The sequence below is a fragment of the Pseudomonas sp. BAY1663 genome, from assembly GCF_000582595.1.
GTDB lineage: Bacteria > Pseudomonadota > Gammaproteobacteria > Pseudomonadales > Pseudomonadaceae > Stutzerimonas > Stutzerimonas stutzeri_AF.
Map to the genome: position 1 here is coordinate 1 of NZ_AZSV01000028.1, position 49,372 is coordinate 49,372.

Below are 49,372 nucleotides of genomic sequence, written 5' to 3' on the forward strand. Positions count from 1 at the left end.
CAGTTGCCGTAATCACTGGCTTTCAGCGTGTTGGTTGCTGAAATGTTGCTGAAATGCCTGTTTTTCTGATGGCTTCGGCGCATTCATCGAGTGCTCCATCGTAAATATCAGCGTGGTGCGCATCGCCCCCGTGATCGCCGTCAAACCTGATTGGCAGCTCAACCACAGTCGACGCAAGGCACGCTTGCCAAGATAGCTTCCAGATCTCGCACACCTTGGCGCCTTCGAGCCATGACACTCCCACGACACGCTCAAACTCTTCCCGCATTTTCGATTCGATCATGCTGACTCCTCATTAGGGATTTGAACCGGCGTCCCGAACAGCTCAGCCGCCTTACTGCCGGACGTGTCGCCATCGTTCGGGATGTACCGGCCATAGACGCGGGCGATCATCACCCAGCTACTGTGGCCCATCTGCTTTGCCACCCACATCGGATGCTCGCCGGCGCTCAGCATCATCGATGCGTAAGTGTGCCGGGTCTGGTACGGGTTCCGGTAGCGGACCTTCGCCTTGCGGATAGTCGGGATCCAGAATGACTTCCGGATAGCCTGGTCGCCGTCGAAGGGTTTGTTGTACCGCGGATCATGGAAGACCGGCCCGCCTACTATATAGGTGTGGGCCTTCTGCGCTTCGAGCGCCGCCAGTGCCATCGGCAACAGCTTCACGTCCCGCAATCCTGCCGCCGTCTTCGGCAGCTCCGCTTCCTTGGCCGCCTTGGTCAGTCCTCGCGATATCCGCGCCTCCCCCCGTAGCCAGTCAATATCCCCCCATTCCAGCGCCACAAGCTCCGACGTGCGCAGCCCGGTCCAGAACGCGAACTGCAGCAGGTTCCGGTATTGCCCGGTCGCTGCTGCCAGAATCGCCGCCTGCTCCTCCTTCGTGAACGGGTCAATCTCGTCCTCCGCTTTGGGCTTGCCCTTCACTGAGTACGTCCAGCCGGCCAGCGGGTTCGCTTCGATCAGCTCGTCATCGACCGCATCATTCAGCGCCGACCGCAGGCAGCTTTGCACGTTGGCAAGCCGCTTGTTCGAGGCGTCCATCTTCGTCAACTCATCTCGAACCATCTTCCGCGTGAGCGTCACCAGCGGCGCATGGCCCAGCCTCGGCACCAATACGCCACTGATGATCTTGCGGTAGCCGTCCAGGGTCGACGCCTTCAGATGCGCCTCCTTTCGGGCTAGCCACTTGTCGAGATAGTCGGAGAGGGGAATCAGCCCGGTCTGATGCCCGAGCTTTACAGCGCGCTTTGACTTGGGGAAAGTCGCTGCGTAGTCGAAGGTGCCGTTATAGATGGCAAGCTCTACCGCTGCCTTGTGCTGCTCGGCACGCTTCAGGTTAGCGGGGGTGGGCTCAAGTGGGAGACGTTCACGGCACTGCGCCCCCTGCCACATGAAACTGATTTCAATGCTGGAAGCCGACGCGCGCCGGACTCCATTCCGCTTTCCACCCATGCTTCGTACCCTTCCACGCTGATCAGCACATGGCCGTCTGGTGCCTTGATCCAGATTTCACCCAATGGCCAGACTCCTTTGGAGAGCTTGGCCCGAATTGCGTGCTCAGTGTAGCCGGTTGCCTCTGAAAATCGCTTGATGGTCTGATATCTGGCCATCCCTCACCCCCTCACCGTTACGCCGGCTGCTATCGCTGCGCGGCACGCCCGTGCAAAATCTCGAGTCTGCTCGGTGGTCTTGAAGTTCAGGCACACCATGCCGAGCTGGTGATGGACGCTCTCAATCCCGTCCAGCTTCACTGAATCAGCCTGTCCCTTCTGGTAGAACGCCACCGCCACGTTGCAGAACTGCTGCTTCAAATCCTCGAACTGCTCGCGGTGAGGCTGCCTGTCCCACCACGCCTCGAACTCTGCCCGCATCTTGTCTGTGTGCTGCATGTCTATCTCCTGCTGCGTGTGGGGTTAGGCGGCGCGCTCAAGCGCAGGCAAGAATGCAAAGTGCTGATGCAGCCACGATCGGAAGCTGTCCATTTCCAGTGGACTTGTATCGCTCCATCCGTCCGGCCATCCCATCAGCCACTCGTGGTTTTCTGGGCTCGGCCTGCCAAAGGCCGTGACGAAAGCCCGCGCTGACGGCCACTTCTGCATGGATGGCGCGGCGTAGTTCGCTTTTGTCGTCGGCGTATGCAAGAAGCCAATATCGCTCCCGAACGTGGTCAGCACCCATGTCTGCCGCGCTAAGGGCAAGGAGGTCGGCTTTGTAACCCATCGCGCAGCAGTCGGCAGCCGCTCGCTCGACCGCTCTGGCGCTGACGTTCTCCGCAAACACAAACCAGGGAGTTGCATCTGCCACGACTCTCCGCATCTCCGGCCAAAGGTCATCCGCATTGTTTCGTCCAGCCGCGGCAGTGCTTTCGATCTGACAGGGAAACCCGCCAGATACGATGTCAACTCGTCCTCGCCACGGCCTTCCGTCAAATGTTCTGATGTCGTCCCAGATCGGGAAGCGTGAAAGGCACCCGTCCTTTTGCCGCTGGGCAAGAACTCGGCGGCTGTGCTCTCGCCACTCAACGGCACATATCGTCCTGATTCCAAGCAGGTGAGAGGCGAGAATTCCTCCGCCGTCTCCGGCAAACAATGCCAGCTCATTCATGTTTTCCTCACAGCAATAGAAATGCATCCCCGCCGACTCTCGCCGGCAGGCTGTGTGTTTGGGTGGGGTTAGGGGTTAGGCTTGGTGTGCGAAGGCTGGGACAGTCTGGTGCAGCGGCTCTAGGCATTGTCTGCAACGGAATATGCAGTACCCGTCTTCGCCCGGGTAAACCGCCTGCTTGCCGTCTTTCCGGTAGTTGCTATTTGCATCACTGCCAGTCCTGATTTCGACAGCCTTACCGCATGTGCAGTTGGTATGGATGATCGCCATATCACGCCTCCTTCGCAGCCATGGCGGCGCGGGCCTTTCTGAGCACATCACACTCAATCGGGCTGAGCGCTTCGATAAGCTCAACGCACCCCGGCAGCGCGTCAACCATGCGGGCTACGTTCCTAACCATCTCTGGAAAGTCAGAGCCACCTACGAGCTGCCGCACATCGTGCAGGTATCCCATCGCGGCGCGGTCATTCGCCTGAGTCTCGGCCAGCTGGCTTTGCAGCCTATCCCGCTCGGCGGTCACGGCAGACAGGGCATCCTGCAGTGCGCGCTCGCGCTCCAGAAAGATGCTGTATGCCTCCTGACTTACCTTTACAGAGCGATCGTCGAACCCGAAGTCCACACCTCCCGCCTCTGCGGGCTGGGCGATGGCCTCGCGCAATGCCTCAGCCGCGAAAGCCTCAGCGCTGCCTGAACTGGACGAGTGAACCTCTAGCCACTTTGCCGCCTCTTCCAGCGCAGCGGGATCAACCAATACCTTGCTCATGCTTCACCTCGTTGGGCGGGGCTGGGTGTGGCGGACAGGGCGGCGCGGGCGTTTCTGCACTGCCCGAGGGTTATGCGGACGCTCTCTTCGCTGATCGCATCAACAAATACCTGGTGGCTATCGTCTTCGGCCGCGTCGTACTGGTCGGCTATGGCCGCGAACGGTTTCAGCGCCTCCACCAGCCCACTCTGCTCCGGCTGCGGCGAGGCGCTCTTCGAGAGCGCGAAAGAGCGAGCCGGCTCTGGCATGGCGTAAACGACCAGCTTCATTGCGCGCTCGAATATCGGCTCCCAGTTGGGAGTTCCGCCCCGCGAGAACTCAGCGTAGAGCTCGCAGATAACCTCGTTTCTCAGTTCGACCTGCCGGAGCAGTGTGTCAGCCAACTCGCTATGCTCCGGCTGCGGGGCGGTCTGCGCGATGGCGTAAAGCGGCGTATCGTTGAACTCTGCAGGCCCATCTGTGAGAACACATGGTGAGTTGTTGCGCCCGTTCCGCAGCTTCGCCAGTGCCGTGCTCGAAGCCCAGCAAACAGGCTGCTGCTCGGCCTGCGCGGGGCGTGTGGTTCGGGCTTGGTCCCAAACTTGACGCGCCATGTGCTTAACGTTCGTCCAGCCGTTATCGACGACAACACGGTAAGCCGCCTCAAAGGCGGCTTTCTCATCCTGCGCCGGGGCTTGCTCTGCTGCCGCCTGCCCATCCCTGAACCCCTGCGCTGCGGCTGTGGCCATGTCGACGGCGGTGTAGGTGTCGGTGGGCTCGGCCTGCTGGGATAGGGCATCGCGCGCACGAAATCCGCCGTCAAGGTCAAGCGCCTGTCTGGCGTTATCGCCTAGCGATCCGATTTTCCTGCACTCGGTTACCTTTTCCTCGTACCAGCGAAGTGCCTCGCGCAGCCGCTCCACCTCCGCCTTCGCAGCCCCCAGCTCAGCGCCGATTCGCCCGGCTACCTTCAGTGTGTCGTTCATTTATCAGTATCCTTGATTGTGGCCAGCGGAAGCCCGCTCATTGCCAGCGGCTCGTCGTAGCAGACGCCCATCATCTCGGGCCATTTGCGAGGCTCGCCGGGTTTGATGACGCCTTGGTCGTGTGCGCGATCCCATGAAAGGCGATGCCGGATGACCTGATACAGATCCCACGCAACGCCATCCTCTCGGCGCTTCGTGGCCTCCGGCATCAGCGTGTTAGCCAGGCGCTGTATCTCGTGCCGCGTGGCGTGGACCTGCTCCCAGTCGCGCCGGTCGTAGAAGCCAGGCAGCCGCTCAATGGCGTGGTCGATCTGGCCGATCTTGATCCGCGCCAGTAGCTCGCAGGCCTCTTGCAGCTCTGCTGCCTGGCGCTCGGTTACGGTGATGGTGTAGGTGCGATCAGTCACGGAGCGATCCTCCGTAGCGGCTCACGCGGCGCAATGCGCGGCTCGACGTCAATGAAGCCAGAGCCTCGGAAGTCGCCATCGGTAGCGCGGGCCATGTCGACCTCAAGGCGCGCCGTGGCATTCACTTCGGCCGCGACCTGGGCAACAGCCTTTGCTTGTTCAATCGAGTAGGTGCCGGCTAGCACGCCCTCCATCGTCTTGCCGAGGATGGCGCGCAGATCACTGAGGTTGTTCATGGTGCTGCTCCAGTTTGTTGAGCTTCCGCTTGAACCAGCCGAGCGTTATGGCTGCCTGGCGATACTCGGGCGGATAGCGGTCGATTGAGTTGCGGCGCATGTTCTCTGCGCGGGTGACCAGCTCGAGGTTGTCGATTGAGATGTTGGCGGGGGTGCGATCCTTGAAGACGAGGAAATGCCCGGCCGGCACGGGGCCGTTATGCTCTTCCCACAACATCACGTGGACCGGGCGCCAATCAGTTCGCTTGTTGCCGGTGTCAGCCACCTTGCGGTAGAGGATGCCGCCCTTGTCGGTGCGCTCCGCTCCGATGGGGCGCCAGGTGTTCGATGGTCGGTGACCCAGCTTGAACTGCGTGTCCTTGGCCCGGCCTCCTGCCTGCCATCCTTTGCGGCCAGAGTTCCATGTCTGGTGGCCAGGCTTGAACCTGCCGCAGCCTGTGATTTCCTTGAACTCATCCGGCCGCGTCAGTCTGAGTTTCGACACGCGGTTGTGTATCGATCCGGTGCCGCGCCCCATCAGGGCTGCTATCTCGGTGATGGGCTTGGTGGCATACAGTTCTGCCAGTGTTGCGTCCTCTGCCGGTGTCCAGTGCCGGTATTCCGTGCGCCTCCTACCGGCGAGCGGGCTCGCGCAAGTCATCTCTCCTCCTGGGCGACGTGCCGCCAGCTGCGGTAGTCGCGCACCTTGTCGATTGTTCGCTGATGGACGCCGAGCTGTTCCGCCCACTGGCGGGCTGTTAGTCCGCGGCGGTTGGTGCGGATTGCGCGCACAATGTCTGCGTTCAGCCTGGCGTGCGGAAGACGCTCACCACGCAACGCGAACCCATAAGCGCGGCTTAGGTATTCGTCTCGTGTCATGCTGCGGCCTGCCTCTTCGCTCGCTGGTAGGCAACCTGCTTGGCAGCCACACACTTCCGGCACTCGCTGCGCCGGTAACCGCGCGTCTTCAGAAACTGGTAATGCGCGTCGTCATGGGGCTTCCATTCGTCGCAGCGAGGACAGCGTTTTTCTGTGATGCCCGAATCCGAGACACGCTTTATCAGCCTGCCCAGCGGGTGCCGGTCGGTTTGTTCATGGGGATGTACCGGGGAGGAGGGCGCGCTGGGCGCCCGGTGGATCAGATCAGCAGCGAGCGGGCGCCGCGGTAGGGGTCGGCAAAGGGGATGTCATCGTCGAAGCTGTCGTAGTCAGGCGCCGGTTGCTGGCGTGCGGCTGGCTGCTGCGGCTGAGCTGCTTGGCGTGGTGCTGCTTGCGCTGGAGGCTGGTTCTGCCCGTTCTGCTGCGGCGCGCTTCCCGCGAATTCGATGTTTGATACGCGCCCGGTCAGCTTGTGGCCCTGCGTTCCGTCATTCTTCTGGAAGGTTTCGATGTGCACGTCATCGACCGTCACGCTCAGCTGTTGGCCTTTAAGGAGGTAAGGCGCCAGAGCTTCGGATCGCTCACCCCAAAGCGCCGCGTCTACCCACTGAGACGGTCGCTTGCCGTTCCCCTTCTTCCCGTAATCGAACGCCAGCGCCAGAGTGGCTACAGGCTTTCCAGCCTGCGTGAATCGAACTTCCGCGTCGCGGCCCAGGCGGGCCAGTCCAAATAGCTGTGCCATATCGGCTCCTTGGTTGTTGGGTTAGGCTGCGATGCCCATGACCCGATTCATCCGCTCTTCGAGCAGTTCGTAGAAGGTGGAAACGCGCTCGCTGATCTTGCGAATCAGCGCCTCGTCGCGGTAGGCGCGCTTGACGAAAAGGGGCATGCCCGGCCAGTAGGACACGAAGTCGATCCACTCCCGATCCGACACCCATAGTCCGCCCTGGCACTGCGCGACGTGCTCCTTCGGTATCTCGCCGGCCAGGATGACGCCGACCTGAAACTTCGGCAGCTTGGTCTTGATCTCGGTGAGGCCGTTGGCGCCGACTAGCGAGTCCGGCGAGTAGCCGATGCCGTGATTCAGGATGATGGCCACCTGTTCCGTGGCGACCTCTTCACGCGACTCGTACAAGCCGCGGGCGACTGCTTCCAGCTCATGCCCGCGCTCGGTGTGTCGGTTACCGCTGAACGGGTCTGCGGCCTCGCCAGTGATCCGCTCGCCAATCAGCGTATCCATGTAGGTGAAGGCTCCGGCACCGAAGCCGGCTTCGCCCTTGCCGTTGACCAGCAGGCAATCCAGTTCGGAGCAGGTCACGATTCCCAGGCGCAGGGCCAGCCAATCGGCCGACCCCTGCTCTACGTCACGGATTATCTGCATGGCTCACCCCTTCGCCTGGCTTGCCAGATGATCTTTGTATTTGGCTGCCGCGCCCTCTAGCGCAACGATCTCCGTGTCGAAGCGATCAGCTGTCATGCATGCGGGGTCTGGCCATGCCTCGGCAAACTTGCTCTGCGTTCCTTGGCTGCATTGCGATAGAACACCTTGCAGGCGATATAGTTGAACCTGCGTGATCAGCTTGGGGGCGGCGGCGGCGTTTCCGTCATCGTCGTCTTCGCCAACTGCAACGTTAAAGATCATCTTGAGCAGGTATCGCATGCCGTATGACGCGCCAGAGCCAACCGCATGGGTTTTGGTCATCACGTCACCACCCTTCGCGCCTTTTCCGTCCGCTGGCATGTCGAGCATGTAAGGGCGTGTGTGGCCAGCGGCGTGCGAAACGTAGCAGACCACGCGAATCTCTCCTTCCGACTTTGCGGCCTCGGAGTTGAAGCTAAGACTGAAGCCGTGCCTGGTGTAGATAGGGCGAAGCGCGCTGTCTAGCTTGGCGTAGGTGGCGTATCGGCTGCGCGTTTGCTTGTTTTCAGCGTCTGCCGAAACTGGGCGCATTTCTGATTGAGCGGCTGACAGAGCCAGGTTGAACTGCGTCTCTGCGTTCTTGGCCTGCATCCGTTCATGCATGGCCATCAGGCGCTCCATCTTCTCGATGTCGCACTGCGGGTCTGCGGCGGCGCGCTGGATGACCTGAAGGATGGTTGTCGATTCCGTCGCCTGGACGATTGCGGCTGACTCCTGCCGCTGGGCAATTGCTGTGTTCATGGCTGCCTCAGTAGGTAATCGACACGCTGGGCACTTCGCCTTTGCGGATCATGTTGATGATGGCCTTGGCCTGTTCCTCGGTGATGCCTGCGCCCATGAATGACTCTTTGATGGAGGTCAGGACGGCTGTCTTGTGCGCGATGTCTGCTTCGCGGGCCTTTGCTTCGCGCTCAATGCTGGCCTGCTCGTCTGCCTGGCGCTGGCGTTCGGCTGCGGCGGCGGCTTGGGCTTTGGCTTCGGCGTCACGTTCGGCCTGCTCGGCGCGCTGCTGGGCTTCCAGTTCACGGCGGGCTGACTGCTCGGCCTCAAGCTTCAGTTGCAGCTCGCGTTGTTCGGCAGCTGCCTTGGCCTCAGCCTCACGGCGTGCCGCTGCGTCACGTTCGGCCTGTGCGCGCTGCTCAGCTTCACGCTGGGCTTGCTCGGCGGCTTCCCGGGCGATGCGCTCCTCGCGCTCCTTCTGCTCGCGCTGGGCGGCTTCGGCGCGGAGGCGTTCGAGTTCGGCTTGCTCGGCTTCGTGCCTCTCCCGCGCGACAAGCGCTTCGCGTAGTGCGGCCAGGGCCTTGTCCTTCGCTCGCAGCGCCTCGGACTCGAATTCCTCCCAGCCCTCATCGATGGCCATGGTCTCCAGCCACTCGATGTTCTGGCACAGTTCGGACGAGTCCAGGTCGCGGCACTCCAGCCGCATATTGATCTGGTCGATGGCACCCTGGTGCTTTGCCTTGCGAGCTTCTTCTGCCGCCTCCCACTCATTCAGCGGCGCCCGCACCTCATCCTTCCAAGCGTCCAGCGTGTCGCGCATCCGCTTGCGCTCGGCGTCGATCTTCTTCGGGATCTCCTTCAGCTCGGCGACCAGCTCCTTGCCTACGTTGTCGAGCGCCGTCTTGGATCGGGCGACCTTGTGTGCAATCGATGCGATGGCGTCGCGGCCTTTCTTCGTCGACACATCCGGCACGAAGGCGTCGATCTCGGCGCGAATCTGCTGCAGGTACGGGTCAAGCCCGTTCTCTGCCTGGAAGACTTGCAGAGCGGTTTCCTTTGGCGGCACAAGGGCCAATTCCGTAGACATGAGTTCTCCCTGGCCGCGTCTCGCGCAGCCTGATCAGTAGTTGGTGTTACCCGAAAAGGTGGAAGATCGCCGCCTCACCGATGAGGCCGACAACCAGTGTTGCGGAAAGAACGCCGAACCCGGTAAGGGTCCACCACGCCGCTGCGAAGCTGTGGCCTGTGGGGGTGTCGTCGTAGGGGAGGGATTGGGTTCGGTTCATGGGGCCACCTTGCGGTAGTCGTGCTTTGCATACTCCCCGTGCAGTTGCGTGCGGAGAGCTGTTGCTGCTGCGAACGCTTGTTCGGCCGACCCGTGATACCCGCCGCTGACTCGTCTTCCATTCTTGGTCGCATACGCAAACCAGCGCCCAGATTGCTTGTGCAGACTTACCCCTTTGAACCCAGATGTACTGTTTCGCTGTAGCGGCCTGTTCTGGTTATTCTGCGAGTTATCGGCAAGTCGCAAGTTGCAGAGACGGTTGTCAGCCCGATTTCCGTTGATGTGGTCAATTTGGCTGCTTGGGAATGAGCCGAACTGATAGAGCCACGCCAGCCTATGGGCGGCGTAGTCAACGTAATCTACGCAGATTCTTATATAGCCAAGGGCATTCAGGCAGCCTGCTAATGAACCCTCTTTGCAGGGTCCGCGAGTAGTTCGGTGTGTGAAGCTTCCGGTTAATGGGTCGTAGATCAGAAGCTCACGAAGTCGTTTAGCGTTCATCCATTCGCCTCCAGCCGGCGTCGTAAAGGCGCTCCAGATACACCTTGGTGACAAGCTGGTTATCGCCAGCAAGCGCGATAACAGCCATCTGGCTGACCGCCTTCTCCCGCTCTTCCGCCGCGATCTGCTCAGGCGTGCGGATGGGGCGGAACGTACCGTCAGGCGAATAGAACACTCGGTCATCGCGCTTGAAGACGGCGACATGGGCACCCTTGATTTCGGTATGCGCCAGAACCTCGTCAACCGCGTCCCAGCCGCCTTCGATGTCGTTCTCCACCTCGCACGCAACTCCAACTGGCGGAAGGCCTTCGCCCATCCATGGCGCTGGCCTGTGTTGCTGAAACGAAATTTGGCCCTTGGTGGCGTTGTGCATATGAGGGCCTACGCCCCCGCCAAATGGATATGGACCATAGCCGCCACGGCTTTGCAGTGGCCGGTACTGCTCATCGTTGAACCACACTTCTTCAATGCCAAAGCTGCTACTCATTAGTCCGTAGCCGGTGGCCCACTCGGGCGCCTTGCTCCAGTCGACCTCTTTCATCCCGTAACCCTCCCCGCCAGCGCGCTGACGTATATCCATCCTGTGAAAACGAGCAGGGCGATAGAGAAGCCCTTCCAATATGCGTAGCGAAGTGAGCGTTGGCGCTGGCTAGCCATCACATGGCCCTCCCGATTTCGGCTGCTGCTCTTACGATTGCGCGGCGTGTGGCGATGAACTCACCTTGGTCTTCGGCTATGAACTGCACACGCACTAGCTGTCGCCTTCCGGCCGCGTCATCTACAGCCACAGTCACCTCGGAAGTTTCCAGCAAAACATGCATGCGCAGTCTGACGGCGAGACGCAGCGCCGCCTCATCTTCGTCTAGAGGGTTCCAGCGGCTGGCCAAATCTTCCGCATGCCTGGGTATAGCGGTTTTGCCTAGCGCCGCTTTTGCCGCCAGCTCCAACAGTTCGCGGTCATCCATCACACACCCCCTATCAGCGCCACGTAACCGAGCCATCCGCAGAACGGCGCCACTCCGCAATACAGCAGGAAGGCGCCGGCTAGGTTCTTGAGGGTCATGGCTGGGCTCCTTCAACTGGCGTCATCCAGTCAGCGTTATGCTCAAGTAGCGTCAGCTCCCATCCGGGCGCGATTTCACACATGCCGTATTCGCCGAACTGCCCCGAGTAGTAACGGGCCTCGTACAGGTACAGTCCTTCGCCGTGGCTGAACTCTTCTTCATCCCTGAGTTGCTCCTCAATTTCGCAAAGAGGATCAAGCGCTATGCGCCCGTTGATGGCGCATATGAATGGATCTTCACCGCCTTCAAGGCGAAGAACCTCAATGATCACCGGCCCTTTGTTGAAAACGTCCTTGGTCATGGCTGCTCTCCTTGCAGGGCTTCATGTGCCATGTCTACAGCCTGCTCCAGCGCATTCGACAGGTCTTCTAGGTCCATCGGGTCAGGGCCGCCCTGGCGAAGCGCGCGGCACAGTCCACCTATTTCATCCAGAGCAGCAGCCATCCGACCCCGCTCAGCGAGAAGGGCGTCGTAGTCGTCCTCCATGACCACTTCGCGCCGGACAGGGCCAAGATTTCCGGGGATGAATACGTTTGCTGCGTACCGCTTCACTTCCTTGCTCATGCCGCCTCCTGTTCGATCTGCTCTGCCTTGCTGCGCAACTGCGCCGCGTGGTGTTCGATGAATTCCGCTTGCTGCTTGTCGATGCTCCAGACGATCTCGTTCAGGGCTTCGTCTAGCCATTCGTTCGAGTAGCCGATGCGGCTGCGTAGCGCGTCCCACTTGCCGGAGCAGATGGACAGGATCAGCGCCTTGGCCAGCGCGGCCGGCACCTCAAGCTTGTCCTCGCAGAACTCGGCGTAGGCCTGCATGGTGGGTTCGTGGAGGCTGTCGAGCGCGGCCAGAACCTGGTCAGCCTCGGAAACGCTGTCATCCGGGCACGGCTGTTCGCGGCGCCCTGTGGGTCCGTAGTGCTTCATGGTGGATACCTCGGTTGCCCGGATGGGCGGGGGAATGAATGCCTGCTACCGATTCCCGGCAGGCGCTAGGCAGGAGTTGTCTTCCGTGACGCCGGATCGGCTCCAGCTGATGGTCATGGCGCTCACAGCACCGCGCGCCGTACGGTTATCACAGGCCCGTTAGGGTCTGGTCTGGCTGGCTCAGGGTTTCTCTCTCCACCACTCCCACCCCAACAGCGCAGCTAGTACGCAGATGAGGAGGAGGGTTTGGGGTAGGGTTAGCATGGGGTGCCGCGGGCCTTGGCGATGGCGGCACGCAATTCCTTGTGCGCATCGGTCTGGATGCTCAATGCGTTCACCTTCATTGCCGCCGCGAGCAATTCCGCCGCGGCAGCAATCAACGCGAGCGGAGCCCAGTGTGTCGGGGTTGCATTGATGTACGGCCAAACAAACCGCTTAGGGTTTGCAAACCCATCCGGCTGCCCATAGTGTCCATCAGCAATCCTGCCGTTCCTGCCGCGTAGCAAGATGCGTGTGCCGTCTGTGGGTGCAGTCTCAATCGGCTGCCATTTCATTTGTTTGCCTCGCTACGTCTAGGTACATCCTCCCACCGACCCGGCGCCACCTGCGCCCGGATCGTCGCGGACTCCCCAGGCTGCGCCGTGTAGTACGGCATCGCCTCGCCGCGCACAATCCATTCGCGCTGCTCGCCGGCATCCACGTCGCGGACTATCACGATCTCCTCGCGCCCGCTGGCAATCCGATATTCTGCACTGCTGCGGTCGTGCCATTCCGCCCACCCTTCTGCCGCATCGGCGGGGTCAGTCGCCGGGATCGTCGCGCCGTCTTCCTGCTCCTGGCCCAGGTCCGGGCACCAAACAACGTATGTCCTCATCTCTCTCTCCATTCTGTTAATCCCCGCTGCAGCCTGTAGCCAAGCTGCGGGGGTGGGGTGGTTACCAGGCGCCGAACCAGATGCCGATGCCGTGAACGATGGCGACCGGGAAGAAGATGGCGCCTCCAATCAGGAAACCCCATTCTCATAAGCCATGGTGGCTATGAGGACTGAGGCCATTAGGTACAGCTCGGGGAGGGTGGGCATGGGGCCTCCTGTTAGGCTGTCTGAGCGTCTAATGCACATCTGGGGCAGTCAGCCTTACATTCGCCAGCTATATGTAACTGCAGGTCATTCAGGCTTACATATGCGTCTTCGCCGTCGATCCGATACCAGATCGATTTGTCCGGTCCGTGGCCGCCTGAAAGCCTCGTCAGGCGCGCCCCGTCGATGATTGCCGGCGCTTTATAGGGTCGCTTGCGTAGCGTCTTGTAGACCTTCCGCGCCATTGAGTCCCGTAAATCAGCCAGGGCGTATTCGCCGTCGTACTCGTAGTCGTCGACAGCTACCGACTCGCGCCTTTCTTTCAGGCCGATGAGCTTGGTTAGCAGTGACTGGTCTTGAGCGCGTATCGCCTCGATGGCGGCGTTTATATCCATGTTCCCGCTGGCGACCATGTGAGCCGCCATGCGGTCTAGCAGTAGGTCTTCTTGTCTGGTCAACTGCATTCCGATTCCTTCCTGTTAAGCCGCCCACTGCGCCTCATCCAGTCGCTGAGCGGCGTATCGGCGTTCGGTTGTCTTCCCGCTGGCCACTCTTGCGAATGGCCAGAAGTGAATGTTCCGTTCTCCGTTGCGCGCTATGCCGGTGGTGTTTTCCGTGCTCGAAGCATTGCGTCTGCCAGGGCGTATGCATCTCGTGCCAAGGCGTCGTGGTCGACATGGCGTGGCGCGACGATGTGCATTGCCTCTAAGGCGAACAGGTCGCGAGCTGTAATCGCTGCAGGTTCGCTATTCGCAGCGCCTGGCTCAATGTCGCCACGACCAATCTCAAGCCAGATCGAGTTAACCCCGCACGCTTCTGCGATCCGTGCGTTGAATGCCGTGCTGGCTGACTTGCCGCGTTCAAGATCGGAGATTGTTGCCTGTGTCATCCCGATCGCCTCGGCAAGCTGCTTCTGCGTCAGGCCGGCTTTCTCGCGGGCCGCCTTCAGTCTGTCTTTGAATTGCATTTGCTGTTCCTCCTGGTTCCCGATGCGCCCTGGTATGAAGGCGCATGAGGAATCTTCTATCCGCTACGCCGTCCGGGTCATTCTCGCGGTTCGGTCATCACCTCGTCAGGTTCGGCCCCTCTGCGGCCTACACCTGATCGCCGGTCGCCTTCTGGCGTAGCGGTTTTGTCTCATCGGTTTTCTGCCCTCCCACCGATGAAGCCGGGAGTGACCTAACCGGACTGGCCGGGTAGTCGTTCATGGCGCAAAGTTTTAAAGAGCGTGGGCTTTTCAGGCCCTGACGCGGTGCTGCTGCGTCGATGGGTTCAAGATAAGCCAATGCCTAACCCTTGTAAATAGCTAATGCCTAATTATCTGCAAAATATTTTGCATTGCCTAACTAGCAAGCCGGCAAATACTGTACGCACGTCCAGTAGTTCGGAGGCTCATATGGCAAGGCAAAGGGGAGTGCAGGAGGCTCGGAAGCCGAGCGCGGCGGAGCGGCTAGGGCTGCGGGTATCAGCGATGATCAATTCGCCGATTGCGCAGCTGAACCGAAGGGTGACGATCCATCGCTTGGATGACGACCCAGAGGAAGCATGGAATGCGGTAATGGAAATGCTGGGCGAAACGGACGGGCTGAACATGACGTGCAACGATGACGGCATCGTTACGCTGGAATGGGAGAGGCGGGTGGAGGAGGAGATCGAGGTGGGCGAACGGGAGGTGGAACCGCTGGAAGAGGCAGCGGCGCCTTTCTGATCAGCACCCACAAAAAAGCCCGCTCAGTGGCGGGCTGCATGCCGATCAGAAATCAGCAGGTCGTGTGGAATCGTGCAGGTCGATGAGGATCAATAGCCGGAACGGCCGGGGAGGGATACAAAAAGCCCCGCTAGGTGCGGGGTCTAAACTAAAAGCCGAAAACCGTTCCAGGCGGAGCTACATCGATATCGAGGCTGTCGCATGGGAGATCTTCGCCATCAACCATTACATGCAATGCCAGCCGGCCAGGCTCCTTCAGGTTAAAGGGCGACATGATAGCCATCAAGCCGAGCATGATCCGCTTTCGCTCAGGACGCGGAGAAGGGTTTGCGTTGATGATTGAGTCGATCTGAGCATTGTCGAGGCTCATGCTCATCACCTCTTCACCGGCAAACGTACCCTTAACCGATACCGATTTCGGCATCTCTGATCTCGGCGCTGAGATGCTCAGGTTTATGCAAAGCTTGGGCAAGGTACACGGGAACTGCGGCACTAGGCATTGGCCTTGGTAGATGCCTACCAATGTGGTTTTTCCGCTGATTTCCTGTCGGGCATCGTCACAAAATATGGCGTGCGCGTACTTAGTCATTTTGAAACCCTGCGCTCATTGAGGTCCGCCTGGCGCTCCAGGGCGGCGCTAATTGAATCCAGACTCACACCAAGAGCCTTACTGAGCTTGCGGCAGGTCGTCATCGACGGGTCATGCCTGCCGCTTTCAATCTTGGCTATCTGCGCCTGGCTAGTATCCATTGCCGCAGCCAGCTTCACTTGGGTGAGGCCGCGCTTGAGCCGCAGAGTTTTCATGGTGTCTTCTTCCTCACCATAGAGAGCGTCCGCCACCCAGGCCCTCGCTTCGGCAAATCCAGCCGAGTGGGCGGGATCGGACTCGAGACCTTGCATGAACTCGTCGAAAGCGGTGTGGCGCTTCGCTGCTTCCGAAATCGTCACTCTCGGCTCAAATCGGTAAAACTTTACCGTCGAGGGAGACGCGGCTTGCGACGCATTACCATATGTCCTCTTCGATTGCCCGGTAGGCAGCGACGATCCGTTGAGATACTGGATGGCTGAGCTCATAGTCAAAGTCTCTTTCTACAATGCCTAACACGAAAATTTGGTCAGTTTTCGGAAACACGGCATACACGATTCGGTACTCAAGACCTTTACGGGATAGCGAAAAATCGCGTATACGCCATAGGTTTAAGCACTGGCTTTGGGCTGCGCCCCAAGCTCTTATATTGAAGATCGCGCCTTTAGCTGGGCGCGCTGGCGATCCGCCGTATCCATCTCGCAAAAGGTCATCCAGGAGATCCGGATCTGCGCGGAGCTGATTGATTAGCTCGCGCACGCGGTACACGATCCTCACATCGATTCGCTTTAGCTTCTCGAGATCTTCAACGATATCGTTATGGGGAATCAGTTCAGTCACTATATCGACCTAGATATACTGAGGCAAGTTCCAATGCATCCTATCGACGCGCGGTGAGCACCCTGTCGCTTTTCGCGCCCGCCACAAAACGCCACCCCTCACATCGCCCCGCCGCGGCAGCCTGCCGCTACCTTGGCCGGGGCGTCCCGACTACCACCCACAACCCTTGCGAATATCCTGAAGCGCCAATTCAGCGCCCTTGGTATCAAAAACGGCGGTCACAGGGCTTTCTCCATAGGGCGTCACGTTGGCTATAAAGCTTTCGCTTGTAGCCAGCTGCTTGAGGGCGGCAACAGGGGCGCGCATGAACGTGGATTTCCGATCAGTCGAGATATCCCATGTCGAGGTGACAGCGCTGTTTTTGTCGATCCGATGCGTAACCTTGATGCCGTCCATGCCGAGGAAGGATTGCCAGTTGATGTACAGCTCGGTCTTGTTCTCCTTGCAGCGGACAACCATGTCGATCTTTTCACCAAACCGCCCGGTGCCCCGGTCAGCGTCCAAAAAGGCCAGGTAGATCGACTTGTCCGTCAAAGGATCGGTGCTTGTCGATGTCGCCCATTTGCCTTTTCCTACAGTCGGCGTGACTACAGTCTTTGGAGCTAGGCCGTGCCGGTCTGCGAGCTGGTCGAAGCAAGACAGGCGCTCAACAGTGCCTTTCTTCGAGGCGCACAGGGCCACCTCTTTGTCTTCGATTGCGAATGCACACAGAGGAACCAGGGCGGTGATAAGCAGCAGTTTTCGCATGGTTGCTTCCTTGCGTTGGTGTTGATCAAACCTTCTTAGCATTCCAGACCAGCAGCACCTTCGCGTGGATCGTCACGTCTTCGATCCGCGCTTCGAGGTCCTTGTTCTTGGGGTTGTCCGATATCAGCCAGAAGTGCTCTGCGTCCTTCTGCTGGACACGCTTGATGTAAAGCAGGCCATGCCAGGTCAGCACGTACACACCTTCACCGATGAACTCGTTCACACCTCGATCGACGATGACCGGGTCTTTGTCGTTGATCGTGCCTTCCATGCTCTGGCCCCAGCCAGTGATCATGGCAAGTGCTTCGGGGGAGGTGTAGGTCACTCCCTTCTCTCGCAGCACGTCCTCACGAATGACCAGATTACGGATCGCTTCGTTGTAATCGGCCGGCACCTGGCCATGGCCCATCGCGCCGCGCACGTCGTACTGAGGGATCAGGATCTCTTCAGGGCGCACGCGCAGGCCGGAGAAGTCGTGCGTGATGACGTTGGATGGCGCGTCAGATGCCTCGTCTACCGCTGACAGGATGCGCTGGCGGCCTCAGGGGTCAGCTTGCCTGCCTTGGCGAGCATCTGAAGCACAGCGTCTGCTGCTGATCCCGCCGGCCCTAAGACGGGCGCAAGCTTCAGCATCTCGGCGTCATCGCCGACAAGCCCCCAATGCTCGGGGCCGACTACGTCCGAGAAGTAACGGATGACCTCAATTAGCTTTGACTTATCGATGCGCCCAGTAGCCACCCACCCATTTACTGACGGCGCGGAGATACCGAACACCTTCGCAAGGGCGTTCTTCGGGACGTTCTTTTTGATGCGGGCGGCTTCGATGGCCGCGCCGAGTTCTGGTCCGGTAAGCATTGCCTAATATGCCCTCAATGGCTATTGGTTAGGCAATGGCTTGTCTTGTGATTAGCTAATGCCTTATGCTGTTCTCTAGGTCAACTGGAGAACACGAAATGACCCCAACTGAAGCGATGGAAGAGGCCGCCCGGCTTGTCGGCGGCAAGGCCGCTTTGGCAAGCCGTCTGGAGGTCAGCGCCCCAACTGTCAGTCAGTGGTGCTCAGGCTCCCGGCCTGTTCCCGCTGAGCGCGCTTTGCAGATTGAAGGAATCACCGCTGGAAAGGTCCGGCGCGATTTGTTGTGCCCGTCTTTCCCGTGGAAAGCAGCGGCAGCGTGAGTAAGCAGTTCGTTTTGCATAGCGACATCCCTGTCAGTGGTTTCCATGAATCCAGTATTGCCCGACCAACGGTAGGGCGCCACGGAAAGAGACAAGAGGTTTTACGATATGGAAGATTTTTTGAGAGCTGCCCAATCCGCGGTGCTGGATCACGAAGCCAAGAGCCTGGCAGCCAAGATGGGCGTTCCGCATGTGAGCCTGCTACAGCGCGCCAACCCGGACAACGATGCCCATCACCTGACCATTGAGCACCTGTTCGGAATCCTGCTCCACACCGGCGACATGCGCCCTCTGGAAGCACTGGCTGAGGCCTTCGGCTTCGAGCTGGTAGCCAAGGAGCAGCCCAAGGCCCGCGACCTGTCAGCCGCAATGCTCCACGTCACCAAGGAATTTGCAGACGTTGCTCGCTCAGTGAGCGATGCGATGGATGACGGCCGTATCTCCCAGCACGAGCGTGCACAGATCAGCCGCGAGATCAGCGAAGCCCGCCACAGCCTCGACGTCATGGCGGCTTCGGTAAAGGTCGCCTGACAGACAGGCGAAAAAAAGCCCGGAGGCAACCGGGCTCTTCAACAACTAACGGGAGTAACCCCTATGTCTTTCGACGAGACGAAGCATAACACCATCATCGAGCTTTTCAAGCAGGGAAAAACACTGCGGGAGATTGGAGGCATGTATGCGGTTTCTGGCGAACGCATTCGGCAGATTCTTGCCGCGCACGGCGTTACTGGCAAGCAAGGTGGCCAGGCTGTAAGGACCGCTAAGCGCTCCGCTGCAACACGCCAGAAACGGGAGCAGGCGTGCCTGGAAAAGCACGGCTGCACTCTTGAGCAGTTCCAGTCTGTTTGCACTCATCGACCAAAGGGCTCGACTTCGCCGTACCTGATATTCGGTTGGCAGCGTAATCACGCGAATTTCAGGGGTATCGAGTGGAAGATGAGCTTCTGGGAGTGGTTCAGCGTTTGGCAGGAGTCGGGCAAGTGGGAAGAGCGGGGGCGCGGCGCTGGCAGCTACTGCATGTGCCGTGTAGGAGATGAAGGGGCTTACGAGCTAGGTAACGTCTATATCGGCAGCATCGTGCACAACTCAACCCTGGGCCGCACGCTGGCTTATGAACGCCAGAAAGACCGCACGCCTTTTCATCGCGCCATGATCTCCGCAGGTGGCCGCAAGGTCGTCTCGGAAGCGCTTGGCGTTCCAAGTGCCTATCTGTCTCAGCTGGCAAACGACGGATATCTTCCTCGCTGCTGGCTTGATGACGGCCGCGCCGAATCTTTCGCAATGCTCACTTGCGGTGCCTTCACCCTGGAGGATCTTGCCGGTATGTGCCGTGCAGCTTCCGAGAAGGAGGCTGCGTGATGAACAACGTTATTCAGATTGGCAACACCAAACGGGGGTTCACCCGGATGGACAACAGCATCATGGATGCCTTGATGGCGATCGATCTGCCAGCGCGTGAGCTGAAGGTCGCTCTGTTCGTCGCCAAGACAACCATCAACTTCCAGGCCGGCCCGGTACGCATCACAGCAGCCGCTGTGTCGAAGGCAACCCATATCCACCCGGACGTTGCTTCCAAGGCAATCAGCCACCTCCTGAAGCGTCGCGTGATCTTCCGTGAGGGCGGTGCGCGTGGCGATATTGGCCTGTGTGATCCGAAAGAATGGGTATTCGTAGAAGGTCCGAATCAGACCAACAGAGCCGACTCGGACCAAAACGACAAGGTCATCTCGATTGCGAGTCAGACCAAATCCGACGACTCCCTTCTTTATTCTAAGAAAGAACCCCTAGTAACTGTTCCTTCGGAACAGATTACTGCCCCCCAAGGGGGCGAGCCCACCCAGGTTGAGAAAGATTCCGGGGTTTCGTTCAACGGCGAGGACTTCCAGGTCAGCTCTGACCTGATCACCAAGTGGGCGAAAGCTACGCACCGGTTGACGTCGAGACTGAGATCGTTCGCGCCGCGGCCTGGGCTTCCGCCAATCGCCCGAAGAAGGACTACCGCCGCTTCCTGGTCAACTGGCTTGCCAAGGCCCATGTCAAGGTCGCCAACGGCGTGTCCGAGACTGGCGTGCCGGTAGACCAGATCATCGACCTGTACCACCGCGTCTGCCCTAACCTGCCGGCCGTCACCGTGAAGACCGACAAGGCCCTTCGCAGCATGATCGTCGAGCGCTGGAACGAGGCTGAGGCCCACCAGAGCGGCAAGGGCTTCTGGCTCCCGTTCTTCGAGAAGGCCAACAACCGCAGCCAGGTTTTCTACCGTGGCCAGAATGTCGTCCCGCGCTTGGAGGCACTGGTAAGTCGCGCCGTCTTCCGTGAAATCTCGGAGGCGCAGCAATGATCGAACTTCACAGCCTCGAAGCCGAGCACGGTGTGATCGGTGCAATGCTCAAGCAGCCGCACCTGATCGACGTCCTGAGTGATGACCTGTCGCCCGAAGCTTTCGCCTACGCCGACAACGCCGACCTGTACCGCCTGATCATGGAGCTGCACAACGACGGCGAGCCGGTAGACGCGATCACTCTTGGCGACCGCATGGCTGAGCTGCCAAGCGGAACTCGGACCACGGCATATGCCGGCGAAATCCAGTTCAACACTCCGTCCGATGCCAACGCGAAGACCTACGCGAAGATCATCCGCGACCGCGCCGTGGCTCGCCAGATCGTCGCCGCCGCCGAGCGCATCCACGAGATCGCCCATGATCAGGCGACCGTCGAGGACAAGATCGCGCAGGTGCAGTCGACCATTCTGGCCCTCGGTACTGATGGCGGCGACGCCGAATGCCAGAGCATGGCCGATATGTGGGCGGAGCACATCGAGGTGCTGCAGGTTCGTCTGGATCGTTTCGCCAAGGGCGAGGCAATGGACGGCCTGGGGACTGGCATTCCTGATCTCGACAAGTACACCCAAGGCATGAAGCCTGGCCAGATGATCGTCGTTGCTGGGCGCCCTGCCATGGGTAAAACCACCCTGGCCATGAACATCGCGGCAGATGTCGGAATCAACCAGCGCAAGCCGGTTGCCGTCATCAGCCTGGAGATGAGCAAGACCCAGCTGATGGATCGCCTGCTCGCGGCGGTCGGAGGCATCCCGCTGCCATCCCTGAAGACCGGCGAGTGCAGCAACGACTACAGCACCGAGCTGGCGGCTGCGGGCCTGAAGCTGAGCCGGTCGCCAATCGTCGTATCTGACGTGCCGGTCATGACCATGGCGCGCATCCGCTCCATCGTCCGCCGCCAGAAGCATCGCATGGGCGGCATGGGCCTCGTGGTCATCGACTATTTGGGCCTGGTCGAGGGTGAGGGCGCCGGCCGGACTGAAGACGTAACGGTCATGTCGCGCCAGATCAAGCTGCTGGCCCGCGAGATGGAGTGCCCCGTAATCATCCTGTCCCAGCTGAACCGCGGCTGCGAGTCCCGCCCGGACAAGCGCCCCGTGCTTTCCGACCTGCGCGAATCCGGCGCCATCGAGCAGGACGCCGACATCGTGATGTTCGTGTACCGGGACGAGGTTTATCACCCCAACACCCAGGACAAGGGCATCGGCGAAATCCTGATCCGCAAGAACCGTGACGGCGAAATCGGAACTGTCCCGACCGCCTTCCAGGGCGACAAGTCCCGCTTTGTCCCGCTCGCCGCGCACACCCGCAGCAGCAACGTCGTCGAGGTGAACTTCTGATGACCCAGTACGCAGAGATTCGGCGGCTAGCCGAGCAGGAAATCGCCCTCCGTGGCGGGGCTGACGAGAACGCCCGCATCGAGTGGTGCAACGCAGTCAAGGCGTTGCGCAAGGCCGTACCGGACTGGTCGGCTGTCGTGGTTGAGCTGGTGAATGAATTGGACCGCGTCGTCTGTGCTGACGGAAGCACCCAGCGCGGCGTAGGAGCGAGCAAATGAATCAGCACGACAGAGATAGCGTAGAGCTTCGCCGGCTGTGTGCCGAGCGTGACCGTTTGAAAGAGGCGCTGAAGGATGCGGACGCCGGGATGATGCTGTTCCTTGAGCAGCGAGACCAGATGCGTGAGCTACTGATGCGGCTGGTTGACCTGCAAAACAGTGGGCGCGGCCCGATCCGCAGCTATGAGTTGTGGAGTGACGTTGTTAACCAAGCCCGTCCGCTGCTCGGCTTGGAGGTGCGCCATGTCTGACTACATGGAAATCACCGAAGCCTTCCACCAGGCCCGCACAGCCCCCGACGTAACAGACCGCGCTACTGGCCTAGAGGAGGCGGATCGTATCGGTGGCGTGGCGATGGTGCGTGAACGGCTGCAGGGGCGGGGCGCTGAGTTCTGCATCGACTGCGACGAGGCTATCCCGGCCAAGCGTCGCGCCGCGGCTCCGTGGGCAGAGCGCTGCATCTCCTGCCAGGACGACCACGACAAGCGGGAGGCGCGCCGCCATGGCTGACCTCATGCTCCGCTCCGACATGGACCGCCAGCGGCTGATCAGCTTCCTGCATGGCCTGGACCTTTCCAAGCCTCGCAAGGTGGCCATCACCGAGATTCGCAGCAAGCGCTCCGACGCCCAAAACCGTCTGCTCTGGCAGTGGAATGGCCTGATTCAGCAGCACCTGCGCGAGTCCTTCGGGCAGATCGCTAGCGCTGAGGAATGGCACGAGATCCTGGTCAGCAAGATCTGGCCGTCCGAGGTTCACCCGGTAGAGCTGCCGGACGGCACCCGGTATCGCGTCGGCCGCGCCAAGACTCGAGCCTTCACGATCCAGCAGATGACCACTTACCTGGAGCTGCTTGACGCCTACTGCGCCGAGCACCTGGGCCTGCTGCTGCCGCATCCGGAAGACCTCATGTACGCCATCTATGGCGAGCGGAGGGCTGCCTGATGCTCCGCCAGCGCTCCCAGCCATTCCGCTCGAGCAAGTGGCTCTCAGCGGTACACAAGATCGAAAACTGCGTGCTCTGCGGCGCCTATGGCGTCCAGGCCGCGCACATCAACGAAGGAAAGGGCATGAGCCAGAAGACAGACGACTGCCTCACCGCGGCCATCTGCCAGAGCTGCCACCACGAGTTGGACAACGGCAAGAAGTACACCCGCGACGAGCGCCGGGAAATCCTGCGCAAGGCGGTACTGGACACCATCGCACAACTCGCCCGCATGGGGCTGATCGACGCCAAGAGGGATGCAGCATGACCGGCCACATCATCCGCAACACAGGCTCAGCCGTAACGGTGCAGATGCCATCCGGCGACCAGGTGGAAGCCAAGTCGGTGATCGAGGCGCTGGATATCGTCGATCACAGCCGCTCGCTGCAGCAGGAAGGGTTTGGCCAGATCAACACCCTGGACTTCCGCACCGAGGCCGAGAAGGCGGAACTGGCATGAAGATCAGCGCAATCGATTTACAGGCGAGGCTAGGTGATGACGCTATCTGCGGACAGTGCTGGATCGAACGAGACGAGCCGTTCGGCTGCGCCTGCGAAGGCTTGCTGGTCGGTCAAGCTGCCGGGCCGGAAACCCTTCGCCATGGTGGGCGCGAAGATGAACAGGACCGAGGCGCTGGAGATGGCGCGGCGGATATGGCCGCAGGCGGAAGTGGAGTAATCGTTCTGCCGTGGCCGCCCAAAGAGCTGAGCCCGAACGCCAGAATTCACTGGGCCAAGAAGAGCAAGGCGGCGAAGCAGTACCGGGCCGAATGCTTCCTGCTGACGAAGAAGGCCGGCATCGCGGCGCCGCTGGCCGACGAGATCCTTTTCGCCCTGGAGTTCGTGCCGCCAGATCGCCGAAAGCGCGACGACGACAACCTGCTGGCCTCATGCAAGGCGCTTCGTGACGGCGTAGCGGACGCCCTTGGCATCGACGACAACCGATTCATCACCCAGCTACGGATCAGCCGGGAAACCGTGAAGGGCGGGGAAGTCCGCGTTCGTATTCAAGGGGAATCCGCATGATCTACACCAGCACACTCGCCGCAGTGGTTTCCGCTCTGGCCGCCGAGGCCATCGACAACACCAGCAAGCAGGCCTGGCAGAAGCTGTACCGCCCCGGATACGCGGAAGGGGGCAGCCTGGAAAGCCTGATTCGCTCATCCAGCGAGCGCGGCATCACCCGCATGGATGCCGACTGCTGGGTATATGCCCGGCTCCACAGCCAGCTGATCCCGAGGCACTGGAATGCGCTGACGGCCAGGTTCTCGACCCACAAGGCCAAGAAGGTGGAAGCCATCTGCAAGCTGGTGCCCCTGATCGCCACCCAGGCGCCGAACCTGTTCCGCTACAAGGCCGTGACTGCCTGGGCCATCCCGCCAGTCAGAGGCGTGCAAGTGCAGTCCGGGCAGGAGGTGGCCAGCCGTGCTGCCCGGGAGCGTGCACAGTTCGATTCGCTGCAGGCTGGTGTGGTCAAGCATCTGGCAGGTGGTGAGATGACAGAGGATGTCGGCCAGGCGCGCCGCGAGCAGTACGTGAAGCGATCCACCGACATGATCGTACTGCCGGCTGAGTTCTACGATATCAACACCTGGGACGGCCAGGGCCTGAATCGAACCACCTATTGGCGCTGGAAGAAGGCCATCGATAGGGTGCTAGACGAAATGGTGGCCGAGGCCTTGGCCGCGTCTGGCAAGATACTTCAGGAGGAAGGCGTTTTGATGGCAGATGCCGCTTGACACCCGCGCAACGATGCAACATTATTTGATCATCCTGTCGATCTTGCGCCTTGAGGATCGATAACAGTTAAATGAAGCCCCGGCACAGAGCAATCTGGTCGGGGCTTTTCCGTTTCGGGCGGAACCTGGCTGATGAAGGCCTCGCCATCCTGCGCCCATCAAATCCCCGGCCTGCTTGCGATCGGCTACGCGCCACACGCGCAACACGCAGCACACTGCGCGACCTGAGTACAGGTATCGCCCCGTAGACGTGCGGGGAATCGGGCACTACAGATGGCCGCTGCCTCTGCCTTCGGGTACGCAGCGGTTCTTAATTTCCGGCCTCGGCCATGTGTCGTGGCTTTCTTCGTTCTGGAGAACACAATGCTCGCTAACCCTGTGCTGATGGCTCCAAGCAATCCTGATGTCCCTCGACCGAGTGACGCCGCGCTTGTTGAGCTAGCGCGTGGCGTGTGCCTTGCCATCGAGCGGTGCGGTGCAAGCCCTGAGCTAACCGACGCTCTTACGCTGGCAAGCGACCTGCGTGCATACCTCAGCAAGCCGCGTCTGGCTTGAACCCTATTCCGGCCCCATGCCTGCCTCCTTGCCCCGAGCGGATCGCACGCGCATGTGAGGCCGGACCTATTCACTCTGCCGCATAGCTGAGATGACCCATGCCAGAGAAAAGCCCTGACTTCTGGGTGGCACTAGCTGCGGCCCTGCGCGAACACGGCCTGGCCATGATGCTGACCTTCGTTCTGTCCTACATCCGAATCCACCTCTACGGCGACAAGAAGAGCCCATTGGCCAGACTGCTCGAATCGACATTCGGTGCGCTGCTGATCATGCTCGTCGGCCTCGGCGTAAACGCTATGGGTGCAAACCTTGCCTGGACGCTATTCGCTGCCGGTTTGATCGGGCTGCTAGGAGTGGATCAGGTAAGGGCGCTGGCCGGCAAGTGGGCGGAGCGAAAGATATCGCAATGAAACGCCTTCACGCCCACCTCCTATCCGCCTACCTAATAGCCTGCCTATGTGGCCTGCTCATCTGTGAGGCATGGAGATGGGGAGGAGAGAGTGGAGGAAAGCCCATGGCCTGCAAAGCGTGTGAGAGGCGACGAGCCTGGATCAAGAAGTGGGCACAGATCGCTTGGGAGAGATCGCGTGGAATCATTGCTAACCCAGATACTGGAAGAGCAGCGCAAGACCAACGAACTTCTGCTGATGCTGATTCAGGGAATGGCTGAAGACCAGGACCCGGAGCAAGCGTCGTCTACGTACATGGATGGGAGTCCAGTGCTCTGATGGCCAGGCTCACCACGATCAAGCCTCGCCTTCAGTCCGCGCCTAAGCGCGAGATGGCAATGGCTGTTCCCGGTGGCAGGGAGTCATGGGGCTCTGGCCGTGGTGGCCGGCCGTGGCGCCGTATCCGTGATCGCATCCTGCTTCGTGACCGCTACACCTGCCAGCACTGCGGCAGGGTAGGCGAGGACAACGAGGTAGACCACATCGTCAACGTAGCCCAGGGTGGCACGGACGATGACAGCAACCTGCAGACCCTGTGCACCGATTGTCACAAGGTCAAGACCGCGGCCGAGTCCGCTGCTGGACGCGACTGATTCTCAAAAATTGCATGGGGGGTGGTCCAATATTCCAAAACGGAATCGCTCGGACACCGCCCCCGAACTCATTTGCAGATTATTTCCCCGTTAACAGGAGCTGTTAACCATGGCGTTAACCGAACAGAAGCGCCGGTACGCCGCCGCGCGGCTGTCCGGTTTGGGCAAGAAGGCCGCAGCCATTGAGGCTGGCTGCCCGGAAAAGACCGCTGCACAGGCGGCCTCGCGCTATGAGAAAGACCCTGACGTTCAAGCCGCTATGGGTCGGCATTTGAAGGCGTCTGATGCAAAGGTCGACAAGGTGTCAGCAGACCCTGATCCATACATCCCTGCCAGGTCGGATGACCCTTTGGAGTTCATGCGCCAGGTGATGAATGACCTCGAGGCCGACCCTAAGCTGCGCCTCGATGCAGCCAAGTCACTGGCGGCGTTCACCGTGGCCAAGCCGGGCGAGAAGGGGAAGAAGGACGAGAAGGCAGAGGCGGCTAAGCAGGCAGGCCGAAAGTTCGGCGCCACTCCGCCACCGCTGCGCGCGGTGAAGTGACATGCCGGAATGGTCGACCGCATGCCCTGACTGGCTGATCGCCTAATACAAGGCGACTCGATCATCCCGCCGCCGATTTTTCCGGAGATGGCCGAGCAGGCGCTTGACGTGTTCAAGCAACTGAAGATCGTGGACGCCCCAGGCAGTCCGACATTCGGTGAGGCATGCGCGCCATGGGTGTTCGACCTGGTGGCTTCGATCTTCGGCGCCTATGACCAGGAGACGGGACGCCGGCTGATCACTGAATGGTTCATCCTGATCCCGAAGAAGAACAGCAAGAGCACCATCGCTGCCGGGATCATGATGACGGCGCTGATCCTGAACTGGCGCCAGTCGGCAGAGTTCTCGATCCTGGCGCCGACAGTGGAGGTGGCGAACAACGCCTTCGCCCCGGCCCGCGATATGACGCAGCGGGATGAGGATCTGGACGCACTGATGCACGTCCAGACGCACATTAAGTCAATCACGCACCGAGAGAGCGGTGCCACGCTTAAGGTGGTGGCGGCTGACTCGAATACGGTAGGCGGCAAGAAGTCTGTAGGAACGCTGGTCGATGAGCTATGGCTGTTCGGCAAGAGGCACGACGCGGAGAACATGCTGCGCGAGGCCATCGGCGGTCTGGCATCTCGCCCTGAAGGCTTCGTGATCTACCTGACCACGCAGTCGGACGAGCCACCAGCCGGCGTGTTCAAGCAGAAACTGCAGTACGCCCGCGACGTGCGCGATGGCGTGATCGTCGACAAACGCTTCGTTCCGGTGATCTTCGAGCATCCCCCGGAGATGGTGGCCCGCAAGGAGCACCTTCTGGCGGAAAACCTAGCCCTGGTCAATCCGAATCTTGGATACTCAGTGGACCGTGAGTTCCTGGAGCGCGAATTCACCAAGGCTCAACAGGGCGGGGAGGAGTCGTTCCGCGGCTTCCTCGCCAAGCACGGCAACGTGGAAATTGGCCTGGCACTCCGCTCGGACCGCTGGGCTGGCGCTGACTTCTGGGAAGACTCGGTTGTACCGGTGACCTTCGATCAGTTGCTTGAGCGCTGCGAGGTCGTCGACATCGGCATCGACGGCGGCGGACTTGATGACTTGCTCGGTCTCTACCTGGTAGGGCGCGAGAAGGACTCACAGCGCAAACTTGGCTGGGGCTACGCCTGGGCGCATCCATCGGTGCTCGAACGGCGCAAGGAGATCGCGCCGGCGCTGGAAGACTTCGCTAAGGCTGGCCACCTGACCCTAGTAAAACGCGTCGGTGACGATGTTGAGGAGCTCGCAGACTTCTGCGAGCAGGTCCACGAAGCAGGCCTTCTCGACATGATCGGCTGCGACCCGGTAGGGCTCGGCGCAATCCTCGATAAACTGGCCGAGAGAGACATACCAGCCGACAAGATCGTGGCGGTGAGCCAGGGTTGGAAGCTTGGTGGCGCGATCAAGACCGCCGAACGCTGGTTGGCAGCTGGTGAGTTCAAGCCCAGCGCACAGCCGATGATGGCCTGGTGCGTTGGCAACGCCCGCGTGGAGCCACGCGCCAACTCGATCCTGATTACCAAGCAAGCCAGCGGCTCGGCAAAGATCGACCCGCTCATGGCGCTGTTCAACGCGGTCACGCTGATGGCGCTTAACCCGGCAGCAGCGAAGAAGAAATACCAGATGTTTGTTCTGGGGTGACTAGCTCAGATGGTTAGAGCGCTCGGCCTGGCGTCTTTACGTCGGTTCACGTGCTGAGAGGTCGTTGGTTCAACTCCAACGTTGCCCCGCTTATTTCGCAACCCGCCTCGGCGGGTTTTTTATTGCCCGGAGAAAAGCAATGAAGACCAAGGCCTACAGCACCCTTGTGGTCAAGGAGCTGGACGACGAAAAGCGCGAAATCGTCGGCATTGCCAGCACGCCGGGCACCGACCGCGACGGCGACATTGTCGAGCCGTCCGGCGCCGAGTTCACGCTACCTATCCCACTGCTGTGGCAGCACAAGCACGCCGAGCCAATCGGGAGCGTTGTAAAGGCCAAGGTCACGAAGGCCGGCATCGAGATCGTCGCCCGCCTGGTTGCGCCGACCGACGACATGCCCTCGCAGATGGCCGCGCGGCTGCAAGAAGCGTGGGCATCGATCAAGACCGGGCTAGTTCGCGGGCTATCCATCGGCTTCAGCCCGAAGGAATACAGCTTTATCGACAGCGGCGGCATCCACTTCACCAAGTGGGGATGGAACGAGCTCAGCGCCGTGACCATCCCTGCCAACGCAGAAGCAAGCATCACCTCTATCAAGTCCTTCGATCAGGAACAGCGGGCCGCGCTTGGCCAGAAATCTGATCCGGTCGTTCGCGTCACCCCTGCCGGCGCTTCGGCAAGTACCACCAAAACCATCAAGTCTCCGAAGCCCCAGGAGGGCCATGACATGAAAACTGTTGCTGAACAAATCGCCGAGTTCGAAGCGACTCGCGTAACCAAGGCTGCCGAAATGGAAGCCATCATGACCAAGGCCGCCGAAGAAGGCGTGACCCTGGATGCCGAACAATCCGAGCAGTTCGACACCCTCGAGGGCGAAGTGGCTGCCATCGACAAGCACATCGCCCGCCTGAAGGGCATGCAAAAGTCGCAGGCCGCCACCGCCAAGCCGGCCCACGAGGAAAAGGACGCCCGCATCAAGGCCCTGGACATGAAGGACGGAATCCAAGTCCGCGCCAAAAACACTCAGAAGCTGGAACCGGGCATCGCCTTCGCACGTGCCGCCAAGTGCCTGGCGCTCGGCCATCTGGAGCACCGCGACGCCATCGGCATCGCCAAGGCTCTCTACGACGGCCAGGATCAGGTGATCGCCGCCACCCAGCGTCTTGTGACCAAGGCAGCCGTCGCTGCCGCTACCACCTCCGATTCCACCTGGGCTGGCCCCCTGGTCGGTGACGAAACCAGCGTCTTCGCTGACTTCGTGGCCTACCTGCGTCCGCAGACCATCCTTGGTCGTTTCGGCCAGAACGGTATCCCGTCGCTGCGCAACGTGCCGTTCCGCACCCCGCTGATCGGCCAGACCTCTGGCGGTGACGGCTACTGGGTCGGCGAAGGTCAGGCCAAGCCGTTGACCAAGTTCGACTTCAACCGCACCACCCTGGACCCGCTGAAGGTCGCCAACATCGCCGTGGCCACCATGGAAGTGATCCGCGACTCCAGTCCGTCTGCTGATGGCATCATCCGCGATCAACTGGCTGCCGCCCTGCGTGAGCGCCTGGATATCGACTTCATCGACCCGGCCAAGGCTGCCGTGGCTGGCGTTTCTCCGGCTTCGATCCTCAACGGTGTTTCCGGTATCCCTTCCAGCGGCACCGACGCCGATGCCATCCGCGCAGACGTACGCGCAGTGTTCGGCGCATTCATCGCGGCCAACAACGCCCCCACCTCCGGCGTATGGATCATGTCCGCAACCACCGCTCTGGCACTTAGCCTGATGCGCAACCCGATGGGACAGGCTGAGTTCCCCGGCATCAGCATGATGGGCGGCACCTTCGAAGGTCTGCCGGTGATCATCTCGGAATACGTTCCGACTGATTCCAGCGGTTCCATCGTTGCGTTGGTGAACGCCAGCGACATCTACATGGGCGACGAGGGCGGCATCGATCTATCGATGTCCACCGAGGCTTCCCTGCAGATGGATAACGCGCCGGACAACCCGACCACTGCCAGCACTGTCATGGTTTCCCTGTGGCAGCGCAATCTGGTCGGCTTCCGTGCCGAGCGCACCATCAACTGGGCTCGTCGCCGCGCTTCGGCCGTGGCTTACCTGACCGGCGTCCTCTGGGGCGTCTAACCGAGCCGTCTGGCTCAAGGGGCTGCGCTGCGGCCCCTTCTACAAGGCGGCACGGAGAGAATCATGAAAGTCACTTTCACGCACAAGAACGGGCGCAAACAGGTCATGGATGAGAAATTCGCCAAGATCCTGTCAGACCTGGGCAAAGGCAGCTATGGCGTCGCGGCAATGGCGCAGCCTGCTGTTGAACCTGCTTCAGCGCCTCCTGTTCAGTCAGAACCGCAGCAAGAGCTGAGAGCGTCCAAGGCTGCGCGTGAACTTGCGGCGGCCCATGGCGTTGACCTGGCTCAGGTGGTTGGCACTGGCGAAGCTGGCGCTATCACCAAGCCTGACGTGCAAGCGTTTATCGACGCCAAGGAGTAAGGCATGCGCCTGTTCGGATTTGAAGTCACTCGCCGCCAGAAGGCCATGCAGAATGTGCCTGTCTCTCGCGGCTGGTGGCCGCTGATCCGTGAGCCATTCACTGGCGCCTGGCAGCGCAACAAGGAAGAGCGGCTTGACTCGCTGCTGCAGTACCCGACCCTGTACGCCTGCGTTTCTCGCATAGCTACGGACATTGGAAAGCTTCCATTTTCACTTAAGGCGCGCAACAGCAGCGGCATTTGGGACGCGGTAGAAAACCCGGCCTACTCCCCGGTGCTGGGTAAGCCGAACCATTACCAGACCGGGCAGCAGTTCCGCGAGTACTGGTCCCTGTCGAAGCTCAGCCAGGGCAACACGTATGTTCTGAAGGAGCGTGGAAGCCGTGGCGTTGTGGTTGGCCTGTACATCCTCGACCCGTGCCGAGTTATGCCGCTGGTGTCTGACTCGGGCGAAGTGTTCTACCAGCTCTATACCGACAATCTGAACCTGCTGCCAGACGGTGGCGACGAGCGCCTGATTGTTCCGGCCTCGGAGATCATCCACGACCGCTGCGTCTGCCCGTTTCACCCGCTGATTGGTTTGCCGCCGATTGCTGCTGCGCACTGGCCGGCGCTGAAGAACATGCGAATCATCAAGTCGTCCGCTGAGTTCTTCGCGAACAACGCCCAGCCATCCGGCATCCTGTCGGCGCCCGGGTCTATCGGTGATGACACAGCCAAGCGCTTGGCTGACTACTGGAACAGCAATTTCAGTGGGGCCAACTCGGGCAAGGTCGCCGTTGTAGGCGATGACCTGAAATTCATGTCACTGGCATCGAAGTCGGTCGACTCGCAAATGGTCGAGCAACTGCGCTACTCAGATGAGCAGATCTGCCAGCCGTTCGGCATTCCTCCATTCAAAGTCGGACTTGGCAGCATCCCTTCTGGCCTGGGCGTGGATGCCATCAATCAGCTGTATTACGACGACGCTCTGCAGACCCACATCCACGCCATGGAGTGCCTTTTGACCGATGGGCTCAACGCGCAGCCGTACAAGATCGACATGGACGAATCTGTGCTCATGCGGATGGACGCGGGCAAGAAAGCCGACTACCACCGGACCCTGATCGACGGAAGCATTGAGACGATCAACAACGCGCGTCTGAGCTTCAACCTGCCGCCGCTTGATGGCGGCGATACCGTGTACATGCAGATGCAGGACATGCCGTTGGATCAGGTTCGCAACAACGTGCTTCCGAGCCCAGCTCCGGCACCTGATCCAGCGCAAGGGGCAGAATTGTCTGCTGCTATAGAAGAATCAAAACAGGTTAAGGCCGAGCTGTTTCGTCTTAAGTTCGTCCAAGCCGCACGCACTGAGGCCACCCGATGATCGACCCCGAAGAATTCGGCAAGGCGATGGGCGCCATTGTCCGTGAAGCCACGGCGCCGCTGATTGAGCGCATTGCCCAGTTGGAGAAAGCGCTGGCCGAGCGTCCTGACCTTGAGGCAATTGCCAAGCAGGCAGCCGCGCTCGTTCCTACGCCGAAAGACGGCGAGCCAGGCCGCGATGCGGACATGGACGCACTCAAGGCGCACTTGGACGATCTGGTGAAGGCCATCCCAGCGCCGGCAGATGGAAATAGCGTGACCGTTGAGGACGTTGCGCCTCTGATCCGCGAAGAAGTGTCGAAGGCCGTAGAAGAAGTGCCGCCGCCGAAAGATGGCAAGTCCGTCACGGTCGATGATGTGCGCCCCGTGCTGGCCGAGTTGGTCAGCAAGGCCGTAGCCGATCTGCCTCAGCCTCAGCCAGGCCGCGACGCCGACATGGATGTGCTGCGCGCCCACCTAGACGGACTGGTCAAGTCGCTGGAGCTGCCGAAGGGTCCAAGCATCGATGAAGTCGCCGCGACCTTCGAGCGCCGGTTCTCTGACCTGACCCTGTCCTGGGAGCGCCAGGCTCGCGAAACCTTCGAGAAGGCCGCTGACCGTATGCCTATTCCGAAAAACGGGGAGAACGGCCGAGACGCTCTGCCGCTGGAGTCGTTCGACCTGTCGCTTAGCGATGACGGGCGCACCGTAACCGTCAAGCTGCAGGCAGGCGAAACAGTCGTTGAGAAGTCGCTGAAGATTGCTGCTGTTCTGGACCGTGGCGTGTTCAGCGCGGAGAAAGCAGCGCAATACGAAACCGGCGACGGCACTACCTATGGCGGCTGTTATTGGATCGCGCAGAAGGACGCGCCCGAAGGCGTGCCGGGCTCTTCTGCTGACTGGCGTATGGCCGTGAAGAAAGGCCGCGACGGGAAAGACCTTCGCGAGAGTGCATCGAGACATGACCCGAAGAAGGGCGTGAAAATCCGTGATGAGGATGACGACAAATGATGTACGTCACCCTTGAGCGCGCCAAGGCACATTTGAACATGGACCATGACGAGGACGACAACCTGATTGGGCTGTACATCACCGCCGCTTCTCGGGCTGTCAAGAACTACCTGAAGTCTGGCTCTCCGTTCAAGATCGAGGCGGATAGCGACGGCAACGATGTTGTCAACTCCAGCGGCGATCCCGTCTATGAGCGCGATTCCTCAGGCGCCAAGATCATTGCCGAGGAAGTGCAGGCCGCCACGTTGCTGCTGATCGGCTATCTGTACAAGGATCGCGACGAGAACCCCGATGGCGCGTTTGAGGCCGGTTATCTGCCGAAGCCCGTCACCGCGCTCCTGTATCCGCTCCGCGACCCGGCGCTAGCGTAATGGCACTGAAGGCAGGCCGCTTGCGGCACAGGGTGGACATCCAGGCCCGCCAGGATGTGCAAGACCCGGACACGGGCGATGTGACTCCGACCTGGGTAACGGTATGGCCGAACGTGCCTGCCGCCATAGAGCCTCTGAGCGCCCGTGAGTTCATCGCAGCGCAGGCTGTGCAGTCGCAGGTCGTCGCCAGGATCACGATGCGCTACCGCGAAGGGCTTGATGCCTCAATGCGCATTCTGCACAAGTCGACTGTCTACAACATCGCCGGCCTGTTGCCGGACAAGGACAGCGGCCTGGAGTACTTCACCGTTCCGGTGAGCGCTGGGGTGAACAATGGCTGATTGGTCCGGTATGACGGTGGTCTGCATGGCCTCTGGTCCATCGCTCGCTCCCGCAGACGTTGAGATCGTGCGCCAGTGGCGCGAAGCCGCGGACAATCGGCGCGTGGTCGTGACCAACAACACCTACCAGCTTGCGCCATGGGCAGACGTGTTGTACGCCATGGACCGCAAGTGGTGGGAAGTCATGAAGCCGCAGTTTGCCGGCGAACGCCTCACAGCCGTTCATGACGTGCTCGGCGTACCGTGTTCGTCGTCGCCCAAGGGCGGCAATAGCGGCTCTGGGGCAATTCTGCTGGCAGCCCACCGTGGCGCCGCACGGGTGATCATGCTGGGCTATGACTGCCAGGTTGGCGCAGGCGGTGCCAGACATTGGCATGGCGACCACAAGAAGCCGCTGGGCAACGCGGTCAGCCTGCCAAAGTTCTACGGTCAGTTTCGCGCAGACGCCCGCCGAATCACTGGCGTAGAGGTCGTGAACTGCAGTCGGGCCACGGCCCTGGATATGTACCCGCTTGGCATCCTCGAGGATGAGCTTGGGCAGCCCCCCAGTGCTCCGGTTGAGCATTGCTACTGGCGCTCCAACATTGAGCTAGACCATCTGACTCCGCGCGGTAAGCGCTTCCCGGAGATTGGTTTGTTCGAGTCGCTGCGCGAGGCGTGCTCTGGCTCCGTGTTCGAGGTCGGTTGCGGTGACGGTCGGCTCTCTCCGGCTTTCGATCCATCCGCCTATGTAGGTATGGATGTAAACCCCGCAGCGCTGGCGAAAGCACGCCGCGACAACCCGTTGCACCAGTACGTCGAGGAATGGCAGCAGGCCGATACGGTGCTTGCCTATACCGTCCTGCTGCATGTGCCTGACGCGAAACTGCCGGCGATGATCGACCAGCTCAAGAAGTACCCTCGGATTGTCATCGGAGAAATCATGGGACGCCGCTGGAGAAAGCCAGGTATTCCGCCAGTGTTCAACCGCGAGCGGGCCGAGTACGAAGCCCTGATTGGCCCGGTGAGCCAGGTTATCCGTGTACCGTACCCGCACTACAACACCGATCTGGAGCTGTGCGTATGGCGCTGAATATCTGCGTGCTGCGCAGCGGCGGCGAGTACCGCCCAGAGCACGTGCGGGCCCTGGCGCGGAGAATTCCGAAACTGGTTTGCCTGAGCGACGTTCCTATCCCTGGCGTTCAGACAATCACGATGCTGCACGACTGGCAGGGCTGGTGGTGCAAGATGGAATTGTTCCGTCCTGACATCTACGGCGACATGTTCTATCTCGATTTGGATACGGTCGTTGTCGGCGACATTGAGCGGCTTGCGTCTGCCGGCCGGACCACGATGCTCAGCGATTTCTACTTTCCCGAGCGCCCAGCGTCGGGGCTGATGTACCTATCAGCTGCTGATCGAGACATCGTCTGGCAGGAGTGGATCAAAGACCCAGCAGGCCATATGGCACGCTGCGGTAGCCTGGGCGATCAGAAGCTGATCGGCGATTGCCTGCCACATGCAGCCCGCTGGCAGGACGACTACCCCCGGCGACGTGATCAGCTACAAGGTCCACGTCTGCACCAAGCAGCAGGCCACGCGCGGCCAGGGCAACGGCCAGCTGCCGGAAGGCGCGACGATCGTATGCTTCCATGGCCAGCCCCGCCCGTGGGGCATCAAAGCAGATTGGGTGCCGAGCTATGGCTGACACAATCGAGTTCAGCATCACCGGCCTAGACAGCCTACTTGGCAAGCTAGAGGCCGTCACATACGACGTGAAGCGTAAGGGCGGCCGCTCTGCCTTGCGTAAGGCGGCGCAGCTGGTGGCCAACAAGGCCAAGGAGGGCGCCGCGCGAGTTGACGATGCCCAGACCGGCCGCTCCATCGCTGCCAACATCGGCCTGCGCTGGAACGGCCGCCTGTTCAAGCGCACCGGCGACCTTGGTTTCCGCATCGGGGTTATGCACGGCGCAGTCATCAGGGAGAAGGGCAACCCAGACAAGGGTCTTAACGGACCAACGCCGCACTGGCGTCTGCTCGAGTTCGGCACCGAGAACATGCGCGCACAGCCATTCATGCGCAGCGCATTGGCTGACAATATCAGTGCGGTGACAAAAACTTTCGTCAACGAGTATGAGAAGGCTATCGACCGGGCGATAAAACGCGCCAAGAAGAAAGCTGCGCAGGGGGTTTAATGTACGCACCAATCTTCGCAGTGTGCTCATCCTCGGCTCAGGTCAAGGCGCTGATCGGCAGCAACCCGGTACGGCTTTACCCATTCGGAGAGGCGCCGCAAGGCGTGGTCTACCCATACGTCGCCTGGCAGGGATTCGGCGGGCAGCCTGAGAACTACCTGGGCACCTTGCCGGACGCCGATAGCTACAACACCCAGGTCGACGTTTACGCGGACACTGCGGCGTCAGCCAGGGCGGTCGCTCAGGCGCTACGCGACGCAATCGAGCCTGTTGCCTACGTGACCTCCTGGCGCGGCGAGGCGCGCGACCAAGAGACCAAGAAGTACCGATTTAGTTTTGATGTCGCCTGGATCGTCCAGCGATAACCGAGCACCACCCCAATCAACCCGCCTAGAGCGGGTTTTTTTGTACCTCAAGAAACCCCGCTACAGGAGATACACCATGGCCATCCTTGCCCAAGGCACTCAGATTTACGCCCTGGTCCGCGCGCTGGATTCCAGCGGCGACCCGACCGATCAGCACGAAGTGATCGAGATCGAGTGCGCTACCGCTTTCACCCCGGGCGGCAACCCAGCCGACCAAATCGAGGCAACCTGTCTCAGCGACACCGTGCGCAGATACCTGCGCGGCCTGCGTACTCCGGGCCAGGCGTCGCTGACGCTGAACGCCGACCCGCGCAACGACTCGCACTACCGCCTGTACCAACTATCCGAGTCGGACGACCAGGAAGATCAAGACATCGCCTTTGCCGTGGGCTGGTCTGATGGCAAGGATGTTGTGCCGACTGCCGAGGAAGACATCGAAGGCAATTGGGATTTCGTCCTCCCCGCAACTCGCACCTGGTTCGTGTTCCGCGGCTACGTCAGCGACTTCCCGTTCGATTTCGCAGCAAACACTGTCGTCACCACTGCGGCCACCATCCAGCGCTCAGGCGGTTCGGCCTGGATTCGCAAAACTGCGTAAGGAACCAGCATGAAACTGACACTCGAAAACCTCAAGGAAGCGGGCGCCTTTACCGGCGCTCCGGTGGAGAAGGAAATCACCTGGAAGCAGGGCGAAACCGAATACACCGCCACGGTCTACGTTCGCCCCCTTTCATACCAGGCCGCCGTGAATGACCTACGCGCCATCTACGGGAAAACGGATGGCGTGGCCGGGCGTATCGCCGCGAGCATTTGCGACGAGCACGGAAAGCAGGTGTTCACTGCCGAGGACATTACCGATGGGCCGATCGTCAAAGGCGAGGATGGTAAGCCGATGCTCGGCGGTGACGGTCTGCCCCAGCGCACCGGCGGAGCCCTTGACGGCAACCTGACCATGGCTCTGCTGCAGGTGATTGGCGAGGTAAACAATCCGGGAAAGCCGAAGACCTCGGCGAGCTAGAAGAGGTGTGGCACGAGCTGGTGCTGTGCGGCATCGGCGGCCGCACCATCGCCGAGGCACAGCAACGGCTGAGCTATACCGAGTTCTGTAGTTGGATGCGCTACCGCCGCAAGCGCGGCTCGCTTCACCTAGGCATGCGCGTAGAGCGTGGCGCGGCGTTGCTGGCCACACTGTACGCAAACGCTCATAGCAAGAACGGCGGCCACAAGCTCTACGACTTCATGCCGCACGAGGAAGAGCCTGCTGTAACTCTTGAACAGGCCATGGCGACATGGCATTGATGCTGTGGGAAGGCTGTGATGCTAGATTTAATTTTCTCTTCATTAGGGGGATATCTATGCGATTTCACATGCTTTTCCTGGTTGCGCTATGTGTGCCGGCGGCAGCCACTGCCGACGATCTTTGCGGAAAAACGGCACAGGTCGCGCGGGAGGTGATGAAGGCTAGACAGGATGGCGTCCCGATCGATGTGATGATCGGAGCCGCAGAAAAACAGAAGGATGGATTTGATGATCTGACAAGGCAACTGGTCTTGAGCGCCTATGAAGTAGAGCGGCGATTTACGCGATCTTCGATTGAGCGAGAAACCGTTGAGTTCGGAAACCAGGCATATCTAACCTGCATGAAAGCTGAGTAGCAGCACCGACTACACCAAACCCGCTTCGGCGGGTTTTTTATTGCCCGGAGAAAATGAATGGCCGCGAACCTCGGCACGCTGACGCTTGATCTAGTAGCCAAGATCGGCGGTTTTACTGGGCCGCTGGACAAGGCTGCGCGCGAGTCTCAGAAGAAGATGGCCGACATCAGGAAGTCGGCTGATATCGCTGGCAAGGCCATTGCCGGCTTGGCTGTGGCGACCGCAACCGGCCTCGCAGTGCTGACGGTAAACACGGTTCGCGCGGCGAATGAGGTCAGCCGCCTTGCGCAGGTATCGAACTCATCGACGGAGGAGTTCCAGCGCTATGCCGCTGGTGCCCAGGCGGTGGGCATCGAGCAGGACAAGCTGGGCGATATCTTCAAGGATGTGAACGACAAGGTCGGCGATTTCCTGCAGACCGGCGGCGGTGCGCTGGCGGATTTCTTCGAGAACGTGGCGCCGAAGGTCGGCGTCACTGCGGAGCAGTTCCGCAAGCTGTCCGGCCCCGAGGCTCTTGGGCTGTATGTCTCCAGCCTGGAAAAGGCAGGTGCCAGCCAGCAGGACATGACCTTCTACCTGGAGGCCATCGCCAGCGATGCCACGGCGCTGCTGCCGCTGCTGAAGAACAACGCCGAGGGCTTCAAGCTGCTGGGCGACCAGGCCGCCGCCGCCGGTGCCATCCTCGATAACGACACCATCCGCGCTGCCACTGAGCTGCAGGCGGTCTCCATCCTGACTGGCCAAGCCATGGATGGACTGCGCAACCAGATCGTGGCCGGCCTGCTGCCTGTACTCGCGGACTTGTCCGGCGAGCTATTCACTGTTGCAGGTGGCACGGATATCGCCAAGGAGGCCGGTCAGACTTTCGGCAACATCCTCAAAGGCTTGGCCGCCACCGCGTTCGGCGCCTATGCGGCATTCCAGGCGGTCGGCAAGAGCATCGGCGCCCTGGCTGCTGGCTTCTCCGCGGCTGGCGTCGAGGCTAGCGACCTGCTGCTGGGTCCTCTTGCCGCGCCTGTGATCGGTGCCAAGGTTGCGAAGAACTTCGACGCTTTCAAGGGCGCCCTGGCAGTTGGCTTCGATGACGTTGGCCGCAGCGTCGAGGGCTACGCCAAGGTGTTGGATGGCATCTGGTCTGCCGGCTCTGGAGAAGGCGCCGAGACTGATTACGCAAAGCGCATCAAGCTGATTGCCGATCTTCTTGAACAGGGGCGGCAGCGCGGTACGTCAGCCGGAATCGTTATTGATCAGAACAGCGAGAAGACCAAGAAAGCAACTGACGCGATTCAATCCCAAATCGAAGCGCTGCAACTGCAGGCTGCCACAGTTGGGATGAGCACGCGCGAGCAAACCTTGTTCAAGCTGGCGCTCGATGGTGCAACGCAATCTCAGCTTGATCAGGCTGAAGCTGCGCTGAATGCCGTGGATGCATTCGAGAAGCAGAAGAAAGCGCTGCAGGAAGCGCGCGACACCGACCAGTACACTGCCGCACTGCGCAACCAGGTTGAGCTGGCCCAGGATGCAGTAGACATCGAGGTCGAGGCCATTGGGCTAGGGCAGAAGCGCGCTGATCTGCTTCGGGAAATCAACGCCATCCAGCAAGAGTACGCGCAGCGGCTGGAGGAGCTTGCCAGTGCCCAGGGCACCGATAATGCCCTTTCAGATGAAGCCTACCAGGCTCGGCTGGAAGCCCTGCGCGAGGCGATGGAGCAGGAAGTTTCCATCGTTGAAGAGGGTGAGCGCAGGAAGGACGAGGCACGTTCAAGCGCCTTGGCTGGAGCTCAGCGGGCAATCGAAGATTACATCGACAGCGCGAAAGATCTGGCCAGCCAGTTCGAGAACCTGACTACCGGCGTACTCAATGGCCTGGAAGATACCCTCACGACCTTTGCCACTACCGGCAAGCTTTCCTTCAAGGATCTGGCTAACTCCATCATTGAAGACCTGGCGCGCATTGCAGCCCGACAGCTAACAGCAAACCTGGCGCAGGGCGTTCTGGGTGCGGTTGGCGGTGCTGCTGGTGGTGCTGGTGCCGGTGGCCTTGCTTCTGCCTTTGCCGGGCTATTCGACTCTGGTGGCAGCATCGCAGCCGGCCAGTGGGGCATTGTCGGCGAGCGCGGCCCGGAAATCGTCACTGGGCCTGCTGCCGTAACAGGCCGCCAGGCCACGGCCGACAAGCTGGACAGGGCCATCGCCAAGGCATCAAACGATGCTGCTGGTTCAGGAAGATCGGTGAGCGTGCAGAACAACTTCGACTTGTCCGGCATGCGAGATGCGCGTCAGGTTCGAGAGGCGCAGGCCACCATATCCAGAGCGATCGCCCGGGCGGTAGCTGATTCCACGAGGTACACCTGATGGGGCAGTTCATCGAAGAGCGGCTCAGCGTTTGCGTTCGCCTGGGCGCAGAGTATGAAGACAGCTACTTTGTCGACGTGGTCAATACATCTGGAGGTGGTCGTTATTCTTCTTTGAAGAATGCCCTGCCATTTCGGATTTTTGAGGTTGATTTCGTTCAGCACGGCCCAGGGCTGGAGCAAGAGATAGCTAGCCTTTATCACCGCACCTACGGTGGTTTTGCTGGCTTCAGGGTTAAGGCCTGGAAGGACTTCACCACAGCAATAGATGGTGTCTCAGTCTATGCCGGCACAGATTGCGCGCTGCTTAAGATAAGCGCCGGGGTCTACCAGTTGCAGAAAGAGTACGGCCGAGACAAGCCAGGGTTGGCCAGCATTGGGCGTCCTAAGCGGTTGATCTACAAGCCCGTCGCAGACGAAGTAGCTATTGCTGTCAATGGTCAGATCCTGCCCGCGGCGCAATGGTCAGTGGATACCACCACCGGGCGTATCACCCTGGCAGTCAACAAGTCGCGCGCCATCACCGCGATCAGTCAGGCCGCACAGGCGGTGGTGGATGTTGGCAGCAATACCTTTCTAGTAGGCGAGTCAGTTGTTTTCAGCGGCGTGACTGGCATGACGCAGATCAACGGCCTACGCGGGGTCATCGTGGCCAAGCCCAGCAGCAACCAGGTAACGGTGAACATCAATACTGCTCTGTTCAGTGCCTATGTCAGCGGCGGAACGCTGCAGACACATCCGCTGGATACCGGAACAGACATCGTCACCGGTGGTTGTGAGTTTGATATTCCAGCGGCGTTTGATTCTTCCTTTCGCGTTTCTTCCCTCGGTAACTCGGTATACGGCGCCGGCACCCTGCGCCTTGTCGAAATACTCAACCCCTGAGCCCATTCCATGAAATCACACGTCGCAGACTGGCAGACGCGGGTTTACTGCGTCCGCATTGAGCCGGCCAACGATTCGCCGATAGTGCGCCTGGCCGGCTACCCGGTAGACCTGGCCATGAGCAATGGCCAGATCTACTTGACCGAAAGCGGGTATGAGTTCTCCGGGATTGACGCCACGACCACCTTCGCCAGCCAGAGCCTGGATCTGCAGGGAATCCTGCAGCTGGGTGCGATTAGCCGTGACGCCCTCAAAGCCGGCGTCTACGACAACGCGCGCGTTTACCTGTTTGCCACATCTTGGGCCGATCCGATTGAGGACGAAGAGCCCATCGGACTTGGATTCTTCGGCAAAGTAAACACGGACGACGACCGCTATACGGTCCAGATCATGGGTGCAATTGACGTGCTGAGCCAGTCGGTCGGCCGCTCGTTCTCGCCGTCATGCCCGTGGACGCTATTTGATGAGACGCTTGATGGGCGAACCCTGCCTGTATCTCAGAGCCGGTGCACCGGACCACGCGCCAACCCTGACGGCCCTGCGCTGGCCGACTTCAAGGTCACCGGCACGCTGACTTCGGTCACCGATCAATACCATTTCCGCGACTCCGCCAGGGCCGAAGCCAATGACTGGTTCGCCTACGGCGCGATTCGCTTCACGACCGGGCCTAACGCTGGCTTGAAGCCGCTGGAAATCAAGGCCTACACCTCAAACGGCACGATCCTACTGCATGAGGCGATGTTCTATCTGCCAGAGATAGGCGACGAGTACGAAATGATCCCCGGGTGCCGCAAGACGCCTGCAGCGTGCAAAGACAAGTACAGCAACAAGGTCAACTACGGCGGCCAGGATCACTTGCCATCTCCTTCCGTCTATCAGCAAAGGGGCCGGAAATGAAAACCGCAGATATCGTCGCCGCCGCCCGCGAACTGATCGACACGCCTTTCCGGCACCAAGGGCGCGCGCCTGGTGTTGGCGTGGATTGCGCCGGGGTATTTGTACTGGTCTGTCGTGCCTTTGGTTTGCCTGTCGAGGACGAGCCGGCATACGGGCGCAATCCCTATAAAGGGCTGCTGGTGCAATGCATTGACCGCCAGCCTTTCCTTGCCCGAGTGCCAAAGGACGATGCGCGCGAGGGTGATGTGCTCCTGATGAAGTTTGAAGGCGCCCCGCAGCACATAGCGATCCATGCCGGCGAAACCATGATCCATTCCTACGAGCACGCCGGCAGCGTTGTAGAGCACCGGATATCCAGCATGTGGCGCGCGCGTATCGTTCACGTCTACCGCTTTGAGGGCACGCTATGAGTTCTGGCGGTCAGATAGTTGGCGGTATCGTCGGTGCCGTAGTTGGGTTCTATGTTGGCGGCCCAATGGGCGCGCTGCAGGGCGCCGCACTGGGTGCCGGCGTTGGAGCCGCCCTTGACCCACCTAAAGGCCCAACCGTAGAAGGCCCGCGCCTCTCTGATCTATCGATCCAGACCAGCACCTATGGTGCATTCCTGCCGCGTGTTTACGGAACCGTTGGCATATCGGGGAACATCATCTGGCTGGAGAACAACCGCTTACGTGAAACCGTGCGTAAGGAAAAGCAAGGAGGGAAGGGCGGCGGCAGCAAGACGACTGTCAAAACCTACAGCTACTCAGCAACATTCGCCCTGGCGCTTTGTGAGGGCGAGATAGATGCAGTGCGGCGCATATGGTGCTCAGACAAACTGATCTACAACAACTCGTCGTCTGATCTCGACACCATCATTGCGTCAAACCGAAGCGCTGCCGGATGGCGCCTGTATCGCGGTACAGACAATCAGCTTCCAGACCCTCGATATGAGGCCAATGTCGGCGTTGGCAACGCCTCGGCATTTCGCGGTATCGCGTATCTCGTTTTCTACGATTTCCAGCTTGCTGACTATGGCAACACGCTTCAGGCGCTCAGTTCAAAGTCGAGATAATCAAAAACCGTCAGCTTGAGACGGTTAATGTCGTGATGAGCGTTACGCCAAATGGCATCCCACCGTTTACTCAGATTGCTGGCGTGGCGTTTGATAGCAATCTTGAGAACTTCAAATACACAACGTCAAGCACGTTTAGCAGCTTAACTGTTGCATCTTTGAAGTTTGGAAAATCATATGACAGGGTCGATTATATTAATGCTGTAGAAAAGTCTGGCGCCTGGGAGTCAGCAATAAGCTATGACGCAGAGCCTGGGGTCAATACAATTCAAGCAGGTTGTCTAACGATAAAATCGCGGCAGCAGATGATGGCAGGTACATTGCCAACACTCAGGGTGTTGGTTCAATGCAATGGTTTTGGGATGTTGGCGAACATTATCGGATGATGATTTCACCGGCGATATCTCCAGGCGCTCTTTCGAGCTTTGCAAAGGCGTATGTAAACGACGAAAGCATTTACGGAGCCACAACGGAAATCGTTGCTGTTGCAGCGGGATTTTTTGGCTCAACTGCAGGTACGTCGCCTTTCGAAATACGGTTTACGTCGGGAACTCTAATTTATAATGTTCTTGATGAAAATTTCTCGCAGGTTCAGACGTATTCTGTCACGCTAGGGTCCGGATACTATCCGGACATAACTGGTACTGGTGGAATTGCTTCACCTGTTTGTCCGTACTACCTAAACGGTGTTCTGTACATTGCATACAAGAACAGCGACACAAACATCCGCATCACATGCATCAGAAACGGCATTAAGTACCTTGAGTACAACGTGGCCATCAGTGCAATGATCGGCGGAATGTCAGGCCTGATAATGCTCAATGATTACCAAGGCGCGATAGCTGGTAGGAGATTCATTCAATGGGCTGTTCCATTTGGATCTACAGTGCCGCTGGCCGAGGTCGTTCAAATTGAGTGCGGGCTGTCGTCGCTGATCTCAAGCTCTGATCTGGATACAAGCCTGCTGACAAGCACTGTTCGCGGCTTCCATGTGTCTGGAGGAACGATCAGATCCGCGCTTGAGCCTCTGCAGGCAGCATATCCGTTTGACGTTGTGCCATCCGGTTATGAAATTCGCTTTGTCCCTCGGGGCCAGAACAGCGTCAGGACTATTCCTTGGCAGGATCTTGGCGCAAGCACTGGTGAGGCTGTTGCAATGCTGGCCGACTCGCGCGAGATGGATTCGCAGCTGCCGGCCAAGACCAATATCAAGTATATGGATGCAGCGCGCGAATATGCGATTTCCGAGCAGTACGCCGAGCGCCTGAACACAGCTGCAGTAAACCGCGTTGATCGTGAGTTGCCGCTAGTGCTGAACGCCGACGAGGCGGCAGGTGTGGCCGAGGTTTTGACCTTCCTTCCATGGCTTGAGCGCAACGAGTACAGCATTACCCTGCCACCAATCCACAGCGATCTAGAGCCGGCTGATGTTGTAACGATTGAGGACAAAGACGGCAGCTTGTTTGAAGTGCGATTTGCGGCGGTGAAAAGCGGTGCTGACGGCGTTTTATCGGTGAATGCAAGGCCGAATCGCGCTGCGCTGTATGCGCCGGATGCGACTGGAACAGAAGGTGTTCCGCCTGACGGGACTGTCGAACTCGATGGTGATAGCACCCTAGTGGTGCTCGATATTCCCGTCATCGACGAGACGATCCAGAACGCTGTTGGCTTCGTTTCAGCGGTCTGCGGCGACTCCACGTCCTGGCCTGGCGCAACCATGTTCAGGTCAAGCGACAAGGGCCAGACCTGGAGCGACATTCAGGGATTCCAAGGAAGCAGCACGATAGGCACCGCTCGTAACACGCTGCCGTCTTCGCCATGCACTCTGATCGATCAGCGCACGCTTTCGGTTGAACTGCGCTCTGGCCAGCTGGAGAGCATCACTCGCGACCAAATGCTGACCGGTGCAAACTTCGCTGCATACGGCGCGGACGGTCGCTGGGAGATTGTGCGCTTCCAGACGGCATCACTCGGAACAGATGGCAACTATACCGTCAGCAACTTCGTGCGCGGCGACAAGGGAACTGAGTGGGCGACTGGCCTGCACCAGGAGGGCGATTGGTTCATCCTGCTGGACGATCCAGACAACGCCTTTATCGGTATGGCGGTCGAGTCAATTGGCATTGATCGTACCTATCGTGCTGTCACTGCTGGACAGAGCATTGATGACGCCGACAGTGTGCAGTTTGCCTATCGCGGGGTAAACCTTGAGTGCCTGAGCCCAGTGCATGGGCGTGGATCGCGCGACGGTTCCGGCAACTTCACGGGCGCCTTCACACGTCGCAGCCGGCTGAGCAGTAGCTGGTGGACGAACGGTGTAGAGGCTCCAGTCGGTGAAGCCAGCGAGTCCTACCAGATCGACGTAATGAACGGTTCGGCCGTGGTGCGAACAATCAGCGTCACGTCGCCAAGCTTCACGTATTCCGCGGCCAATCAGGTAACTGACTTCGGCTCTGCACAATCTTCGATCACATTCCGCATCTACCAGCTTAGTGCTGTGGTAGGGCGCGGCTATGCCTATGAGGTGACTCTGTGACTACCAACAAGCTCGGACTCACCGAGACGGCCAACGGCCAGGCAAACTACCTTAACGTCAACGAGGCGCTTGCGCGGCTTGATCAGCTTGTCCAGGGGGCTGTTACTGATCGTCTCGCAACGCCGCCAGGTTCGCCAACGAACGGCTCCCTGTACATCATCACGGCGACGGCAACTGGCGCATGGGCAGGCCGAGAAAACCAGCTTGCCTACTGGCTGAGTAGCGTGAATGCCTGGACCTATGTCACTCCGCGCGAAGGGATGCTTCTGCACGTCAACGACGAGGACGAATACTACAAGTACACCGGCAGCGCCTGGACTATCTTGCCAAGCTCGGTATTCACCGGTGGCACGCTGTCCACAGCCCTCAATGAGGCGCCCATCGTTACGCTGGCCTCGGCTTCGACCGTCAACATCGGCGCCGCTGCTGCCAACACGATCAGTATCAGTGGCACGACGACGATCACATCGCTGGGAACCATTGCAAGTGGCGCCAAACGAGTACTGATCTTCCAGGGTGCTCTGACGATCACCCACAACGCCACATCTCTAATCCTGCCAACTGGTGGGAACATCATCACTGCGGCCGGCGACGTTGCCGAGTTCGTAAGCCTCGGCTCAGGCAACTGGCGATGTACTGATTACACGCGCGCAGACGGCACCTCTCTAGCCGGTGGCACCGGTTTTGCCAACCCGATGACGACACCTGGTGACATCATCGTTGGCGGCACAGGCGGGGCAGCAACTCGCCTGGCGGTCGGAACAAACGGCCAGGTTCTAAAGGTTGTTAGCGGAGTTCCCACCTATGCCGATAACGACGCGACCGTCACGCAGTCGATCATAATCGCGTGCAGCGACGAGACTACCGCGCTTGCAACTGGCGCCGCCAAAGTAACTTTCCGCATGCCGTTTGCCTTCACGCTTTCAGCCGTGCGTGCCTCGCTGACTACGGCGCAGAGCAGCGGCTCGATTCTGACCATCGACATCAACGAGGGCGGCACGTCGATACTCAGCACCAAGCTGACCATCGACAACACCGAAAAGACCAGTACTACGGCGGCGACTGCGGCCGTCATCTCCGATGCAAACTTGGCTGATGACGCTGAGATCACTATCGACATCGACCAGATTGGCGACGGCACCGCAACTGGCCTCAAGGTCGCGTTGATAGGGGTGAAAGTCTGATGCTTTTGAACCCGTATCGATTCGGCGCAACTGGTGGTGGGTTATTGCCTCTTCCAATTCAGACAGTTGATTTTGTGATCGGCGATCATTCAACTATAGGCGGGTCATCAAGCTCACGCTCAATGTTTGTCCCAACTTCGGCTGCAGAAGGCGATTTAATGGTCGCCACAGTAAACCACTCAACTGCAGTAACTGCGCCATCTGGTTGGACATTTTATTTTAACGGTGTAAACGGTTCAGGGTCTCAGCAGCTTAGCGTCTACTTCAAGACCGCAACATCAGGAGACCCTGGCAGCTCACATACCTGGACAATGTCTTCAAACGCTCAATTTGTTGTTCATTACACCATCCTCAGAGGATCAAGCCCGCTCTCGATTCTCAGCCACGCCTCAGAGAGTGGCACCTCATCAGACACAGCTATATCCATGCCTGAGTCGTCTCCTTCAAATCGCGGGCAGTATTTGATTGCTGCCGTTACTAGATCAAGTGTAAACGGAGACATCCCTGCAGGAGTTTCAATTTCCCCTGGATGGGATCTCAGGTCGGCGGCATCATCGCCTTTCTTGCCTTTGCGTGTGGCCTGCGCAACACGCGAAGCAGTTAACGAAACAGATGTGCAGGGCACTTGGTCGTTTAGCCCTGGTGCATCGTCGCCTGGTTGGCGGACCATTCAAATGGTAATTGGTTACACCTAGCCCGCCCTGGCGGGCTTTTTTATGCCCGGAGGAATCATGACCCTTAACGAGATCCGCGCCCAGGCCATCGCGCCCGCTCTCGCGATGCTGCCTGCCCGCCATACAAAGGAGTGACCATGCAAACCTCACAACGAGGCATTGACCTCATCAAGCGGTTCGAGGGGCTGCGGCTGCGCGCCTACGATGATGGCGCTGGTATCCCCACCATTGGATACGGCCATACCAAGGGCGTAAAGCCCGGAATGACCATCACCGCAGATCAAGCTGTCCAGTTCCTGCGTGAGGACTTGCACGGCGCAGAGCGGGACGTCGAGCGTTACGTCACGGTTCATCTTTGCCAGCACCAGTTCGATGCACTGGCCTCGCTGGTATTCAACATCGGCGGCACCGCATTCCGCGACTCGACGCTGCTACGCAAGCTCAACGCCGGGGACTATGCGGGAGCCGCCGTTCAGTTCGACCGGTGGGTGCATGGCGGTGGAAAAATTCTTCCAGGGCTGGTCAAGCGCCGCGCCGCCGAGAGGGCGATGTTTGAGGATGCGCAATGACCGCCTGGGCAAAGCTGGTCCCCAGCTGGGCCTGGTGGGTGCTCGCCCTGGTGCTGGTCGCCGGGGTTCAGCAGTGGCGGGTGGCTGGGCTGCAGAGCGATCTGGCGCAGCTCAAAACCGACTGGGCAACCGAACGCGCCGATCTGGCCGGGCAGGTGGCGACTGCCGAGGCGGCCGCACGCGCAGAGGAGCAGCGCCGACAACGTGAATTCGAGGGGATACGGAATGATGCGAGGGGAGAGTTGGAGCGGGCGAGCGCTGATGCTCGCAATGCTGATGAGCGCGCTGGCGGGCTGCAGCGGGAGATCGACCGTCTACGCGCCTCCCGTGGCGCCACCTGCAATGCCATCGCTGCCCAGCGAGGCCAGGCAGCCGCCAGTGCCGTCGATGTGCTCGCCGACCTGTTCATCGAGGTGGAGCGAGCAGGTCGAGAGTTGGCGGCAGAAGCTGATCGGCGTGGAGTAGCGGGTAGGGCATGTGAGCGGGCCTATGACTCGCTCGATGCCAAACACTCCAGCGCAAACTGAACAGGGTAGGGTGCCGGCCTGAACGTCGCGCTCACCTCATCGCTCAGGTAGTAGCGCATAGCCCGGTCGGTGATGCCTAGCAGCTCAGCGATCCGGCGCTGGCTCAGGCTGCTGCGCTCAACCAGCCCGCGCAGGTAGCGAGGGTCTGGATTGTGGCTTGAGGCGTCAGGCTTCATTGACGGCCTCGCTCCTGATCGCATCCATGTCGGCATCAGCCTCAGCCTCGGTAGCTCGCACGATATGGATGCTGTCGCGTCCGTCTTTGGTGTAGATAACCCGCCACTCGACAGCGACAACCTTGCCAGATTTTGGACCGGCAATCCCGAGGTCGGCAGCGCTCAGCTCTGCGCGGACCATGGAAACAGTAGTTTTTCCGAACTGGAATGGGGTGCGCATGGTGTCTCTCCTTCGGTTCGCCTCGCCGTTGTGGCTGGCATGGGTTAACTATAAGTGGAACATTGTTCCTATGCAAGCGAAAGATTGAAATAGTTTTGGCGGGGAATTGAGATTGCCCGGACGGGCTGAGAGGGGAAACAAAAAAGGTTGCTGGAATGTTGCTGAAACCCCGACTAACCGGGACATATTTTCAGCAACTTTCAACAACCTTTTCCGCTAGAGGCCCCATGTTTCGGGGCTTG

At 60.0% G+C, this 49,372-nt stretch carries 74 protein-coding genes, 1 tRNA gene and 2 pseudogenes; 45 read left to right on the forward strand and 32 right to left on the reverse strand.

Going from position 1 to position 49,372, the window contains the following annotated elements:
- Positions 1-22 precede the first annotated feature (22 nt).
- The 25 genes from BAY1663_RS23615 to BAY1663_RS25720 all read right to left on the reverse strand — a co-directional run bounded on the left by BAY1663_RS23615 (position 23) and on the right by BAY1663_RS25720 (position 13,788).
- Positions 23-283, reverse strand: coding sequence for a hypothetical protein (locus BAY1663_RS23615; RefSeq protein WP_128576198.1), 261 nt, complete (start codon positions 281-283; stop codon positions 23-25).
- Positions 280-1,452: an Arm DNA-binding domain-containing protein gene (locus tag BAY1663_RS10070; RefSeq protein ID WP_037040138.1), complete on the reverse strand. Its 1,173-nt coding sequence runs from the start codon at positions 1,450-1,452 to the stop codon at positions 280-282. The genes BAY1663_RS23615 and BAY1663_RS10070 overlap by 4 nt, the downstream gene beginning before the upstream one ends.
- A 161-nt stretch (positions 1,453-1,613) precedes the next feature.
- Positions 1,614-1,889 (reverse strand): hypothetical protein, encoded by a 276-nt coding sequence (locus BAY1663_RS10075; RefSeq protein ID WP_037040141.1) that lies wholly within the window; start codon positions 1,887-1,889, stop codon positions 1,614-1,616.
- A gap of 37 nt (positions 1,890-1,926) precedes the next feature.
- On the reverse strand, positions 1,927-2,604 hold the full coding sequence (locus BAY1663_RS23625) for a DNA cytosine methyltransferase (protein ID WP_128576202.1): 678 nt from the start codon (positions 2,602-2,604) through the stop codon (positions 1,927-1,929).
- Positions 2,605-2,875: 271 nt separating this feature from the next.
- Complete coding sequence (locus BAY1663_RS10085; protein WP_037040146.1) at positions 2,876-3,367, reverse strand: hypothetical protein; 492 nt, start codon at positions 3,365-3,367, stop codon at positions 2,876-2,878.
- Positions 3,364-4,332, reverse strand: a complete 969-nt coding sequence (locus BAY1663_RS10090) for a hypothetical protein (RefSeq protein WP_037040148.1) — start codon at positions 4,330-4,332, stop codon at positions 3,364-3,366. The genes BAY1663_RS10085 and BAY1663_RS10090 overlap by 4 nt, the downstream gene beginning before the upstream one ends.
- Positions 4,329-4,739 (reverse strand): hypothetical protein, encoded by a 411-nt coding sequence (locus BAY1663_RS10095; RefSeq protein WP_037040150.1) that lies wholly within the window; start codon positions 4,737-4,739, stop codon positions 4,329-4,331. Before BAY1663_RS10095 ends, BAY1663_RS10090 begins: the two co-directional genes overlap by 4 nt.
- Positions 4,736-4,975: a hypothetical protein gene (locus BAY1663_RS10100; RefSeq protein ID WP_037040152.1), complete on the reverse strand. Its 240-nt coding sequence runs from the start codon at positions 4,973-4,975 to the stop codon at positions 4,736-4,738. Before BAY1663_RS10100 ends, BAY1663_RS10095 begins: the two co-directional genes overlap by 4 nt.
- Positions 4,959-5,615, reverse strand: a complete 657-nt coding sequence (locus BAY1663_RS10105) for an HNH endonuclease signature motif containing protein (protein ID WP_051497109.1) — start codon at positions 5,613-5,615, stop codon at positions 4,959-4,961. The genes BAY1663_RS10100 and BAY1663_RS10105 overlap by 17 nt, the downstream gene beginning before the upstream one ends.
- Positions 5,612-5,833 carry a hypothetical protein gene (locus BAY1663_RS10110; RefSeq protein ID WP_037040155.1) on the reverse strand — a complete coding sequence of 74 codons (222 nt, stop codon included), beginning with the start codon at positions 5,831-5,833 and terminating at the stop codon, positions 5,612-5,614. The genes BAY1663_RS10105 and BAY1663_RS10110 overlap by 4 nt, the downstream gene beginning before the upstream one ends.
- A gap of 259 nt (positions 5,834-6,092) precedes the next feature.
- Complete coding sequence (locus BAY1663_RS10115; protein ID WP_051497110.1) at positions 6,093-6,575, reverse strand: single-stranded DNA-binding protein; 483 nt, start codon at positions 6,573-6,575, stop codon at positions 6,093-6,095.
- 21 nt (positions 6,576-6,596) lie between these two features.
- Entirely contained in the window at positions 6,597-7,214 is a 618-nt protein-coding gene (locus BAY1663_RS10120; RefSeq protein WP_037040158.1) for a lambda exonuclease family protein, read from the reverse strand.
- Positions 7,215-7,217: 3 nt separating this feature from the next.
- The gene (locus tag BAY1663_RS10125; protein WP_051497111.1) at positions 7,218-7,994 is read right to left on the reverse strand and encodes an ERF family protein; all 777 of its coding nucleotides are present in this window, start codon (positions 7,992-7,994) and stop codon (positions 7,218-7,220) included.
- Positions 7,995-8,001: 7 nt separating this feature from the next.
- The gene (locus tag BAY1663_RS10130) at positions 8,002-9,060 is read right to left on the reverse strand and encodes a phage protein (RefSeq protein WP_037040160.1); all 1,059 of its coding nucleotides are present in this window, start codon (positions 9,058-9,060) and stop codon (positions 8,002-8,004) included.
- Positions 9,061-9,106: 46 nt separating this feature from the next.
- Entirely contained in the window at positions 9,107-9,259 is a 153-nt protein-coding gene (locus BAY1663_RS24450) for a hypothetical protein (protein WP_164838446.1), read from the reverse strand.
- Positions 9,256-9,759, reverse strand: coding sequence for an HNH endonuclease (locus BAY1663_RS25920; protein ID WP_037040163.1), 504 nt, complete (start codon positions 9,757-9,759; stop codon positions 9,256-9,258). The genes BAY1663_RS24450 and BAY1663_RS25920 overlap by 4 nt, the downstream gene beginning before the upstream one ends.
- Positions 9,749-10,300 carry a hypothetical protein gene (locus BAY1663_RS24455; RefSeq protein ID WP_037040298.1) on the reverse strand — a complete coding sequence of 184 codons (552 nt, stop codon included), beginning with the start codon at positions 10,298-10,300 and terminating at the stop codon, positions 9,749-9,751. Before BAY1663_RS24455 ends, BAY1663_RS25920 begins: the two co-directional genes overlap by 11 nt.
- A gap of 115 nt (positions 10,301-10,415) precedes the next feature.
- Positions 10,416-10,724, reverse strand: coding sequence for a hypothetical protein (locus BAY1663_RS10145; RefSeq protein ID WP_051497113.1), 309 nt, complete (start codon positions 10,722-10,724; stop codon positions 10,416-10,418).
- A 94-nt stretch (positions 10,725-10,818) separates the two neighbouring features.
- Positions 10,819-11,124: a hypothetical protein gene (locus tag BAY1663_RS10150; protein ID WP_037040166.1), complete on the reverse strand. Its 306-nt coding sequence runs from the start codon at positions 11,122-11,124 to the stop codon at positions 10,819-10,821.
- On the reverse strand, positions 11,121-11,387 hold the full coding sequence (locus BAY1663_RS10155) for a hypothetical protein (protein ID WP_037040169.1): 267 nt from the start codon (positions 11,385-11,387) through the stop codon (positions 11,121-11,123). The genes BAY1663_RS10150 and BAY1663_RS10155 overlap by 4 nt, the downstream gene beginning before the upstream one ends.
- Positions 11,384-11,743, reverse strand: a complete 360-nt coding sequence (locus BAY1663_RS10160) for a hypothetical protein (protein WP_037040171.1) — start codon at positions 11,741-11,743, stop codon at positions 11,384-11,386. The genes BAY1663_RS10155 and BAY1663_RS10160 overlap by 4 nt, the downstream gene beginning before the upstream one ends.
- Before the next feature lie 257 nt (positions 11,744-12,000).
- Positions 12,001-12,297, reverse strand: a complete 297-nt coding sequence (locus BAY1663_RS23645; protein WP_128576208.1) for a hypothetical protein — start codon at positions 12,295-12,297, stop codon at positions 12,001-12,003.
- On the reverse strand, positions 12,294-12,629 hold the full coding sequence (locus BAY1663_RS10165; RefSeq protein ID WP_256206656.1) for a hypothetical protein: 336 nt from the start codon (positions 12,627-12,629) through the stop codon (positions 12,294-12,296). Before BAY1663_RS10165 ends, BAY1663_RS23645 begins: the two co-directional genes overlap by 4 nt.
- Before the next feature lie 206 nt (positions 12,630-12,835).
- A complete protein-coding gene (locus tag BAY1663_RS10170; protein WP_037040175.1) occupies positions 12,836-13,285 on the reverse strand; it encodes a hypothetical protein in 450 nt (149 codons plus the stop codon).
- A gap of 131 nt (positions 13,286-13,416) precedes the next feature.
- Positions 13,417-13,788 (reverse strand): helix-turn-helix transcriptional regulator, encoded by a 372-nt coding sequence (locus BAY1663_RS25720; protein ID WP_037040177.1) that lies wholly within the window; start codon positions 13,786-13,788, stop codon positions 13,417-13,419.
- Positions 13,789-14,217: 429 nt separating this feature from the next.
- On the opposite strand from BAY1663_RS25720, the gene BAY1663_RS10180 reads away from it, so the two are divergent.
- Positions 14,218-14,529, forward strand: a complete 312-nt coding sequence (locus BAY1663_RS10180) for a DUF1654 domain-containing protein (protein ID WP_037040179.1) — start codon at positions 14,218-14,220, stop codon at positions 14,527-14,529.
- A gap of 148 nt (positions 14,530-14,677) precedes the next feature.
- On the opposite strand, the gene BAY1663_RS25925 is transcribed toward BAY1663_RS10180, so the two are convergent.
- From BAY1663_RS25925 to BAY1663_RS10205, 5 genes and pseudogenes are all read right to left on the reverse strand, one after another.
- The gene (locus tag BAY1663_RS25925; RefSeq protein ID WP_051497114.1) at positions 14,678-15,118 is read right to left on the reverse strand and encodes a hypothetical protein; all 441 of its coding nucleotides are present in this window, start codon (positions 15,116-15,118) and stop codon (positions 14,678-14,680) included.
- Positions 15,115-15,477: a helix-turn-helix transcriptional regulator gene (locus tag BAY1663_RS10190; RefSeq protein ID WP_051497115.1), complete on the reverse strand. Its 363-nt coding sequence runs from the start codon at positions 15,475-15,477 to the stop codon at positions 15,115-15,117. The genes BAY1663_RS25925 and BAY1663_RS10190 overlap by 4 nt, the downstream gene beginning before the upstream one ends.
- A 55-nt stretch (positions 15,478-15,532) precedes the next feature.
- Complete coding sequence (locus tag BAY1663_RS24460; RefSeq protein WP_051497116.1) at positions 15,533-15,955, reverse strand: hypothetical protein; 423 nt, start codon at positions 15,953-15,955, stop codon at positions 15,533-15,535.
- 150 nt (positions 15,956-16,105) lie between these two features.
- Positions 16,106-16,702: a type VI secretion system-associated protein TagO gene (locus BAY1663_RS10200; protein WP_037040182.1), complete on the reverse strand. Its 597-nt coding sequence runs from the start codon at positions 16,700-16,702 to the stop codon at positions 16,106-16,108.
- Between the two features lie 25 nt (positions 16,703-16,727).
- A pseudogene (locus BAY1663_RS10205) lies at positions 16,728-17,557 on the reverse strand (helix-turn-helix transcriptional regulator).
- Between the two features lie 98 nt (positions 17,558-17,655).
- Between BAY1663_RS10205 and BAY1663_RS23655 the strand changes: the two are divergent.
- The 44 genes and pseudogenes from BAY1663_RS23655 to BAY1663_RS10425 all read left to right on the forward strand — a co-directional run bounded on the left by BAY1663_RS23655 (position 17,656) and on the right by BAY1663_RS10425 (position 48,734).
- Positions 17,656-17,877: a Cro/CI family transcriptional regulator gene (locus BAY1663_RS23655; RefSeq protein ID WP_128576214.1), complete on the forward strand. Its 222-nt coding sequence runs from the start codon at positions 17,656-17,658 to the stop codon at positions 17,875-17,877.
- Between the two features lie 108 nt (positions 17,878-17,985).
- Positions 17,986-18,408, forward strand: coding sequence for a phage regulatory CII family protein (locus BAY1663_RS10215; protein ID WP_037040185.1), 423 nt, complete (start codon positions 17,986-17,988; stop codon positions 18,406-18,408).
- Between the two features lie 63 nt (positions 18,409-18,471).
- A complete protein-coding gene (locus BAY1663_RS22995) occupies positions 18,472-19,236 on the forward strand; it encodes a hypothetical protein (RefSeq protein ID WP_051497117.1) in 765 nt (254 codons plus the stop codon).
- The gene (locus BAY1663_RS23000) at positions 19,236-19,955 is read left to right on the forward strand and encodes a replication protein (RefSeq protein ID WP_128576216.1); all 720 of its coding nucleotides are present in this window, start codon (positions 19,236-19,238) and stop codon (positions 19,953-19,955) included. The genes BAY1663_RS22995 and BAY1663_RS23000 overlap by 1 nt, the downstream gene beginning before the upstream one ends.
- Positions 19,931-20,218: a hypothetical protein gene (locus BAY1663_RS23660; protein WP_128576218.1), complete on the forward strand. Its 288-nt coding sequence runs from the start codon at positions 19,931-19,933 to the stop codon at positions 20,216-20,218. The genes BAY1663_RS23000 and BAY1663_RS23660 overlap by 25 nt, the downstream gene beginning before the upstream one ends.
- Positions 20,215-21,555, forward strand: a complete 1,341-nt coding sequence (dnaB, locus tag BAY1663_RS10235) for a replicative DNA helicase (RefSeq protein WP_037040190.1) — start codon at positions 20,215-20,217, stop codon at positions 21,553-21,555. Before BAY1663_RS23660 ends, dnaB begins: the two co-directional genes overlap by 4 nt.
- A complete protein-coding gene (locus BAY1663_RS10240) occupies positions 21,555-21,773 on the forward strand; it encodes a hypothetical protein (protein ID WP_037040192.1) in 219 nt (72 codons plus the stop codon). Before dnaB ends, BAY1663_RS10240 begins: the two co-directional genes overlap by 1 nt.
- Positions 21,770-22,024 carry a hypothetical protein gene (locus BAY1663_RS10245; protein ID WP_037040194.1) on the forward strand — a complete coding sequence of 85 codons (255 nt, stop codon included), beginning with the start codon at positions 21,770-21,772 and terminating at the stop codon, positions 22,022-22,024. The genes BAY1663_RS10240 and BAY1663_RS10245 overlap by 4 nt, the downstream gene beginning before the upstream one ends.
- On the forward strand, positions 22,017-22,283 hold the full coding sequence (locus tag BAY1663_RS10250) for a TraR/DksA C4-type zinc finger protein (RefSeq protein WP_037040195.1): 267 nt from the start codon (positions 22,017-22,019) through the stop codon (positions 22,281-22,283). The genes BAY1663_RS10245 and BAY1663_RS10250 overlap by 8 nt, the downstream gene beginning before the upstream one ends.
- Entirely contained in the window at positions 22,276-22,716 is a 441-nt protein-coding gene (locus BAY1663_RS10255) for a recombination protein NinB (protein ID WP_037040197.1), read from the forward strand. Before BAY1663_RS10250 ends, BAY1663_RS10255 begins: the two co-directional genes overlap by 8 nt.
- Positions 22,717-22,841: 125 nt before the next feature.
- Positions 22,842-23,024 (forward strand): hypothetical protein, encoded by a 183-nt coding sequence (locus BAY1663_RS25160; protein ID WP_256206659.1) that lies wholly within the window; start codon positions 22,842-22,844, stop codon positions 23,022-23,024.
- A complete protein-coding gene (locus BAY1663_RS10265; protein WP_037040199.1) occupies positions 23,021-23,215 on the forward strand; it encodes a hypothetical protein in 195 nt (64 codons plus the stop codon). Before BAY1663_RS25160 ends, BAY1663_RS10265 begins: the two co-directional genes overlap by 4 nt.
- Entirely contained in the window at positions 23,212-23,781 is a 570-nt protein-coding gene (locus tag BAY1663_RS10270) for a hypothetical protein (RefSeq protein ID WP_256206660.1), read from the forward strand. Before BAY1663_RS10265 ends, BAY1663_RS10270 begins: the two co-directional genes overlap by 4 nt.
- Before the next feature lie 161 nt (positions 23,782-23,942).
- The gene (locus BAY1663_RS10275) at positions 23,943-24,494 is read left to right on the forward strand and encodes a hypothetical protein (protein WP_371257609.1); all 552 of its coding nucleotides are present in this window, start codon (positions 23,943-23,945) and stop codon (positions 24,492-24,494) included.
- Positions 24,495-25,147: 653 nt separating this feature from the next.
- Positions 25,148-25,459, forward strand: a complete 312-nt coding sequence (locus tag BAY1663_RS10280; protein WP_037040210.1) for a phage holin family protein — start codon at positions 25,148-25,150, stop codon at positions 25,457-25,459.
- Between the two features lie 371 nt (positions 25,460-25,830).
- Positions 25,831-26,091 (forward strand): HNH endonuclease, encoded by a 261-nt coding sequence (locus BAY1663_RS10285; RefSeq protein WP_371257608.1) that lies wholly within the window; start codon positions 25,831-25,833, stop codon positions 26,089-26,091.
- Positions 26,092-26,200: 109 nt separating this feature from the next.
- A complete protein-coding gene (locus tag BAY1663_RS10290) occupies positions 26,201-26,635 on the forward strand; it encodes a hypothetical protein (protein ID WP_037040213.1) in 435 nt (144 codons plus the stop codon).
- Position 26,636: 1 nt separating this feature from the next.
- Positions 26,637-28,297 (forward strand): annotated as a pseudogene (locus BAY1663_RS23005) (terminase large subunit).
- Positions 28,291-28,386, forward strand: a tRNA-OTHER gene (locus BAY1663_RS10310). Before BAY1663_RS23005 ends, BAY1663_RS10310 begins: the two are co-directional and overlap by 7 nt.
- 50 nt (positions 28,387-28,436) lie before the next feature.
- Entirely contained in the window at positions 28,437-30,428 is a 1,992-nt protein-coding gene (locus BAY1663_RS10315) for a phage major capsid protein (RefSeq protein ID WP_037040221.1), read from the forward strand.
- 63 nt (positions 30,429-30,491) lie between these two features.
- Complete coding sequence (locus tag BAY1663_RS10320; protein WP_037040224.1) at positions 30,492-30,791, forward strand: E3 binding domain-containing protein; 300 nt, start codon at positions 30,492-30,494, stop codon at positions 30,789-30,791.
- Between the two features lie 3 nt (positions 30,792-30,794).
- Positions 30,795-32,159: a phage portal protein gene (locus BAY1663_RS10325; RefSeq protein WP_037040227.1), complete on the forward strand. Its 1,365-nt coding sequence runs from the start codon at positions 30,795-30,797 to the stop codon at positions 32,157-32,159.
- Entirely contained in the window at positions 32,156-33,148 is a 993-nt protein-coding gene (locus BAY1663_RS10330) for a hypothetical protein (protein ID WP_037040229.1), read from the forward strand. Before BAY1663_RS10325 ends, BAY1663_RS10330 begins: the two co-directional genes overlap by 4 nt.
- Positions 33,145-33,519, forward strand: a complete 375-nt coding sequence (locus BAY1663_RS10335; protein ID WP_037040231.1) for a head-tail connector protein — start codon at positions 33,145-33,147, stop codon at positions 33,517-33,519. Before BAY1663_RS10330 ends, BAY1663_RS10335 begins: the two co-directional genes overlap by 4 nt.
- Positions 33,519-33,860: a phage head closure protein gene (locus BAY1663_RS10340; protein WP_037040234.1), complete on the forward strand. Its 342-nt coding sequence runs from the start codon at positions 33,519-33,521 to the stop codon at positions 33,858-33,860. The genes BAY1663_RS10335 and BAY1663_RS10340 overlap by 1 nt, the downstream gene beginning before the upstream one ends.
- A complete protein-coding gene (locus tag BAY1663_RS23010; RefSeq protein WP_051497118.1) occupies positions 33,853-34,932 on the forward strand; it encodes a trans-aconitate 2-methyltransferase in 1,080 nt (359 codons plus the stop codon). The genes BAY1663_RS10340 and BAY1663_RS23010 overlap by 8 nt, the downstream gene beginning before the upstream one ends.
- Positions 34,923-35,576 (forward strand): hypothetical protein, encoded by a 654-nt coding sequence (locus BAY1663_RS23665; protein ID WP_128576220.1) that lies wholly within the window; start codon positions 34,923-34,925, stop codon positions 35,574-35,576. The genes BAY1663_RS23010 and BAY1663_RS23665 overlap by 10 nt, the downstream gene beginning before the upstream one ends.
- Complete coding sequence (locus BAY1663_RS10350; RefSeq protein ID WP_037040236.1) at positions 35,540-36,034, forward strand: HK97-gp10 family putative phage morphogenesis protein; 495 nt, start codon at positions 35,540-35,542, stop codon at positions 36,032-36,034. The genes BAY1663_RS23665 and BAY1663_RS10350 overlap by 37 nt, the downstream gene beginning before the upstream one ends.
- A complete protein-coding gene (locus BAY1663_RS10355; RefSeq protein WP_037040238.1) occupies positions 36,034-36,399 on the forward strand; it encodes a DUF3168 domain-containing protein in 366 nt (121 codons plus the stop codon). Before BAY1663_RS10350 ends, BAY1663_RS10355 begins: the two co-directional genes overlap by 1 nt.
- Positions 36,400-36,475: 76 nt before the next feature.
- Positions 36,476-36,997, forward strand: a complete 522-nt coding sequence (locus tag BAY1663_RS10360) for a phage tail tube protein (RefSeq protein ID WP_037040241.1) — start codon at positions 36,476-36,478, stop codon at positions 36,995-36,997.
- 9 nt (positions 36,998-37,006) lie between these two features.
- Entirely contained in the window at positions 37,007-37,417 is a 411-nt protein-coding gene (locus tag BAY1663_RS10365) for a phage tail assembly chaperone family protein, TAC (RefSeq protein WP_037040243.1), read from the forward strand.
- Positions 37,418-37,422: 5 nt separating this feature from the next.
- Positions 37,423-37,698 carry a hypothetical protein gene (locus BAY1663_RS10370; RefSeq protein ID WP_037040254.1) on the forward strand — a complete coding sequence of 92 codons (276 nt, stop codon included), beginning with the start codon at positions 37,423-37,425 and terminating at the stop codon, positions 37,696-37,698.
- Positions 37,689-38,054, forward strand: a complete 366-nt coding sequence (locus BAY1663_RS10375; RefSeq protein WP_128576222.1) for a hypothetical protein — start codon at positions 37,689-37,691, stop codon at positions 38,052-38,054. The genes BAY1663_RS10370 and BAY1663_RS10375 overlap by 10 nt, the downstream gene beginning before the upstream one ends.
- Before the next feature lie 57 nt (positions 38,055-38,111).
- Positions 38,112-40,409: a phage tail tape measure protein gene (locus BAY1663_RS10380; RefSeq protein ID WP_051497119.1), complete on the forward strand. Its 2,298-nt coding sequence runs from the start codon at positions 38,112-38,114 to the stop codon at positions 40,407-40,409.
- Positions 40,409-41,293, forward strand: a complete 885-nt coding sequence (locus tag BAY1663_RS10385) for a DUF2460 domain-containing protein (RefSeq protein ID WP_037040259.1) — start codon at positions 40,409-40,411, stop codon at positions 41,291-41,293. The genes BAY1663_RS10380 and BAY1663_RS10385 overlap by 1 nt, the downstream gene beginning before the upstream one ends.
- Before the next feature lie 9 nt (positions 41,294-41,302).
- The gene (locus BAY1663_RS10390; protein WP_037040262.1) at positions 41,303-42,190 is read left to right on the forward strand and encodes a DUF2163 domain-containing protein; all 888 of its coding nucleotides are present in this window, start codon (positions 41,303-41,305) and stop codon (positions 42,188-42,190) included.
- Positions 42,187-42,600 carry a C40 family peptidase gene (locus tag BAY1663_RS10395; RefSeq protein ID WP_037040264.1) on the forward strand — a complete coding sequence of 138 codons (414 nt, stop codon included), beginning with the start codon at positions 42,187-42,189 and terminating at the stop codon, positions 42,598-42,600. Before BAY1663_RS10390 ends, BAY1663_RS10395 begins: the two co-directional genes overlap by 4 nt.
- Before the next feature lie 65 nt (positions 42,601-42,665).
- Positions 42,666-43,244 (forward strand): hypothetical protein, encoded by a 579-nt coding sequence (locus BAY1663_RS10400; RefSeq protein ID WP_128576224.1) that lies wholly within the window; start codon positions 42,666-42,668, stop codon positions 43,242-43,244.
- Between the two features lie 32 nt (positions 43,245-43,276).
- Positions 43,277-43,630, forward strand: a complete 354-nt coding sequence (locus BAY1663_RS23670; RefSeq protein WP_128576226.1) for a hypothetical protein — start codon at positions 43,277-43,279, stop codon at positions 43,628-43,630.
- Positions 43,591-45,780 carry a phage tail protein gene (locus tag BAY1663_RS23675; RefSeq protein ID WP_128576228.1) on the forward strand — a complete coding sequence of 730 codons (2,190 nt, stop codon included), beginning with the start codon at positions 43,591-43,593 and terminating at the stop codon, positions 45,778-45,780. The genes BAY1663_RS23670 and BAY1663_RS23675 overlap by 40 nt, the downstream gene beginning before the upstream one ends.
- Positions 45,777-46,964 carry a DUF2793 domain-containing protein gene (locus BAY1663_RS23015; RefSeq protein ID WP_051497120.1) on the forward strand — a complete coding sequence of 396 codons (1,188 nt, stop codon included), beginning with the start codon at positions 45,777-45,779 and terminating at the stop codon, positions 46,962-46,964. The genes BAY1663_RS23675 and BAY1663_RS23015 overlap by 4 nt, the downstream gene beginning before the upstream one ends.
- Positions 46,964-47,659 carry a hypothetical protein gene (locus BAY1663_RS23680; protein WP_128576230.1) on the forward strand — a complete coding sequence of 232 codons (696 nt, stop codon included), beginning with the start codon at positions 46,964-46,966 and terminating at the stop codon, positions 47,657-47,659. Before BAY1663_RS23015 ends, BAY1663_RS23680 begins: the two co-directional genes overlap by 1 nt.
- Positions 47,660-47,775: 116 nt before the next feature.
- Positions 47,776-48,207, forward strand: coding sequence for a lysozyme (locus tag BAY1663_RS10420; RefSeq protein WP_037040273.1), 432 nt, complete (start codon positions 47,776-47,778; stop codon positions 48,205-48,207).
- A complete protein-coding gene (locus BAY1663_RS10425) occupies positions 48,204-48,734 on the forward strand; it encodes a DUF2514 family protein (RefSeq protein WP_037040276.1) in 531 nt (176 codons plus the stop codon). Before BAY1663_RS10420 ends, BAY1663_RS10425 begins: the two co-directional genes overlap by 4 nt.
- Here BAY1663_RS10425 and BAY1663_RS25165 read toward each other — a convergent pair.
- Positions 48,695-48,910, reverse strand: coding sequence for a hypothetical protein (locus tag BAY1663_RS25165; protein WP_037040279.1), 216 nt, complete (start codon positions 48,908-48,910; stop codon positions 48,695-48,697). The two genes, BAY1663_RS10425 and BAY1663_RS25165, sit on opposite strands and share 40 nt — an antisense overlap.
- Positions 48,900-49,130: a hypothetical protein gene (locus tag BAY1663_RS10435; protein ID WP_037040282.1), complete on the reverse strand. Its 231-nt coding sequence runs from the start codon at positions 49,128-49,130 to the stop codon at positions 48,900-48,902. Before BAY1663_RS10435 ends, BAY1663_RS25165 begins: the two co-directional genes overlap by 11 nt.
- Positions 49,131-49,372 lie beyond the last annotated feature (242 nt).

Bases quoted from the DNA above. Each gene is read 5' to 3' on its own strand.
- BAY1663_RS10320 (WP_037040224.1), top strand. From the start codon at position 30,492: ATGAAAGTCACTTTCACGCACAAGAACGGGCGCAAACAGGTCATGGAT.
- BAY1663_RS10340 (WP_037040234.1), top strand. From the start codon at position 33,519: ATGGCACTGAAGGCAGGCCGCTTGCGGCACAGGGTGGACATCCAGGCC.
- BAY1663_RS23000 (WP_128576216.1), top strand. From the start codon at position 19,236: ATGAACAACGTTATTCAGATTGGCAACACCAAACGGGGGTTCACCCGG.
- BAY1663_RS10100 (WP_037040152.1), bottom strand. From the start codon at position 4,975: ATGAACAACCTCAGTGATCTGCGCGCCATCCTCGGCAAGACGATGGAG.
- BAY1663_RS23680 (WP_128576230.1), top strand. From the start codon at position 46,964: ATGCTTTTGAACCCGTATCGATTCGGCGCAACTGGTGGTGGGTTATTG.
- BAY1663_RS10395 (WP_037040264.1), top strand. From the start codon at position 42,187: ATGAAAACCGCAGATATCGTCGCCGCCGCCCGCGAACTGATCGACACG.
- BAY1663_RS23645 (WP_128576208.1), bottom strand. From the start codon at position 12,297: ATGAAATGGCAGCCGATTGAGACTGCACCCACAGACGGCACACGCATC.
- BAY1663_RS10215 (WP_037040185.1), top strand. From the start codon at position 17,986: ATGGAAGATTTTTTGAGAGCTGCCCAATCCGCGGTGCTGGATCACGAA.
- BAY1663_RS10400 (WP_128576224.1), top strand. From the start codon at position 42,666: ATGGGCGCGCTGCAGGGCGCCGCACTGGGTGCCGGCGTTGGAGCCGCC.
- BAY1663_RS10315 (WP_037040221.1), top strand. From the start codon at position 28,437: ATGAAGACCAAGGCCTACAGCACCCTTGTGGTCAAGGAGCTGGACGAC.
- BAY1663_RS10250 (WP_037040195.1), top strand. From the start codon at position 22,017: ATGTCTGACTACATGGAAATCACCGAAGCCTTCCACCAGGCCCGCACA.
- BAY1663_RS10375 (WP_128576222.1), top strand. From the start codon at position 37,689: ATGGCATTGATGCTGTGGGAAGGCTGTGATGCTAGATTTAATTTTCTC.
- BAY1663_RS10075 (WP_037040141.1), bottom strand. From the start codon at position 1,889: ATGCAGCACACAGACAAGATGCGGGCAGAGTTCGAGGCGTGGTGGGAC.
- BAY1663_RS10170 (WP_037040175.1), bottom strand. From the start codon at position 13,285: ATGCAGTTGACCAGACAAGAAGACCTACTGCTAGACCGCATGGCGGCT.
- BAY1663_RS10130 (WP_037040160.1), bottom strand. From the start codon at position 9,060: ATGTCTACGGAATTGGCCCTTGTGCCGCCAAAGGAAACCGCTCTGCAA.
- BAY1663_RS10155 (WP_037040169.1), bottom strand. From the start codon at position 11,387: ATGAGCAAGGAAGTGAAGCGGTACGCAGCAAACGTATTCATCCCCGGA.
- BAY1663_RS10355 (WP_037040238.1), top strand. From the start codon at position 36,034: ATGTACGCACCAATCTTCGCAGTGTGCTCATCCTCGGCTCAGGTCAAG.
- BAY1663_RS10110 (WP_037040155.1), bottom strand. From the start codon at position 5,833: ATGACACGAGACGAATACCTAAGCCGCGCTTATGGGTTCGCGTTGCGT.
- BAY1663_RS24455 (WP_037040298.1), bottom strand. From the start codon at position 10,300: ATGAAAGAGGTCGACTGGAGCAAGGCGCCCGAGTGGGCCACCGGCTAC.
- BAY1663_RS25720 (WP_037040177.1), bottom strand. From the start codon at position 13,788: ATGCAATTCAAAGACAGACTGAAGGCGGCCCGCGAGAAAGCCGGCCTG.
- BAY1663_RS10325 (WP_037040227.1), top strand. From the start codon at position 30,795: ATGCGCCTGTTCGGATTTGAAGTCACTCGCCGCCAGAAGGCCATGCAG.
- BAY1663_RS10335 (WP_037040231.1), top strand. From the start codon at position 33,145: ATGATGTACGTCACCCTTGAGCGCGCCAAGGCACATTTGAACATGGAC.
- BAY1663_RS10245 (WP_037040194.1), top strand. From the start codon at position 21,770: ATGAATCAGCACGACAGAGATAGCGTAGAGCTTCGCCGGCTGTGTGCC.
- BAY1663_RS10360 (WP_037040241.1), top strand. From the start codon at position 36,476: ATGGCCATCCTTGCCCAAGGCACTCAGATTTACGCCCTGGTCCGCGCG.
- BAY1663_RS23010 (WP_051497118.1), top strand. From the start codon at position 33,853: ATGGCTGATTGGTCCGGTATGACGGTGGTCTGCATGGCCTCTGGTCCA.
- BAY1663_RS24450 (WP_164838446.1), bottom strand. From the start codon at position 9,259: ATGAACCGAACCCAATCCCTCCCCTACGACGACACCCCCACAGGCCAC.
- BAY1663_RS10275 (WP_371257609.1), top strand. From the start codon at position 23,943: ATGGATGCCGACTGCTGGGTATATGCCCGGCTCCACAGCCAGCTGATC.
- BAY1663_RS10085 (WP_037040146.1), bottom strand. From the start codon at position 3,367: ATGAGCAAGGTATTGGTTGATCCCGCTGCGCTGGAAGAGGCGGCAAAG.
- BAY1663_RS10090 (WP_037040148.1), bottom strand. From the start codon at position 4,332: ATGAACGACACACTGAAGGTAGCCGGGCGAATCGGCGCTGAGCTGGGG.
- BAY1663_RS10435 (WP_037040282.1), bottom strand. From the start codon at position 49,130: ATGCGCACCCCATTCCAGTTCGGAAAAACTACTGTTTCCATGGTCCGC.
- BAY1663_RS23665 (WP_128576220.1), top strand. From the start codon at position 34,923: ATGGCGCTGAATATCTGCGTGCTGCGCAGCGGCGGCGAGTACCGCCCA.
- BAY1663_RS10390 (WP_037040262.1), top strand. From the start codon at position 41,303: ATGAAATCACACGTCGCAGACTGGCAGACGCGGGTTTACTGCGTCCGC.
- BAY1663_RS10290 (WP_037040213.1), top strand. From the start codon at position 26,201: ATGGCGTTAACCGAACAGAAGCGCCGGTACGCCGCCGCGCGGCTGTCC.
- BAY1663_RS10280 (WP_037040210.1), top strand. From the start codon at position 25,148: ATGCCAGAGAAAAGCCCTGACTTCTGGGTGGCACTAGCTGCGGCCCTG.
- BAY1663_RS23675 (WP_128576228.1), top strand. From the start codon at position 43,591: ATGCAATGGTTTTGGGATGTTGGCGAACATTATCGGATGATGATTTCA.
- BAY1663_RS10365 (WP_037040243.1), top strand. From the start codon at position 37,007: ATGAAACTGACACTCGAAAACCTCAAGGAAGCGGGCGCCTTTACCGGC.
- BAY1663_RS10420 (WP_037040273.1), top strand. From the start codon at position 47,776: ATGCAAACCTCACAACGAGGCATTGACCTCATCAAGCGGTTCGAGGGG.
- BAY1663_RS25160 (WP_256206659.1), top strand. From the start codon at position 22,842: ATGAGCCAGAAGACAGACGACTGCCTCACCGCGGCCATCTGCCAGAGC.
- BAY1663_RS10240 (WP_037040192.1), top strand. From the start codon at position 21,555: ATGACCCAGTACGCAGAGATTCGGCGGCTAGCCGAGCAGGAAATCGCC.
- BAY1663_RS10380 (WP_051497119.1), top strand. From the start codon at position 38,112: ATGGCCGCGAACCTCGGCACGCTGACGCTTGATCTAGTAGCCAAGATC.
- BAY1663_RS10150 (WP_037040166.1), bottom strand. From the start codon at position 11,124: ATGACCAAGGACGTTTTCAACAAAGGGCCGGTGATCATTGAGGTTCTT.
- BAY1663_RS25165 (WP_037040279.1), bottom strand. From the start codon at position 48,910: ATGAAGCCTGACGCCTCAAGCCACAATCCAGACCCTCGCTACCTGCGC.
- dnaB (WP_037040190.1), top strand. From the start codon at position 20,215: ATGATCGAACTTCACAGCCTCGAAGCCGAGCACGGTGTGATCGGTGCA.
- BAY1663_RS10180 (WP_037040179.1), top strand. From the start codon at position 14,218: ATGGCAAGGCAAAGGGGAGTGCAGGAGGCTCGGAAGCCGAGCGCGGCG.
- BAY1663_RS10425 (WP_037040276.1), top strand. From the start codon at position 48,204: ATGACCGCCTGGGCAAAGCTGGTCCCCAGCTGGGCCTGGTGGGTGCTC.
- BAY1663_RS10265 (WP_037040199.1), top strand. From the start codon at position 23,021: ATGACCGGCCACATCATCCGCAACACAGGCTCAGCCGTAACGGTGCAG.
- BAY1663_RS10165 (WP_256206656.1), bottom strand. From the start codon at position 12,629: ATGGAGAGAGAGATGAGGACATACGTTGTTTGGTGCCCGGACCTGGGC.
- BAY1663_RS10330 (WP_037040229.1), top strand. From the start codon at position 32,156: ATGATCGACCCCGAAGAATTCGGCAAGGCGATGGGCGCCATTGTCCGT.
- BAY1663_RS25920 (WP_037040163.1), bottom strand. From the start codon at position 9,759: ATGAACGCTAAACGACTTCGTGAGCTTCTGATCTACGACCCATTAACC.
- BAY1663_RS10145 (WP_051497113.1), bottom strand. From the start codon at position 10,724: ATGGATGACCGCGAACTGTTGGAGCTGGCGGCAAAAGCGGCGCTAGGC.
- BAY1663_RS10070 (WP_037040138.1), bottom strand. From the start codon at position 1,452: ATGGGTGGAAAGCGGAATGGAGTCCGGCGCGCGTCGGCTTCCAGCATT.
- BAY1663_RS10105 (WP_051497109.1), bottom strand. From the start codon at position 5,615: ATGACTTGCGCGAGCCCGCTCGCCGGTAGGAGGCGCACGGAATACCGG.
- BAY1663_RS10285 (WP_371257608.1), top strand. From the start codon at position 25,831: ATGGCAATGGCTGTTCCCGGTGGCAGGGAGTCATGGGGCTCTGGCCGT.
- BAY1663_RS10115 (WP_051497110.1), bottom strand. From the start codon at position 6,575: ATGGCACAGCTATTTGGACTGGCCCGCCTGGGCCGCGACGCGGAAGTT.
- BAY1663_RS22995 (WP_051497117.1), top strand. From the start codon at position 18,472: ATGTCTTTCGACGAGACGAAGCATAACACCATCATCGAGCTTTTCAAG.
- BAY1663_RS10160 (WP_037040171.1), bottom strand. From the start codon at position 11,743: ATGAAGCACTACGGACCCACAGGGCGCCGCGAACAGCCGTGCCCGGAT.
- BAY1663_RS10385 (WP_037040259.1), top strand. From the start codon at position 40,409: ATGGGGCAGTTCATCGAAGAGCGGCTCAGCGTTTGCGTTCGCCTGGGC.
- BAY1663_RS10125 (WP_051497111.1), bottom strand. From the start codon at position 7,994: ATGAACACAGCAATTGCCCAGCGGCAGGAGTCAGCCGCAATCGTCCAG.
- BAY1663_RS10350 (WP_037040236.1), top strand. From the start codon at position 35,540: ATGGCTGACACAATCGAGTTCAGCATCACCGGCCTAGACAGCCTACTT.
- BAY1663_RS25925 (WP_051497114.1), bottom strand. From the start codon at position 15,118: ATGACTAAGTACGCGCACGCCATATTTTGTGACGATGCCCGACAGGAA.
- BAY1663_RS10200 (WP_037040182.1), bottom strand. From the start codon at position 16,702: ATGCGAAAACTGCTGCTTATCACCGCCCTGGTTCCTCTGTGTGCATTC.
- BAY1663_RS10270 (WP_256206660.1), top strand. From the start codon at position 23,212: ATGAAGATCAGCGCAATCGATTTACAGGCGAGGCTAGGTGATGACGCT.
- BAY1663_RS10120 (WP_037040158.1), bottom strand. From the start codon at position 7,214: ATGCAGATAATCCGTGACGTAGAGCAGGGGTCGGCCGATTGGCTGGCC.
- BAY1663_RS23615 (WP_128576198.1), bottom strand. From the start codon at position 283: ATGATCGAATCGAAAATGCGGGAAGAGTTTGAGCGTGTCGTGGGAGTG.
- BAY1663_RS23625 (WP_128576202.1), bottom strand. From the start codon at position 2,604: ATGAATGAGCTGGCATTGTTTGCCGGAGACGGCGGAGGAATTCTCGCC.
- BAY1663_RS10255 (WP_037040197.1), top strand. From the start codon at position 22,276: ATGGCTGACCTCATGCTCCGCTCCGACATGGACCGCCAGCGGCTGATC.
- BAY1663_RS23655 (WP_128576214.1), top strand. From the start codon at position 17,656: ATGACCCCAACTGAAGCGATGGAAGAGGCCGCCCGGCTTGTCGGCGGC.